The sequence below is a fragment of the Microbacterium enclense genome (genome assembly GCF_001456955.1).
Lineage (GTDB): Bacteria > Actinomycetota > Actinomycetes > Actinomycetales > Microbacteriaceae > Microbacterium > Microbacterium enclense.
On sequence record NZ_KQ758472.1, the window covers coordinates 277994 to 331352 of the forward strand.

Sequence of the window (53359 nt, forward strand, 5' to 3'; positions counted from 1 at the left end):
GCCAGCACCAGCACGATCAGACCCAGGATCGCGAGGACCACACCGCCGACGATGAACGCCACCGGCTGCAACGCGGTCGGCGCGGTCACGACGGCCTGGAGGGCCTCGCCGGGGGCGACGAGCAGCGGCTGCGCACCGGTGAGGTCCAGGACGATCTCCACCGCGGCATACGCCAGAGCCAGCAGCAGCAGCACGACCACGACGAGCATGGCCACGGTGCGCGGAGAGTGAGTCTCGCGGCGCACAACGGTGCGAAGGACGGTGTCGGTCATCACAGCACTCGCTTTCGCTGAGGGGCGCTCGCGCCCGAAATGGTCAGATCCACCCGAGAGATCTCCCGCCCGAATAACCGGGCCAACCGCGACTTCAGCTCCCCCTGAGCCACGCGGGCAGCCTCCAGCACGGGCGTCGCCGCGCGCACCGCCTCGGTGTCGTCGAGGCGCGGGACGGGGAACGGCGTGGTCACGCGCACCGCGGCGGTGTCACGGGCCGAGACGATCTCGACATGCACGCTCTTGGCATCCACCCCGATGATCTCCGCCGCAGCCCGCTCCGCCGTCTTCTGCAGCACACGATCGGCGATGTTCACCCGACCGGCGGGCGTGGTGGCACGCGGCCCGGGGGCGACAGCCGTCGTGCGGCTGCCGCCCGGGGCGGCGGAGGTGACAGTGGTCACGAAGTCCTCCGAGAGATGACGGTCATCACGAGGTGCTGCGACCGCGGAAAGCGTTCGCGAGGGTGCGGAGATCGAGCTCGCCCGACGCCACGCGGGCGACGACGGCCCCGACCGCCATGAAGAGGGCGACGAGGATGAAGCCCCCGAAGCCGAAGATGAGAGCGCTGAGCGCGAGGACGAGTCCGAACAGCGCTCCCCGGGTGACGGGGGTCACCGGACGCGCTTGTCGTCGTCGTCGTTGTCGTCGTCACCGGGGACGTGCACGTCGTTCACGTCGACGTTGACCTCGACGACCTCGAGACCGACGAGGTGGCCGACGGCGCCGGCGACGCGCGAGCGCACCTGCTCGGCGACGTCCTGGATCTGGGCGCCGTACTCGACGACGACGGTCACGTCCACGGCGGCCTGGGTCTCGCCGACCTCGACCTTGACGCCCTGCGTGAGGTCGGTCGCGTTGATCGCGTCACGGATGGCGCCGAGCGCACGGGCTCCGCCGCCGCCGAGCGCCCAGACACCGTTCACCTCGCGGGCCGCGATACCGGCGACCTTGGCGACGACCCCGTCGGCGATGTGGGTCGAGCCCGCGGCGTGCGCTTCCTGGCCTCGCGCGCCGAGAGGGCGGTTCACGCGGGATGCCGCCTGGGGGACGTTCTGCGCAGCGGGGGTGGTGGCGTTCTCGACCATGGTGGGTTCCCTTCGACAGGTTCTACCCGGACTTCTCCGGGGCGGCGGATTCGCCTTCGGGTTCTAGACGTACTCGGTGCAGGAAAGATCACGCGGGGCTTGCGCCCGAGGCCGTCATGTGTATCGAGGCGAATAGGCTTACGCCGTATATCCCAGTGTTGGCGCGGGCGTCAAGATCGAGCGCCGCTCGCTCGCGAAGGCCAGGCTGGGCACGAGATGGACGGCGGCGCCGTCTGCTCGGGCCGCGTGAGGTTTCGGCGTCCGGGTACGTCTTCGTCGCGAGGCCGACACCGCGTCGGCCCTCGAAAGGAGCGAGAACCACGATGGGCAAGAAGAAGAACGAGACGAAAAGCGAACCGACGCGCGTCGCCGACTCGACGGTTGAACAGCAGAACCAGGCCGCGAGGCAGTGGTCTCCTCTTGCGCGGTACGGCTCGGAAGCCTTCGGGACCTTTCTGCTGGTGCTCGGGGGCGTGGGGACGGCCCTTTTCGCGGCGAACTTCCCCAGCGCCGACGACAATCAGGTCGGAGTGGGCTTCCTCGGCGTGGCCCTCGCCTTCGGCCTGACCCTCGTCGCCGGCATCGCCGCGGTCGGTCACATCAGCGGCGGGCACTTCAATCCCGCCGTGACGCTCGGTCTGCTCGCAGCCGGACGCACCGACGCCCGTCACGTTCCCGGGTACATCCTGTCGCAGGTGCTCGGCGGCATCCTGGCCACCAGCGTCATCGCCCTCGTGCTGGCCGGTCGACCCGACGGTTTCACCGCTGCACACGAGGCGGGGTTCGCCTCGAACGGGTTCGGTGAGGGCAGCCCCGGAGGCTACGGACTCGGCGCCGTCTTTCTGACCGAGGCCGTGTTGACCGGTGTGTTCATCGCCGTGATCCTGTCGGTCACCGCCAAGAAGGAGTACGCCACCTTCGCCCCGATCGGCATCGGCCTCACGCTGACCCTGATCCACCTCGTCAGCATTCCGATCAGCAACACCAGCGTGAACCCCGCGCGCTCGATCGCCACCGCCCTGTATGGCGGCGCACTTCCGCTCTCGCAGCTGTGGGTCTTCATCACCGCCCCGATCGCCGGCGCTGCGGTTGCCGGGCTCATCGTTCGCACACTCGGACGCCGCGTCGTCGGCTCTTGACGGCTTCGCCGCCCCGGCGGCGGACGCGAGCTGGGCCCGGAGACGAATCGGGGTGTCTCCGGGCCCGCCCCTTCACCCCGGGTACCCGACGCGTCGCCGACAGCGCAAGCGCCCTGAGGTGCGCGCCCGCGCCGACCAAGATGGGAGGTCACCGAGTCGGAGAGAGGGCCATGGACGAGCAGACCGCAGACGCACCCCGGGCGAGTGCCCGGCTGGATCGCGAGAGGATCGTCGTCGCCGCCCTGACCCTCATCGACGAACGCGGACTCGCCCATCTGTCGATGCGCAACCTCGGCAAGACTCTCAGCGTCGAAGCGATGTCGCTGTATCGCTACGTCAACGGGCGCGAAGACCTGCTCGAGGGGGTCGTCGACCTGCTGATGCACGACCTGACCGCGTCGCTCATCGAGGCCGCCGGCGACCAGTGGCAGCGGTTCTTGCAGGTGACCGCCCACGAAGTGCGGCGCATCGCCATCGAGCACCCGAAAGCCTTCCCCCTCATCGCCACCCGGCATCCGGCTGCCCCGTGGCTGCGTCCGCCGCTGCGCAGCGTCGAGGTGGTCGAAGTCTTCCTCAGCACGTTGATCGGGTTCGGCTTCACCGACGAACAGGCCGTCGGCGCGTATCGCTCGTTCAGCAGCTTCCTGCTCGGCAATCTCCTGCTCGAGTCAGCCGTGCGAGGTGCCGACACCGGGCCGGCCGACGAACCGCTCGACGAGGGCGACGCCGACATCCCGCAGGGTGACGGCTCGCAGAATCTCGAGGCGTCGCCCCAGGTGCGGCGCCTGCGAGCGCTTCTCAGCGAGGACCACGCCGAGGAGGAGTTCGAGGAGTCCCTCGAATCGCTTCTCGACCGGCTCGACCGCCAACTCTCCCAGTAGCCGGGCGAATCTTCCGCGCGCACCCCCGGACCGTGCCGTCACGCACTGCCACTACTGTCGATCTTCATGGCCGTGACCTTCACCGACATGCCGCTCGACCTGCTGCGCGCGTACCGCCCCGCCCTCGTCGAGCCCGACGGACTCGACGCGTTCTGGACCGAGACCCTCGACGCTGCGCGCACCGCCGCCGGTCCCACCCGCCTCGTTCCGGTCGAGGCTCCGGTGCGGACGCTGAGCGTGTCCGATCTCACCTTCACCGGTTTCGACGGCGACGAGATCCGCGGCTGGGTCGTGCGACCCCACGGCGACGAGGTGCTCCCCGCGGTCATCGAGTACATCGGGTACGGCGGCGGGCGCGGGCTCCCGGGCGAGCGGGTGAACTGGGCACTCGCGGGCTACGTGCACGTCATCATGGACACACGCGGCCAGGGCTCGGCCTGGAGCCTGGGATCCACTCCCGACCCGCACGGCTCGGCCGCCGCGTTCCCCGGCGTCATGACCCGCGGCATCCTGGATCCCCGCGACTACTACTACCGCCGCCTCTACACCGACGCCGTCCGCCTCGTCGACGAGGTGCGCACGATGGCGGGCGTGGATGCCACTCGGGTCGCCGTGACCGGCACGAGCCAGGGCGGCGGGCTCGCCATCGCCGCTGCCGCCCTCTCGGGCGACGCCGTCGCCGCCGTCATGCCCGACGTGCCGTTCCTCTGCGACTTCCCGAACGGTATCGTGCGAACCCCCTCGGCGCCGTTCACCGAGATCACCCGGTTCCTCTCGGTGCACCGCGACGAGGCCGACCGGGTGCTCCACACGCTGTCGCACGTCGACGGCGCGGTGCTCGCGCGGCGCATCCACGCGCCGGCGTACTTCTCGGTCGCGCTGATGGACGACGTGGTGCTGCCGTCGGGAGTGTTCGCGGCGTTCCACGCGCTGTCGTCTGACGACGTCGCGATCGAGGAGTACACCTACAACGGCCACGAAGGCGGCGGACACCGGCACTGGATCAAGCAGGTGGCCTGGCTCGACGCGCGCCTCGGGCGCTGACCGGCCGCCGCCGTCGGCCACCGCCGCCGGCCCGGCGCGGCGGTGCGGCCTCGCGACGCAGCGGACCGGCGCGGCGGCGCGGCCTCGCGACGCGGCGGACTAGCGCAGCCGCGCGACGCAGCGGCCCGGCGCAGCCGCGCGACGCGGCCGACGAGGCTGCGGCCGTGACGAGCGGAGGACAAGGGACGAGCGGAGGACGCTCGCGGCGAATTCGTCCTCCGCTGCTCACCTTCTCCTCCGCTCGTCACGCCCGTGCGCGCCGCGCGGCCCCGCCCCACGTCAGCCGGCGGTCACTCCCACACGCTCGGCGCCGGTCGGCGCGTGGAGGGCAGCGCCGACCCCGCGGCCCAGTCGTGCACCCACTCCTCGATGTCGGGCAGCCCATCCGGGCGCCCGACCGCGGCGAACAGCTCGTCGTGCGGCACCGTGCCGCCGGAGCGGCGGAGGATGCGGGCCCGGATGATCGCGCGGGCGTAGACTTCGCCGCCGACGAGCGCACGGTGCTCGAGGTAGACCGCCCGGTCGTCGTGGCCGATGAGGCGCGTCTCGAGCTCGAAGCGCTGCCAGAGTTCCAGCGAGCGTCGGAACGTGATCGTCTCGGCGCCGACGACCGCGTACCACCCCTCCTTCGTCATCGCCGCGACGAGGCCGGCGCGCGTCAAGAGGTCCCATCGGCCCAGGTCGAAGAGCGAGAGGTAGCGGCCGTTGTTGAGGTGGCGCAAGACGTCGATGTCGGTGGGGAGCACGCGCAGACGGATGCGGGTCACCGTGTTCGGGTCGATGGGACCCTCGCGACGCAGACGACGGCGGGCACGGACGAGCACGAGGAGCGTGCGCCAGAGGACGTTCACGAGGGGCGAGCGTAGCGATCCGACGACGAATCCTCCATCTCATTGTGTCCCCTCGACAATCACGGGGTGCGCGTCGCGGAACGGGGCCGCGTCGCACGCTCCTCTACCCCATTCGCAGCGCTGTCGCCCTCGATTTCACCCTCGCAGGTCCCGCGCGTAGAGTCGCGCCATGACTGCGGAAATCCGAACCGACATCGTCGTCCGTCCGGTGCGCGACGTGGATGCCGAGGCCCTGGGCCGCGTGCACGCCACCTGCTGGCACGAGACCTACGATCACCTGATCAGCAAGGCGGCCCTCGAGGCCGTCTCCCCCCGCCGCATGGCCGAGCTCTGGACCCACTGGGCCGCCCAGGGCGACGGGTACCGCATGCACGCCGCCCTCGTCGACGGCGAGATCGTCGGCTTCGTCGGCTCGGGTCCCGCCCGCGACGACGACGCCCCGCGCGAGCGCGAGCTGTACTTCATCTACCTGCTCGACGCGCACCACGGCACCGGCATCGGCCAGCAGCTCTTCGACGCCGCCGTCGAAGAGGGCGAAGGCCTGTACCTGTGGGTCGCCGACGACAACCCGCGCGCGCACCGCTTCTACACCCGCAACGGCTTCACGCTCGACGGCGCGACGCAGGTGCAGCCCTTCCTCGGCGAGGAGCTCACCGAGGTGCGCTTCGTCCGCTGACGTGCTGCAGGTCTGGGCCCTCGACGGCATCCGTGAGATCACCCCGGGAGACGACCTCGTCGGGGTGATCCTCGATGCCCTCACCGAACCCCTGCACGACGGCGACATCGTGGTCGTCACCAGCAAGATCGTCTCGAAGGCAGAGGGTCGCGTCATCCGCGCCGACGATCGCGAAGACGCCATCACGCGTGAGACGGTGAGGCTCGTGGCATCCCGGACCTCCCCCACCGGGCACGTCACGCGCATCGTCGAGAACCCGCTCGGCATCGTCTCGGCCGCCGCCGGAGTGGATGCCAGCAACACCCCCGAGGGCACGGTGCTGCTGCTGCCGGTCGACCCCGACGCGTCGGCGCGGCGACTCGCCGAGGGCCTGCGCCAGGTGGCGCGGGTCGGCGTCCTCATCACCGACACCCTCGGCCGGGCCTGGCGCGAGGGCCAGACCGATCACGCGATCGGGGCCGCGGGCGTGCGGGTCTTCGAAGACCTGCGCGGGACCACGGATGCCGAGGGCCGCCCGCTCGTGGTGACCCTGCCGTGCGTGGCCGACGAGATCGCCGCCGCCACCGACCTCGTCAAGGGCAAGGCGTCGCGCCGGCCCGTCGCGATCGTGCGCGGCCGCGGAGACCTGGTGGGCGAGCTCGACCTGCCCGGCGCCCGCTCGATCGTGCGCGATCCCGCCCGCGACATGTTCCGCCAGGGCGCCGACGAGGCCTACGCCGAGGGCTTCGCCGCGGGGCGCGCGGCGCGCGACTGACCGCCGGCCTCGCCACCGCGGTCAGCGAATGCCGCGGGCGGCGAGCGCGTCGCCGAGATCGTCGGCGTGACGCAGCGCGAGCACCAGGAACGGCATCGCACCACGCGCGAGCGAGGGGCGAAGCCCCCGGGCGCGCTGCGCGTCGCGCACCTCGGTGGCGAGCCGCGCGAGCACCGGAATGGTCGTCAGCGCGATCGTCCACAACAGTGCGAGGCGGGCCGGATCGACGCCGACGCGGCGGAGCGGCTCGAATCCGCGCTCGAGCGCGTCGAGCATCGCGGCGACGGGGGTCGTCAGCGGCACCAGTGCGGCCACGAGCAGCGCCGCGACGACCCGCGCGGTGTTGGCGACGGCGGACTCCAGCCCGAGGAAGAGCAGTTGCCCGGCGGCCGTCACGACGATGATCCCGCGCAGCGCCCACGTCTGCCGCAAGAGCTCCGCTGCTCCCACACCGCTCGCGATGTACAGCAGGCACGCGGCCCCCACCGCCGTCGGCGCGCTCCCCCAGGTGGACGGCAGCGCGGCGAGCACCGCTGCCACGAGGGCCAGGAACACGAGCTTCGGGCCCGCCGGCATCCGGTGCAACCACCCGCCGCCCGGCCGGTACAGGCTCAGCACGCCACCGCCCTTTCATAGGCGTCGACGACCTCGTCGGAGATTCCGGATGCCACGACCCGCCCGTCCGAGAAGAGCACCGCCCGTTCGCAGCGGCGCGCCAGACCGAGATGGTGCGTCACCACGACAAGGCGGTGCCCCGCGTCGGCGAGCAGATGGTCGGAGACGAGGCGGGCGTTGCGGGCGTCGAGGAAGGCCGTCGGTTCGTCGGCGACGACGAGGTCGGGCGCGCGGACGAACGCCCCGCACAGGGCGAGCAGTTGCTTCTGACCGCCCGACAGGTCGTGAGCGGGACGGTCGGCGAGGCCGTCGAGCCCGAAGCGCTCGAGGGCGGTGGCCACGCGCCGGTCGCGCTCCGCGCGCGGGAGCCGGGCGGGGCGCAGCGACAGCGCGACGTCGTCGGCGACGGTGGGCATGACGATCTGCGCGTCGGGATTGCTCAGCACGAGGGCGACACGACGGCGGAGCTCCGTGGCATCCCGATCCGGATCGAGTCCGAGCACGCGTAGCTCGCCGGTCGTGTGACGGATGAGCCCGGCGACCAGGCGAGCGAACGTGGACTTGCCGGAGCCGTTGTCGCCGACCACCGCGACCGAGCGCGCGTCGAGGTCGAGGCTCACCCCCCGGAGCACGTCCCGTGCCCCGAGGCGCGAGGCCACGTCGATGCAGCGGATCACACGCCCGCGCCGGCCGTCTCGCGCTCGCGCGCGGGGGTCGCCCACTCGCGGCGGAACCCGCGCGGATACGCCCGCACGAGCGTCGTCACCACGGCGGTGGCCACCGCCGCTTTCAGCAGGTCGCCGGGCACGAAGACGAGGCTCGTGAGCGCCGTCTCCGGCAACGGCAGGCGGGTCACGAGGCTCTGGACCGGGATGCCGAGGGCGTAGATGGCGCCGATGCCGCCGGCGACCATCGCCAGGGCGGTGCGCCAGACCACGGGGCGGCGTCCGCCGGCGTGCACGATGAGGCCGATGACGACCGCACCGAGGATCCAGCCCAGCGCATAGCCGGCGGTGGGGCCGAGGAAGACGGCGAACCCGCCGCGCCCGCCGGCGAGCACGGGGAGGCCGGCAGCGGCGAGCGCCAGCAGCACCGTCACCGACAGGGCGCCGAACCACGGGCCGAGCACCGCGCCGGCGAGCATGACGCCGAGGGTCTGAGCGGTGATGGGCACCCCGCCGAAGACGGGGAAGCTGCCGGGCAGACCGAGCACCGCGATGAGCGCGGCGAAGACGGCGATGCGGGCGAGGTCGGTGGCGTCGGGTGCGCGCATGAGGTTCCTTCCTGAACACTGTTCACCTGAACGGCGTTCACTATACTCATTCCATGGCTCCCCGCGGACACTCCGCCGACGACGTCGCCCGCACCGCGTTGCGGATCCTCGACGATCACGGACTCCCCGACCTGACGATGCGCCGCCTGGCGACCGCGCTCGAGGTGCAGCCCAGCGCCCTGTACTGGCACTTCCCGAACAAGCAGTCGCTACTCGCCGAGCTGTCCGACCGGATCGTCGGCCGCATGGCAACCGGTGACCCGGTCGACCTCCGCACCGAGGCACTCGCGCTGCGCGACGCTCTGCTCACCTACCGCGACGGCGCCGAGGTCGTCTCGAGCACCCTGGCGCTGGGCCTCGGATCGTCGCTCGCGCACGACCGGCTGACGGCCGCGGTGGCCCGCGACGGCTTCGACGCCGACACCGCGCGCCGTGCGGCGACGACCGTGCTGCACTACGTGCTCGGCTTCGCGTGGCACGAGCAGCAGCGACTGCAGTACGACAGCGTGGGCGTTCGCGACGGCGACCCGGTCGACCCGTCCGGCAACGGTGCCGCCGGGCTCGCGAGCGACGACTTCGCCTTCGGCCTTGATCTCATCGCCGCCGGGCTGCGGGCGCGCGGCCGCGTCTGAACGCGCGTCGCGCCGAGGTCTCACGATCGGTGCGTGAGACGTCCGGCCCAACGGACGGCCTCGCGCCTCGTCCTGGCTGCACGCCGGTGCCGCAGGCTCCCGTCAACGCCGGCGTGCGGCTCGGCGGACGCCGGGCACCCGGCATCCCTCGTCCCGTCGACCGCGGCCGGCCCGGCCGGGATCAGCGCTGCTTGACCTCGCCGAAGAGACGCGCGATCGGCACGAGGACGCGCGGACGCGCCGCGACGACCCCCGCGGCCATCACGACGAGGAATGCCGCGAAGAGCAGCAGCCCGGTCGGGTCGGTCGTGAAGGCGTCGGGGTCGACGGAGCCGCGCGCGGCGTACATGTGGTTGAGGTTGCGCAGGGCGCCGGTGGCCAGCACGAGCGCCACGTGCACGACGATGAACGCGACGAAGAACAGCATCACCGGGAAGTGCACCTTGCGCGCCCACTCGATCGGATACAGGCGGTTGAGCCTCTCGGCATCCTTGGGCCAGACGCCCGACAGGCGCACGCCGCTGATGATCGCGAGCGGGGCGGCGACGAAGGTGATGGCGAAGTACGACAGCTGCTGAAGGCTGTTGTAGTTCACCCAGCCGTTCTCGGTCGGCCAGTCGAGCGAGACGTACTGCAACGCCGCCGACAGCGCGTTGGGGAAGACCTCCCACGAGGTGGGGACGATGCGCATCCACTGACCGGTGACGAACAGCAGCACGACGAAGACCACGCCGTTCGCGATCCACAGGATGTCGATGGCCTGGTGGAACCACAGCGTGAGACTGATGCGGCGCCGCTTGTTCTTGCGCGGCGACCAGAACGCGGCGGGGCGTTTCTCGTTTCGCACCTGCCAGCCCGTGCGAATGATGAACAGCAGGAAGAAGCTGTTGAGGAAGTGCGACCAGTTCAGCCACGCCGGGATGCCGACGGGTGCAGCCTCCGGCAGGTGGTACTCCCCCGGGTACGCGGCGAGGAACTCCTGCCCCGGCCCGAGCGCGAGAACGAAGCGCGCCAGCAGCACGACGATGCCCGCCAGCGCGAGCGCGAAGATCCCGAGCACGGCCGTCGAGCCGAGCAGTTGCACGGGCGAGAAGTCGCCGAGAGCGGTGCGGGGCGGTTTCGCGTTCACGGGTCGGGCGTTGTCGGCAGACGCCGCCCGCGTCGACCCGCGTGAAGCCGCGGCCCCGGGCCACACGGTGCGCGGCACCGTGAGGGGCGGGCGCGGAACGCTCCCTTCCCCGGCGAGAGCGAAGGGGCGCGTCGAGCGCGCGGGCGATGCGGTGTCGTCTCGCGAACCGGACGCGCTCGTCGCCGGATCCGCGGCGGCATGGTCGACCTCAGCACGGTGCAGGCTCGACGATGCGTTGCGGCGTTCCGAGTCGTCGTCGGCGACGGACGCCCGCGCGGGGGCTGCGGATGCCGGCGGCCAGGGCTCTCCGCCCGGCTCGCGCGGCAACCCGCGGCGCACGCCGCCGGTCGTGGCCTCCCCATCGACCGGAGTGGATGCGGGATGCGTGCTGGCGTCGGAGGCAGCGATAGCCGGCTGCGGAACCGAAGGCACGGGCGCCGGACCGGCCGCTCCGACGTGCTGGTCGGACGCGGTGCCCTCCGCCGCCGGCGCGTCGGCCCCCGCGGAGTCAGCGGACCGAACGGATGCCGGCGGCCACGGCTGCCCACCCGCCTCGCGCGGCAGGCCCCGTCGAACGGGGGTCGCCGGGGCGAGGGCGCTCGAGCCGGTCGGTGCGCCCACGTCCACGGCATCCCCCGTCGATACCCCGGGGACGTGCGCCGGACGCACACCATGCGGCGACGACGCTGCGACATCCGTGCCGTTCTGCGGGATCCGCGCCGTCGCGCCCGTCGCCTGACCGTTGCCGTCGACACCGACCTGAGCGGGTGCGGGATCGACGGGGGCCGCGGGCGCGTCGGCGCCGTGCGGCGTGTCGGGGACGCCGGAGGCCGCGGGCGGCCAGGGCTCCCCACCGGGAACGCGCGGCAGCCCGCGACGCGGAGTGCGGGGTGTGGACGCCATCTACTTCTTGTGGGCCTCGAGCGCGCTGATGAGTTGCGGGACAACGGTGAACAGGTCTCCGACGATACCGAAATCGGCTATCTCGAAGATCGGCGCGTCGGGATTCTTGTCGATTGTGACAATCAATGTCGCGGTCTGCATGCCGGCGCGGTGCTGGATCGCCCCCGAGATGCCCAGCGCGACATACAGCCGCGGCGACACGGTCACGCCGGTCTGGCCGACCTGGGCGCTGGCCGGCACGAACCCGGCGTCGACCGCCGCGCGCGACGCACCGACGGCACCGCCGAGCACGTCGGCGAGCTGTTCGACCAGCGCGAAGTCCTCTCGTGAGCCGACACCGCGCCCGCCCGCGACCACGACCGCCGCGCCGCGCAGTTCGGGGCGCGACGAGGGCGCCGCCGTCTCGGTGAACGCCTCGATCCGGGCGGCACGCACACCGGATGCCGAAACCTCGAGGCCCTCGACCACGAGGGGCCGCGCGTCGAGCCGCGCGTCGACCGCGCCGGGCCGCAGCGTCGCCAACAGCGGTCCGAAGGTGGGGGCTCCGTCGACGGTGAACGCTCCCCCGAGCACGGAGTGGTGCGCGACCACGCCGAGTTCGTCGTGCCCGACGCCGACGACATCGGCGGCGAGGGGCAGCCGCCGTCGCGCGGCGAGACGGGCCAGTGCGTCGCGCGACTCCACGGCGTTCGACGCGAGCACGAGATCAGGTCTCTCCCGGTCGAGGGCGGCGGCGAGCGCGTCGACGACGGGCACGGTCAGCGCGTCGGGCTGTGTCTCGGCCGTGAGCACCCGCGCGGCACCGAGGGTCGCCGCCTCGGCGGCGGCGGTGTCCAGCGCCTCCCCGTCGGCGGCGATCAGCGCGACCGGCTCGCCCACCGTCGCCGCGGCGGCGAGCAGACCCGGCGCGGTCGCGGCGAGCGCGCCGTTCGGCAGCACCTCGAGCAGCACGAGAGCGACGCTCATCGGGTCACCCCCTCGGCGATGAGGAAAGCGGCCAGCTTCTCGCCGGCGTCGCCCTCGTCGACGATCTTGATGCCGGCGTGACGCGGGGGCCGTTCGGCGACCGAGAGCATGATGTAGCGGGCGGTCGCGGGGTCGTCGGGCGCGATATCGAGGGAGGCGGCATCCACCGTCTCGTAGGGCTTCTTCTTGGCCGCCATGATGCCCTTGAACGTCGTGAAACGCCCTTCGGGGAGCGCCTCGGTGATCGAGACGACGGCGGGGAGCTCGGCGCTCACCCGCATGGTGCCGGCGTCGCTCACGCGGTCGCCGGTCACCATCGTGTCGGACACCTCGAGGGCGGCGAGTCCCGTCAGCTGCGGCACACCGAGCACCTCGGCCACCATGGCCGGAATCACCCCCGCGCCTCCGTCGGTCGAGAGGTTGCCGGCGATCACGAGGTCGTAGCCCGTGCGTCGGATCGCCGCCGCCAGCACCTCGGCGGTCAGCAGCAGGTCGGCGCCGCGCAGGGCGTCGTCGACGACGTGCACCGCCGAGGTCGCCCCCATCGCGAGGGCTTTGCGGATCGTCGCGGTCGCCGAGGCGGGTGCCATCGCCAGCACCGTCACCTCGGTGCCCGGGTGCGCGTCGGCGTGGGCCAGGGCGGCTTCGACCGCGCGTTCGTCGATCTCGTCGAGCACGGGCGCCGCCGCGGCGCCGCGGTCGATCAACCCCGTCTCGAGGTCGAGCCGCCGCTCGCCCCACGTGTCGGGGACTTCTTTGATCAGGACCACGATCTTCATCGATGCGTCTCCTTCGTCGGGAACGGGATGCCGCGGCGCCGGCGCCGCAGCCGAGGTCGGGGCGCCAGGGACTCGCGAGGCTCGGCCACCGGTTCAGCGGCGCGGGCGCCCCCGCAGCCGCCGAGCGAAGGGCGAATGGCACCGCCGCCCCGCGGGGCGCGCGCGACGCGAGAGCGGTACCGTGAAACGCGAGGAGGACCGATGACGCGACGACTGCCGGTCGACCCGATCGCCGAAGCCAAGCGACAGTGGCTCGCGCACGGGTGGGACGACGCGGCCGACGGCATGACGGTCGTGACCTCGGTGATCCGCGCGCACCAGCTGCTCATGGCATCCATCGACCGGGCGCTGAAGCCCTTCGACCTGTCGTTCTCGCGCTTCGAGATGCTGCGCCTGCTCGCCTTCACCCGGGAGGAACGGATGCCGATGGCCAGCGCCATCGCGCGGCTGCAGGTGCATCCGACGAGCGTGACGAACACGGTCGACCGCCTCGTGCGCGACGGGTTGCTCGCGCGCGAGCCGCACCCGACCGATGGGCGGGCCGCGCTGCTGGTGCTGAGCGACGCCGGTCGCCGCCGGGTGGACGAGGCGACCGCGGCCCTGAACGTCGTGTTCGCCGACCTCGGACTGGACGACGACGACGCGACGGACCTCGTGCGGATCATCGCGCGGTTCCGAAAGGGCGCCGGCGACTTCGCCGACCCCGCGCCGGTGCCCGAGCCGCTCTGACGGCCGGGACCATGCGTCGTCGGCGCCGGGAGCGCATGCTCGCGCGCGGCGCCGCCGGCGCGGACGAGATCGCCCACGCCCGGCAGCCGCCGCGCCGCGCCGCTCATCGGTGCGTGAACGACGGCGCCCGCTTCTCGCGGAACGCCGCCATCCCCTCTTTCTGGTCGGCGGTGTCGAAGAGCGCGGCGAATGCCTGCCGCTCGAAGCGCACGCCCTCGGCGAGCGTCGACTCCAACGCCACGTCGAGGGCCGCCTTCGCCGCGTACAGGGCGGGCAGCGGCTTCTCGGCGATCGTGCGGGCGACCGACTCGGCCTCGTCGAGCAGGTCGGCGGCCGCCACCACGCGCGACACGAGACCTGCGCGTTCGGCCTCGGCGGCATCGATCATGCGACCGGTCAAGACGATCTCGGCGGCCTTGTAATACCCGAGCGCGCGCACGAGGCGCTGCGTGCCACCCATGCCGGGGATGACCCCGAGCTGCACCTCGGGCTGGCCGAATCTCGCACGGTCGGATGCCAGGATGACGTCGCACATGAGCGCCAGCTCGCACCCGCCGCCCAGCGCGTAGCCCGACACGGCCGCGATCACGGGGGTGCGGACGGCGGCGAAGCGCGCCCACGCGCCGAAGTGATCGGTGAGCACCATGTCGAGGCCCGACTTCTGCTCCATCTCTTTGATGTCGGCCCCGGCGGCGAAGGCCTTCTCGCTGCCCGTCACGACGATCGCCCCGGTGCCCTCGTCGACGTCGAACGCCTCGGCAGCGGCGACCACCTCGCGCATGGTCTGCGTGTTGAGCGCGTTCAACGCCTCGGGGCGATCGAGCGTGATCCACCCGACGCGGCCGCGCTGCTCCACGCGGATCGTCTCGTACCCGGCATCCTGATCAGTCATCTCACTCCTGTTCGTGACGGTGCGGACGAACCCGCCCTCGCATGCTCGCACGCACCCCCGACATCGATCGAGGGGGTTCCCCATCGGTCCGGCCGGCGCCCACGACGGGCCGGCGAGGTAACGGGTTCGGGGCGCGTTCTGCACCTTGGGGCGGAAAAACTTCGCCTCAAGGTGCGGATTCCGCCCCGATCCAGCGAAACGGACCCCCGAACGCTGATCCCGCCCACTCGCAGAGCGTCGACCACACCGCCCGGACCGCTCAGGCTCACGCCGCCAGCACGCTCCGGCCGACGATGAGCCGCATGATCTCGTTGGTGCCCTCGAGGATCTGATGCACCCGCAGATCGCGCACGACCTTCTCGATGCCGTAGTCCTGCAGGTAGCCGTAGCCTCCGTGCAGCTGCAGCGCCTCGTTCGCCACCCGGAATCCGACGTCGGTCGCGAAGCGTTTCGCCATGGCGCAGCGTGTGGCGGTGTCGGGGGTCTTGGCATCCAGTGCCGTCGCGGCGTCGCGCACGAGCAGGCGTGCGGCCTCGAGCTCGGTCGCCATGTCGGCCACCGCGAACACCACCGATTGCTTCTCGGCGAGCGCCTCGCCGAACGTGAAACGCTCGTGCACGTAGGCGATCGCGCGGTCGAGCGCCCAGCGCGCTGCGCCGATCGAGCACGTCGCGATGTTGAGCCGGCCGCCGTTGAGGGCGGTCATGGCGATCGAGAATCCGCGACCCTCGCCGCCGAGCAGGTTCTCGGCCGGCACGCGCACCTCGTCGAGCACGACCGCCCGGGTGGGCTGCGCGTTCCAGCCCATCTTCTTCTCGTTCGGACCGAACGACAGTCCCTCTGAATCTGCGGGGACGAGGAATGCGCTGATGCCCCGGGCACCCGGCTCACCCGTGCGGGCCATGACGACGTACACGGATGCCGCGCCGGCACCCGAGATGAACTGCTTCACGCCCGTGAGCACGTAGGTGTCGGCGTGGCGGATCGCCGAGGTGGTGATGGCCGCGGCATCGGAGCCCGCGCCCGGTTCGGTCAGGCAGTAGGCGCCGAGGTCGTCCATGGCGATCAGGCCGGGCAGCCACTGCTCGCGCTGCGCCGACGTGCCGTAGGCGTCGATCATCCACGCCACCATGTTGTGGATCGTGATGTAGGCGGTGACGGTGGGGTCGCCGTAGGCGAGCTCCTCGAAGATGGCCACGGCATCGGCCCGCGTCAGCCCGGCGCCGCCGACGTCGTCGTTGACATAGACGCCGCCGAGGCCCAGCTCCCCCGCGCGGCGCAGCACGTCGCGGGGGAAGTGCTTCTCGGCATCCCATTCGAGGGCGTGCGGGGCGAGCTCGGTCGCAGCGAAATCGCGGACGGCGTCGAGGATCGCGGCGCGTTCGTCGGCCGAGAGGGTACCGGCGGGCGAAGCGTCGAGCGCGGGGGCAGGGGTGGTGTCCATGCGGCTCTCCTTCGTGAGGGCGACGTCGTCGTCGCACGTCGAACTTTACCTGGACGTCCTATTAATTGGTGGGGCGAGCGACTAACGGCCCCCCGCGTCGAGAAACGCCGCGCCGTGCCACACACGCCGTGTCGAGGCGTTTCCGCAACGCGCGAGCGTTTCTCGCGCCACGCGCGCGCAACGCGAGCGTTCACGACGCACCGCGCTCGTGACGCCCGAGCGTTCATCGCGCACCTGCGCGCATCACCGCCGGCGATCCCGCGCCGGCGGGCGGGCCGGCGCCGCGTTCGCTCGCCGTTCACCGGGCCGTCACGCGATCTAGGCACAATCCACAGGTTCGCGCTCCCCGCGCGGGTCGCTCCCCCACCCGAATCCGAGGACACAGCCCATGCCTTCGCCCCTCCTGCGCCGAGCCGTCGCGTTCACCGCGACGACCGCGGCGGTGTGCGCGCTCGCCCTGTCGAGCGTCACCGCGGCCTCCGCCGCGATCGTCCCCCAGCCCATCTCGAACAGCGCCGCGGGCGCGGCCCTCGCCGTCACCCCCGTCGGCTCGTACGACACCGGCGTCTACAAGGAGTCGGCCGCCGAGATCGTGCAGGCGTGGCGCGACCGCCTGTTCGTCGTCAACGCGCAGGCCGGCACCGTGTCGGTGCTCGACAACAGCGACCCGACGACGCCCGTGAAGCTCTTCGACATCGCCTCGACGGGTGTCGCGAACTCGGTCGCGGTGCGCGACGACGGCCTCGGCGTCGTCGCCTTCGAGGCCGAGACCAAGACCGACCCCGGTCACCTCGTGTTCTTCGACGCGAGCAAGACGGATGCCACCGGTGCGACCCTCGGCGAGGTCACCGTCGGGGCCCTCCCCGACATGGTCACGTTCTCGAAGGACGGCGCCTACGCCGTCGTCGCCAACGAGGGCGAGCCCGCCGACGACTTCACTGTCGACCCCGAGGGCTCCGTCAGCATCGTCGCGCTCCGCACCGGTGTCGTCGCCCCCGCGCCGAGCGCCGTCAAGACCGCCGGCTTCGCCGCGTTCGAGCCGGGCGGCACGAAGACGCTCGACCCCAAGGTGCGCGTCTTCGGACCCGACGTCGCCGCTCCCGGCCAAGACCCGGCGACGCTGTCGTCCAACCGCGTCTCGCGCAACCTGGAGCCGGAGTACATCACCGTCGACGGCACGACCGCCTACGTCACGCTGCAAGAGGCGAACGCCCTCGCGACGGTCGACCTCGCGAAGGCCCAGGTCACCGGCATCCTGCCCCTCGGCTACAAGGACTGGGGCACCGTCGGTCTCGACCCGAGCGACAGGGACGGCGCGAACATCCGCACCGTCGCGGGCCTCAAGGGCCTCTACATGCCCGACGGCATCGCGTCGTACACCGCCGCCGTCGGCGGCAAGGCCGGCACCTACCTCGTCACCGCGAACGAGGGCGACGGACGCGAATGGGGCACCTTCACCGACGAGGCCCGCGTGAAGGCCCTCGGCAAGGACGGGCTCGCCCCGGTCTGCGCGACCTCGCCGCTCGCCGGTCGCTCCGCCGACACCGACCTCGGCCGCCTCAAAGTGGTCACCGACCTCGGACTCACCGCCGAGGGCTGCTACAGCGAGCTCTACGCCTACGGCGGACGCTCGTTCTCGATCTGGGACACCAAGGGCACGCTCGTCTTCGACTCGGGCGACCAGTTCGAGCAGAAGCTGAAGGAGGTCGCACCGCAGCTGTTCAACGTCTCCAATGACGACAACGTCGTCGACGACCGCAGCGACGACAAGGGTCCCGAGCCCGAGAACGTGGCGCTCGGCGTCGTCGATGGCCGCACGTACGCCTTCATCGGCCTGGAGCGAGCGGGCGGCGTGATGGTCTACGACGTCACCGACCCGAAGAGCCCCGCCTACGTCACGTACGTCAACAACCGCGACGCGACCGCCGACGTCGAGACCGCCGCGGCCGGCGACCTCGGGCCCGAGGGCATCACGTTCGTCTCGGCGCTGCGCTCGCCCACGGGCGTGCCGCTGCTGATCACGGGCAACGAGGTGTCGGGGACCACCACGGTGTTCGAGGTGCGTCCGACGCAGCCGAAGAACCCCGACGTGCAGATCCTCACGATCAACGACTTCCACGGCCGTCTGGTGCAGGAGACCGGCGGGGTCGCCGGGGCGGCGGTGCTGGCCGGCGCCGTCGAGAAGTACCGCGAACTCAACCCGAACACGCTCTTCGTCTCGGCCGGTGACAACATCGGCGCGAGCGCGTTCGAGTCGTTCATCGACCAGGACAACCCCACCATCGACGCCCTGAAGGCGGCGACCCTCGACGTCAGCGCCGTCGGCAACCACGAGTTCGACCGCGGGTTCGCCGACCTCACCGACCGGGTCATCCCCCGCTACGGCGACAACGCGGGCGACCGGAGCGACTTCGCCCTCGGCGCGAACGTCTACCTGAAGGGCACGAAGACCCCCGCCCTGAAGCCGTACACGATCAAAGACGTCGGCGGCACCAAGATCGCCTTCGTCGGCACGGTCACCCGCCAGACGGCCGGCATGGTCGACCCCTCGAAGATCACCGAGATCGAGTTCGGCGACCAGGTCGAGGCCGCGAACCGCGAGGCGAAGAACGCCCGCGCCGCCGGGGCCGACATCGTCGTGCTGCTCGCCCACGAGGGTTCCGAGGGCACCGACTGCGCGAAGATCGCCACCGAGTCGGGCGACTACGGCGACCTCGTGCGCGGCGTCTCCGGCGACGTGAACGCCATCGTCTCGGCCCACACGCATCAGAAGTACGCGTGCACCATCGGCGGACGTCCCGTCATCCAGGCCGGTCAGTACGGCACCAACCTCGGCACGCTGGACATCGACCTGGATGCCGCCGGCGACCTCGCCTCCATCACGCCCGGTGTGCGCCCGCTGCTCGACGCCACGAGCCAGTACGTCGCCTACCCGCAGGCGGCGACGGCGAAGATCGTGGCGGATGCCAAGGCCGTCGCCGACGTGAAGGGTCAGGTCGAGGTCGGCACCATCACCGCCGACATCACCCGCGCCCGCAACGCCTCGGGAGACGAGGACCGCGGCGCCTACTCGACGCTCGGCAACACCGTCGCCGACGTGTACCTGTGGGCCACGACCGAGAACCCCTCGTTCAACGGGCAGGACGCGCAGATCGCGTTCATGAACCCGGGCGGTCTGCGTGCCGACCTGCTCTACGGCTCCGACAACGGCTCGGTCTCGTACCGCGAGGCCGCGAACGTGCAGCCCTTCGGCAACACGCTGGTCACGCTGTCGCTGACCGGGGCGCAGCTGAAGTCGGTGCTCGAGGAGCAGTGGCAGCCGTCGACGGCATCGCGTCCCGTGCTCGCGCTCGGCGTCTCCAAGGGATTCACCTTCGCCTACGACCCGAAGGCGGCCGCGGGCGCGCGCATCTCGTCGATCGCGCTGAACGGCGTCGCCGTCGACCCGGCTGCGTCGTACCGCGTGGTCACCAACTCGTTCCTCGCCGCGGGCGGTGACAACTTCACCACGTTCGCGCAGGGCACGGCGAAGGCCGACTCGGGTCAGATCGACCTGCAGGCCACGGTCGACTTCTTCGCCGCGAAGGGCACCGTCGCACCGTCGCCGCTCGGCCGGGCGTACCTGCTCGGTTCGAGCCCGGTCGACGAGGGGACCGGCACCGGAACGCCGACCCCGACCCCGACGGTCACGCCGACGGCCACCCCCGCGCCGACCACATCGCCGTCCGCAGCGCCCGGCGCTTCGCCGTCGAGCAGCCCCGCCGCGGGGTCCGGCACGGCTGCGCTCGCGAAGACGGGTGCCGAGCTGCCGTGGGGCATCGCCCTCGCGGGCGGCTTCCTCCTGGTCGCGGGAGGCGTGGCCGCAGCGCTTCGGCGCCGTCGCGTCTGACACGCGCAGACGGCGGCGGCCCTCACCCCTGGCGGGTGGGGGCCGCTGTCGTTGTGCGGCGCGGCGCGCGCTCGGGCACGGTCTGCGGGCGACATGCCGAAACCGCACCCGTTCGCCGAGACCGCATGCGGTTGTCGCGAATCCCCTGCGTTCTCGGCAACCGGGTGCGGCTTCGCGGCGGTGCGCGCCGGCCGGACGGGCTCCCGCGGGCCCGTCAGGGTCGCAGCACGGTGATGAGCACCCCGGATGCCGCGGACTCCACGCGCCAGACCTGCCCGCTGCCGTGAACGGCCGGGGCGGCCTGCGCCGAGATGACGAGGGCCGTGTGCTCGTCGATCGCCACGCCGTCGGAGACGAGCCCCGCCTCGACCGCGGCGACGAGACGGGAGAGGGTGCCCCATTGGGCGGCGTGCACGTCGACGGCGAAGTCGAGGAGCCCGAGGCCCGGGCGCACCTCGACCTCGTCGAGCTCTTCACCGGCATCCTCCGACACGACCTCGACCCCGCCCAAGCGATATCCGCCGATCAGCGCGGGTCCGGCCGCGATGGACGAGCCGGCCGAGAACCCGGCGTAGGGCATCCCGTCGCGGACGCGATCGGTCACGGCATCCCGGATCGGTCCCACCGCCGCCCGGTACGCCGGGGTGAGGCCGCCACCGACGAACAGGGCGTCGGCGTCGAGCACCGCGGTGTCGAAGACCTCGCCCACGACGATGGTCGTGATCCGCAGCTCGTTCGCCGTCGCCCCCGCAGCCTCGAGCACCGCCGCGAAGCGGGCGACCGAGGACTCGTCGTCGGCCTCGAGCACGAGCAGCACCGCGATCACGGCCGGCCGGTCGCCGGCGCGCTCCCGCGCCTCGCGCACGAAGGGACGCAGCAGATCGCCGCAGCGCGCGACGTCGCGCCCGCCGCCGAGAAGGAAGACACTCATGCGCCCAGTATCCCGGTATCGGCATCCGCGTGAGTCGCCAGCATTTGTCGCTTCGGGCACCCGCAAGCGACAAACCTTGGCAACTCACGCGCGGTAAACGCGAACGCGAGACCCGGGTCAGTACCGGCGCAGCAGCGCGGCGAGGGCCTGACCGCCGCCGATGCACATCGTGACGACGGCGTACTCAAGGTCGCGGCGCTGCAGGTCGAGGGCCGCGCGCACGGTGAGGATCGCGCCGGTGGCACCGACGGGGTGGCCGAGGGCGATCGCGCCGCCGTACGGATTCACCTTCTCGGGGTCGAGGGCCGCATCGCGGATCACCGCGACCGCCTGCGCGGCGAACGCCTCGTTCAGCTCGATCACGTCGACGTCGGCGGGAGTGAGGCCGGTCTGCTCCCACAGCCGCTGCAGCGCGATGACCGGGGCGTAGCCCATGATCTCGGGGTCGACGCCCGCCGTGGTGACGGCCTCGAGCGTGGCGAGGCCGGTTGATCCGCGCTCGCGCACATCGTCTTCGCGCATGAGTACGGTCGCGGCAGCGCCGTCGTTGATGCCCGACGAGTTGCCGGCGGTGACCGATCCGTCCTTCTCGAAGGCCGGGCGCAGACCCGCGAGGGCTTCGAGGGTCGTGCCGGGTCGCGGGTGCTCATCGACCGAGACCTCGACCGGCCGCTTGCCGCCGGTGGTCACGGGCACGATCTCCTCCGCGAAGGCCGCGCGGGCGGCATCCGTCGACGCCCTGCGCTGGCTCTCGACGGCGAAGGCGTCCTGCTCCTCGCGCGAGACGGAGTACCGGGATGCCACGACCTCGGCCGTCGTGCCCATGTGCCGGCCGCTGAAAGGGTCGGTGAGGATCGCGAGGGTGCCGTCGAGCAGCGTGCGGTCGCCGAGCCGGCCGTTGCCGCGGGCGCCGTACTCGAGGAACGGCGTGCGCGACATGCTCTCGTCGCCGCCCGCGACCGCGACGTCGATGCCGCCCCAGCGGAGCTCCTGAGCTGCCGACCAGATCGCCTGCAGGCCCGAGCCGCACAGGCGGTTCACGGTGAAGGCGGGCACGCGCGTGGGCAGCCCCGCGGCGAGCGCGACGCGGCGGGCGTTGTAGGCATCGGGGCCGTTCTGGGCGATGCAGCCCATGACGACCTCGTCGACGTCTTCTTGCGCGACGCCGGCGCGACGCAGCGCTTCGGTCACGGCCACCGCGCCGAGCTCGTACGCGTCGACCCCCGAGAGCGATCCGCCGAACGAGCCGATGGGTGTGCGCGCGCCGGAGACGATGACGATCTTCTGCTCGGACATCAGCCTGCCGCCTCCTCGGGGCGGTCCTGCGTCTCGAGCGCGGCGGCATCCGGAACGTACCCCTCGACGTGCCGCTCGTCGGGCCCGACATAGGCCGACAGCGGTCGGATGAGGGCGTTCGCCGCCTGCTGCTCGCGGATATGCGCCGTCCAGCCCGTCACGCGGGCGGCGACGAAGAGCGGGGTGAAGGTGAGGGTGTCGAACCCCATGAGGTCGTAGGCAGGGCCCGAGGGATAGTCGAGGTTGGGGTAGATGCCCTTGCGCTCGACGAACTGCGACTCCAGCGCGTCGTAGAGGGCGGCGACGTCGGGGCGGTCGTAGTGGGCGACGAGGGTGTCGAGGGCGGCTTTCATCGTCGGCACGCGCGAGTCGCCGCGCTTGTACACGCGGTGGCCGAAGCCCATGATCTTGCGCTTGTCGGCGAGGGCGGCGTCGAGCCAGGGGCCCACGTTCTCGGCCGAGCCGATCTCGCGGAACACGTGCAACACCGCCTCGTTCGCACCGCCGTGCAGCGGGCCCTTCAGCGCGCCGATCGCTCCGACGACCGCGGAGTACAGGTCGCTGAGCGTCGAGGCGATGACCCGCGCGGTGAAGGTCGAGGCGTTGAAGGAGTGCTCGGCGTACAGGGTCATCGACCGGTTGAAGGCGTCGACGACCACCGGGTCGGGGACACCCGCGGATCTTGAGCCCGTGCCCGAGGACCCTGAGCCCGTGCCCGAGGACCCTGAGCCCGTCGAAGGGTCCGGCACCGACGCCACCCCGCCGGCTTCGACAGGCTCAGCCACCTGCGGACGGGTGCAGATCTCCTCGCCGAACGTCATCCAGAGGAAGTTCGCCGCATAGTCCAGGTCATCGCGCGGCTCGATCAGCTCCTGACCTCGGCGGCGGCGCTGACCGTAGGCGACCACGGCGGGCAGCTGCGCCCACAGGCGGACGGCGCGCTCGAGGTTCTCTTCGGGGGTGCCCACGGCATCCATCACGTTCGAGATGCCCGCGGTCTCGCGGGCGCCGATGACGCTCACGGCGGTGCGCACCTCGTCCATGGGGTGGGCGCTCGTCGGCAAGAGGTCGATCGCGGCGCGCACGTCGTCGGTCAACGCCCGGTGCGCTCGCTCGGTGTCGCGCAGGGCGCCGAGCTGCGCGGCATCCGGAAGCTCCCCGTTCCACAGCAGGTAGGCCACCGCCTCGAAGGGTTGCGTGGCGGCGAGCTCCTGCACGGGGTACCCGCGGTAGAGCAGGCTGTTGGTCTCGGGGTTCACCTTGCTCACGGCGGTCTCGTCGACCGTGACGCCGGCGAGGCCCTTCTTGATGTCGGTCATCGTCTCTCCCTTGAGTCGTGCTCGAAGTTCTCAGTAGCCCTGTTGACGAGTTGCGCCGTGTGTTCGCGAAACCGGGCGTCAGACGAGCATTCGCCGCAAGTCAGCGCCGGTGGGGCGCCTCAGCGCTCGACGGTGAAGTCGAACACGTCGGCGTCGAAGCGGGTGTAGCCCTCGTAGTCGACGAGGTCGTACAGATCGGCGCGGTGCTGCATGTCGCCGAGCTGGTCGCGCAGATGCCCCTCGGATGCCAGGGCGTCGAGGCCGCGGCCGGCCGCGCCCATCGCGAGCCGCAGCAGCGACACCGGCCAGATGACGATGTTGACGCCGGCGTCGCGCAGCTGCGCGGTGGAGAACAGCTCGCTCTTTCCGAACTCGGTCATGTTGGCCAGGATCGGCACGTCCAGAGCCGCGCGCATCGCCTCGAACTCGCCGAGGTCGCGCATCGCCTCGGGGAAGATCGCGTCGGCGCCGGCGTCGACCAGGGCCTTCGCGCGGTCGATCGCGGCATCCAGTCCCTCCACCGCCCGCACGTCGGTGCGCGCCATGATGAGGAAGTCCGGGTCGCGCCGGGCGTCGACCGCTGCGCGGATGCGCTTGATCGCGGTGTCGGCATCCACGACGCTCTTGCCGTCGAGGTGGCCGCAGCGCTTCGGGTTGACCTGATCCTCGATGTGCGTGCCGGCGAGGCCGGCGTCTTCGAGGGTCTGGATCGTGCGCGCGACGTTCATCGGCTCGCCGAACCCGGTGTCGGCGTCGATGATCGCCGGCAGCTCGGTCACGCGGGCGATCTGCTGCCCGCGCCCGGCGACCTCGGTGAGGGTCGTGAGCCCGATGTCGGGCAGGCCCAGGTCGGCCGAGATCACGGCGCCCGAGATGTATACGCCCTCGAAGCCCTTGCGCTCGATGAGCCGGGCCGACAGCGGATTGAACGCCCCGGGCATGCGCACGAGCTCTCCGGATGCCAGCTTCTCGCGCAGCGCGCGGCGCTTCTGCGCCGCGGGGGTCTGGGCGTACAGCATCAGTGGGTTCCTTCCATCCGGTGTGCGCGGCTCCGGAAGAATCGCGGCGCGCCGGAGCGGCGTCCGCGCCACGACGCGGGACCGGAGCCCCGAGCCGTGGAAAGTTCCGGAGTCAGGCACGCCCGCAGCATCAGAACAACCCCTTCGGCGCCGGCGCCAGCGCCAGCACGCCGGGCTTCGCGACGATCGTGAGCTGCATGACCTCGGCGGGCGTCAGCTCCGGCAGGCGCTGCACGAGCTCGAGGAAGCGCTCGATCTCGTCGGGCAGCAGCACGGGCTCGGCGAGCGTGCGGAACTTGCGGATGTAGTCCTCGCGCGCGAACGGCCGGGCGCCGAGCGGGTGGGCGTCGGCGACGGCGATCTCGTCCTCCACGGTCGAGCCGTCGGTCAGCGTGATCACCACGCGGCCGCCGAACGCCTTCTCGTTCGGGTCTTCGGAGTGATAGCGGCGCGTCCACTCGGCATCCTCCGCCGTGGTGACCTTGCGCCACAACTCGACGGTGTCGGGGCGGCCCGCGCGCTCGGGGGCGTAGGAGTCGACGTGGTGCCAGGCGCCGTCCTGCAGCGCGACGGCGAAGATGTACGGGATCGAGTGGTCGAGCGTCTCGCGCGAAGCGGTGGGGTCGTACTTCTGGGGGTCGTTCGCGCCCGAGCCGATCACGTAGTGGGTGTGGTGGCTGGTGTGAAGGACGATGGATGCCACGTTCGCGGGGTCGCGTAGATCGGGGCGCTCCGTGCCGAGCCGGCGGGCCAGGTCGATCCACGCCTGCGCCTGGTACTCGGCCGAGTGCTCCTTCGTGTACGAGTCGAGGATGCCGCGCTTGCTCTCGCCGTCGCCGGGGAGCGGCACGTCGTACGAGGCGTCGGGGCCGTCGAGCATCCAGGCGATCACGCCGTCCTCGCCCTCGTAGATCGGCGAGGGGCTGGTCTCGCCGCGCATCGCACGATCGACGGCTTCGATCGCCGTCTTGCCGGCGAACGCGGGGGCGTGCGCCTTCCAGGTCGAGATCGCGCCCTTGCGCGATTGGCGGGTGGCGGTGGTGGTGTGGAGAGCCTGGCCGATGGCCTGGTAGATCGTCTCCTGGTCGAGGTCGAGCAGGGTGCCGATGCCGGCGGCGGCGGCCGGGCCGAGGTGGGCGACGTGGTCGATCTTGTGCTTGTGCAGGCTGATCGCGCGCACGAGGTCGATCTGGATCTCGTACGCCGTCGCCAGCGCACGCACGAGGGCGGCGCCGTCACGGCCGGTGTGCTGGGCGACCGCGAGCACGGGCGGGATGTTGTCACCCGGGTGCGAGTAGTCCGCCGCGAGGAAGGTGTCGTGGTAGTCGAGTTCGCGGACGGCCACGCCGTTGGCCCACGCGGCCCACTCGGGGCTCGTGCGGCGCTCGAGCAGGCAGCCGAAGACCGTGGCGCCGGGTCCGCCGATCGACACGGCGTGGTCGAGGGCCTGCTGACGCGCCGCGCTCACGGGCTGACGCGTGATCGAGGCGGCGGCGACGGCGGCGTTGTCGATGAGGCGGTTGACGATCATGTCGACCACGTCGTCGTCGACCGCGACCGGGTCGACCGCGACGCGCGCGAGGGCCCAGGCGAGCTGGCCCTCGCGGGCGAGGTTCTCGTCGCTGCGGTGCACGCGCACGTGGTGGGTGATCGTCATGAGGGGTCCTCCGTGAGGGCTTCGAGGATGGTGGTGAGGGCGTTGTGCAGGTGCACGTGGGTGGCGTGGGCGGCGAGTTCGGGGTCGCCGGCGCCGATCGCTCGCGCGATCAATCCATGCTCCCCGGCCGAGGCCGAGAGGCGAAGGGGGTTGAACCGGGCCATGCGGCGCACGCGAACGAGGTGCGTACGGACGCTGCGCAGGGCCGCGGAGAGATACGGGTTGTCGACGGCGGCGTCCACGGCCGCGTCGAATCGCCCGATGAGGGCGTAGTAGGTGTCGGCATCGGTCAGGTCGGCCGCGGCGAACTCGTCCGCGAGCTCGTCGAATGCCCGGCGATCGCCCCGGCGGGCGGCGTTGCGGGCGGCCTGCGTCTCGAGGGCCTGCCGCAGCTCGAAGAGCGCCCGGATGTCGTCGGCGTCGATCCCCGCCACGACCGTGACTCGCGCAGAGGCCTGCACGACCAGACCGTCGGATGCCAACCGGCGCAGAGCCTCGCGCAGCGGTGTGCGACTGACCCCGAGGCGCGTCGACTGCTCGACCTCGCCGAGCACGGTGCCGGGCGCGAGGGCACCGGTCTGGATCTCGTCGAGGAGGGTCGCGTACGCGCGCTCACTCGCCCGCATGCCGCACCTCCCTCGTGTCCGCCCTCCCAGTGTATGCACTGAGGGCGCTGCTCGGGGAGTCTGACCGCCGACTTGCGGCCTGGGTATACACAGCCACGACCCCCCGCCCCGGCGCTCACACTCGCGTGAGGGGTCAGTTCCTGTCGCCTCCGCGCGTCCTGGGCGACGAAGTGTGACCTCTCACGCGAAGCGACCCCAGGAGTGCAGGGTCGTCGGGATGGATGCCAACGTCGCCAGCGCCGCATCGCGGTCGGCGCGGGCGAGGGTGAGGCCGGCCACCACGAGCGAGGCGCAGACCGCGGCGAGCGCGTCCACGGCATCCGGGGTCAGATCGGGACGCCGATCGGCGACGGCCGCGCGGATCGCGGCGCGCATCTCGGCCGCGTACCCCGAGACGAGGGCGCGCACCTCGGCGTCGTCGCTCGCCAGCGGCGAGGAGCCCGCGTTCAGCAGCAGGCAGCCGAGCCGGGCGCGGGGGGTGTCGGCGGCGATCGCGTCGCGCATCTCGGCGACGTACGCCTCGAGCGCGCCGGGGTCTCCCCCGCCCAGCGGGCGCAGGCGCGTGCGCACGACGTCGTCGAGATAGGCGGCGAGCACGGCGTCGAAGAGTCCGCGCTTGCTGCCGAAGGCATTGTAGATGCTCGAACGGGTGAGGCCGGTGGCCTCTTCGAGCTCCGCGATGCCCGCCTCGGCGTACCCGCGGCGCCAGAACACGTCGCGCGCGGCGTCGACGACGACGGAGCGTTCGAAGCTCGGCGTCCTGCCCATGCTGTGCGTTCCTCTCGGTTGTCGTGCGCGTCCCGGACCCTTCGACGAGCTCAGGGGCATCCGACAGGGGGCTGAGCCTGTCGAAGCCACCGAACCCTTCGGAGGCCGCAGGGCTTCCGGCACTGGTGGCTGCGCCTGTCGAGGCCACCGAACCCCTCGGAGGCCGCACGCTCCTCCCGGTTGCATTCACCAGCACGGGGTCTATATTAGACCGGTCGTTACAAAATAACCACAGGAGGAACCATGCGCGCGATCATCCACCACGAGTTCGGCGAGCCGGCCGACGTCCTCGGCGTCGAAGAGGTCGAGACCCCGACCCCCGGCCCCGGCGAGGTGCGCCTGCGCGTCACCCTCTCGCCCATCCACAACCACGACCTGTGGACGATCCGCGGCACCTACGGCTTCAAGCCCGAACTCCCCGCCCGCGCCGGCACCGAAGCGGTGGGCGTCGTGGATGCCGTCGGCGAGGGCGTCTCGCTCGAGATCGGCCAGCGCGTCGCCACCGGCGGCACGTTCGGCGTCTGGTCGGAGTACGTCGTGGCCCCCGCCGCCGGCCTCATCCCCGTCTCCGACGCCCTGTCCGACGAGGTCGCCGCACAGCTGGTGGCGATGCCCTTCAGCGCCATCAGCCTGCTGCACTCGCTCGACCTGAAGGCCGGCGACTGGATCGTGCAGAACACCGCCAACGGTGCCGTGGGGCGCATGGTCGCGCAGATCGCGAAGGCCCGCGGCATCCATGTCATCGGTCTCGTGCGCCGTCAGAGCGCGGTCGCCGAGCTCGCCGAGCAGGGCATCGACAACGTCGTCTCGACCGACGCCGACGACTGGCGCGACAAGGCCCTCGCCCTCGCCGACGGGGCGAAGATCGTCGCGGGCGTCGACTCCGTGGGCGGACCTGCGGCCGGCCAGGTGCTCTCGCTGCTCAGCGAGAACGGCACCCTGGTGATCTTCGGGTCGATGGGCGCGGGCAAGCTCGAGCTCGGTGCCGGCGACCTCATCTTCCGTCAGGCCACCGTGAAGGGCTTCTGGGGCAGCGTCGTCAGCAAGACGATGGATGCCGACACCCGCGGCGCCCTGTTCGCAGAGCTGTCGCGTTACCTCGCCGACGGCACCGTGACGCTGCCCGTTGCGGCGACCTTCGGTCTCGACGACATCGTCGAGGCGGTCACCGCGAGCGACTCGCCCCGCGTGGGCAAGGTGCTGCTGCGCCCGTAAGCCGAGCGGGGGTCGGGCACAACGCAGGAAAAGCCACGCCCGCGGCACCGACCGCCCCCGGAAACACGGGGCACCGACTCCGGGGTTTCCTGCGTTGTGCACGCGTCGGGCGCCGCCCGGCGCCCACCCCGGCACGGCGCAGCCCGACACCCGCGCCCGTGCACAACGCAGGAAAAACCACAGCCGCGGCACCGCCCACCCCGGGAACACGCGGCACCGCCCCCGGAGTTTCCTGCGTTGTGCACGCGCCCCGCGGCGCCGCACGGCACCGGCACCGGCACCGCCCAGAGCGGGGGCCGATCAGCCGGGCAGAGCCTTGAGCGCCGCGGCGAGCGCGTCGATCGCGGGGCGCTGGCCCTTCACCAGCGCCTCGCGGGCGGCGTCCAGGCTCATCCACTCGGCGCGGTCGACCTCGGGGAACGACGCGCGGGCCCCCGAGCGGGGCGGCCATTCCATCTCGAACTCCCCGAACACGAACCCGGATGCCGTGAACCCGGCGCCGTCGCCCGTGAACACCACCACCTTCTTGCCACTGGAGTACGTGAAGGTGCCGAGCTCGGCCCACTCCACCTCGGGCGGTTCGACGCCGAGCTCTTCGCGGAACTCGCGGCGGGCGGCATCCAGGGCGCCCTCCGTGTCGGGGTCGTACTCGCCCTTGGGGATCGACCACGCCGCCGCGTCCTTCTTGGCCCAGAACGGCCCGCCCATGTGCGCGATGAACACCTGCGGTTCCGGCGTCAGCCGGTACAGCAGGAGTCCCGCGCTCCACACGACCATCAGGCGACGGTCGCGGGAACGCGGTTCGCCTCGTCGGCGATGATGTCGGCGCGCTTGCGGTAGGTGCGGGCCGTCACCCGGTCGAGGGCGATCTGGCCACGCATCTTCTCGGCCTTCTCGTACAGCGAGGGTCCGCCGAACCCGGTGAGCACCTTCACGAGCACGGGCAGCAGCTCGATCATGAAGAACAGCGCGGCGATCAGGTAGTGCGCCCATCGCAGCACCGGCTCGCGATCCGACAGGCGTTCGAGCGCCGTGATCTGGCTCAGCAGGCCCACCGCCCCGGCGTTGCCGTCGGCGACGGATTCGGCCCGCGCGTTGTACGCGGCAAGAGCCGCCTCGTACTGCGTCCGCGCCGCGGGCAGCTGGTCTTCGGCCTGCTGCTTATTGGCGTCGGCGGTGGATGCCGCGGCCTCGGTGCCCGCGGTGTTGGCAGCGGCGAGGGTGGACTGCGCCTGCTGCAGCTGCGCCGAGAGCGAGTCGTACGCCGACTGCGCCTGCTGCAACTGCGCCTGTGCGGCGTCGGAGCTCGCGCCCTCGCCCGCGAGGCCCGTGCAGCCGGGAACCGTGCCGGCACCCTGGCCGGTCAGCTCGCACTGGTAGACCGCGCGCGCCTGATCGATCACGGTCTGCTGCGCGGCGAGCTGCTGCGTGAGCTGATCCACGGTCTGCTGGGCGGCGGCGGATTCGGCCGACGTCGACGACGTTCCGGTCACGATGCCGGTTGCCGCCTGGTTCTCGAGCGCTGAGACCTGCGCCGTCGCCGCGTCGAGCGCCTGCTTCTCGGGGCCGTTGGTGACGGCATCCTGGTCGCTCAGCGCCTGCGTGACGTTGGTGGAGTTGACCTCGCGGGTGATGTCGTTCTGGAAGATCTGCAGCACGAGTGGCTCGGCCACGACGACGCCGATCAGCGCGGCCATGATGACGCGGGGCAGGGCGAGGCCGAGCAGCCGGAAGAGGTTCTTGGTCGAGCGCATCGTCGAGGTGAGGAAGCGGTCGAGGTTGAAGATGATCAGACCCCACACGAGCGCGAGCGGGATCGCCAGGAAGATGCTGACGCGCACGCCGGTCAGCAGCGCGAACATCATCGACAGTGCCGAGACGAGCGCCGTTCCCGCCAGCACCAGGAACATCTGCACGAAGCGCGGCACCTCTTCGGGCACCTCGTCGAGCACGTCATTATCGGCACCGCCGAGCACGGCCATGCGGCGGATCAGCGACAGGCTCGGACGACGCGGGTCGTGCCGGCGCAGGCGCGCTTCGCGGGGTCCGGATGCCACGGGGGTCGGCGCCAGCTCGGGTCGCGGCGCGTCGGTCTCGGCGCCCGGGGTCTCGTCGTCGACCCGGTCGAGGCGCAGGGTTTCGTCGTCGACCCGGTCGAGGCGCAGTGTCTCGTCGTCGGCCCGGTCGAGGCGCAGTGTCTCGTCGCGGTCGCGGTCGAGGCGCGGGGTCTCGTCGTCGGCCCGGTCGGGGCGCGGGGTTTCATCGCCGGCGCGGGGCGCGGCCGGGTCGCGGTCGAGATAGACGGTGTCGTCGTCGAGGAACGGGTCGCGCGGCTCGTCGTCGGCAGACGGCGCGCCCCACGGCTGAGAGGTGTGGTCGTGCGTCGCGGCGTCGGGTTTCGCCGCGTTCTGCGCGGCGAGGATGTCGTCGAGATACTGCTCGCGTTCCTCGTCCGTCGTGAACTCGATGCGGCCGTCGGAGCCGAAACGGCCGGGCCGGTGAGCGGAAAAGGACATTCGCACAGGGTACGACGCGCTCCCTGCCCGCTCCTGAGCGGTACCTGAGGCGCGGCCGAGCGGCCGCGGGCAACCCCGCCGAGTCAGCTCCGCGGCCCGTGGACATTCGTCGAGGACGAAGCCGTTCATCGAGGACACACCCGTTCGGCGAGGACACACCCGTTCGGCGAGGACGCACGCGTTCGGCGAGGACGTACCCGTTCGGCGAGGACGCGCGCAAGAGGACGCAATCGCATGCGGTCTCCGCGAACGGGTGCGTCCTCGCCATCCCCGACACGGACGCGGTCGCGGCGACCTGACGCGCTCTCGGCAATCCGACGCGGTCTGGCCGCGCGCGACATCGACCGTCGCGCCGCGCGGCGCGACATCGACCGTCGCGCCGCGCCGATCGTGCCCTGCTGGACATGCCACAGCGGACCCGGCGCGAACGCCGGGCTCGCCATGACGAACCGCGTCAGACGAGTCGCTGCTTGGGCGAGACCTCGTAGGTGTTCTCGGGGTCGGAGAACACCTCGTCACCGAGGGCCTCGTCGATGGCGGCGAGGGTGTCGGCATCCAGGGTCACGCCCGACGCCTTCACGGTGTCGGCAAGCTGCTCGGGACGCGAGGCGCCGACGAGCGCGGCGGCGATGTTGGGGTTCTGCAGCACCCACGCGATCGCGAGCTGCGGCATGCCGAGACCCGCCTCGTCGGCGATGGGCTTGAGGCGCCGCACGGCCTCGAGCGTCTCGTCGCGCAGGAACCGCTTGATGAAGGTGGCGCCGCTCTTCTCGTCGGTCGCGCGCGAGCCCTCGGGCACCGGCTGCCCGGGAAGGTACTTGCCGCTGAGCACGCCCTGCGCCATCGGCGACCAGACGATCTGCGAGATGCCGAGCTCTTCACTGGTCGGCACGACCTTGCCCTCGATCACGCGCCACAGCATGGAGTACTGCGGCTGGTTCGAGATGAGCTGGATGCCGAGCTGCTTCGCCAGCGCGTGGCCCTCGCGCAACTGCTCGGCGGTCCACTCCGAGACACCGATGTAGAGGGCCTTGCCCTGTCGCACGACGTCGGCGAAGGCCTGGAATGTCTCTTCGAGCGGCGTCTCGTAGTCGAAGCGGTGCGCCTGGTAGAGGTCGACGTAGTCGGTGCCCAGACGCTTCAGCGACCCGTTGATGGAGTCCATGATGTGCTTGCGGCTCAGACCGGTGTCGTTGGGGCCCATCGGCCCGGTGGGGAAGTAGACCTTCGTGAAGATCTCGAGCGACTCGCGGCGCTGACCCTCGAGGGCCTTGCCGAGCACCGTCTCGGCCGCCGTGTTGGCGTAGGTGTCGGCCGTGTCGAACGTGGTGATGCCCGCGTCGAGCGCCGCATGCACCGTCTTGATCGCGGCGTCGTCACCGACCTGCGAGCCGTGCGTCACCCAGTTGCCGAGCGTGATCTCCGAGATCTTGAATCCACTGTTTCCGAGGTAGCGATAACCGACCATCCCTCCACGCTAACCCTCCCCTCCGACACCGGGGCCGCGGCATCCGTTCCCCCCACCGATAAACGCGATCCGCCGGAAGAAACGCGCGGAGAAGGCGTTTCCTCCCGCGAAGAGCGTTTCTCCGACACCGGGGCCGCGGCATCCGTTCCCCCCCCCACCGATAAACGCGATCCGCCGGAAGAAACGCGCGGAGAAGGCGTTTCCTCCCGCGAAGAGCGTTTCTCCGACACCGGGGCCGCGGCATCCGTTCCCCCCCCCACCGATAAACGCGATCCGCCGGAAGAAACGCGCCAAGAAGGCGTTTCCTCCCGCAAAGAGCGTTTCTCCGTCGGGAATGTCGACGCCGCACCTCAGGCGTCCTTGCGGATCCAGCGGAACGTCGCCCGCACCACCGCCAGGCCCACCACCAGCCAGATCAGCGTGACCAGCACGATCATCGGGTGCTCCCACGAGCCCGAGGGCTCGGCATCCGCGAACCCCTCCGGCAGGAACACCGACCGGAACCCCTGCGCGAGCCACTTCAACGGGAAGACGCTCGCGACGTTCTGCAGCCACTCGGGCAGGGCGGCGAAGTTGATGTAGACGCCCGAGATGAACTGCAGCAGCAGCACGATCGGGATGACGACGCCCGTGGCGCTGCGGCCCGTGCGCGGCAGCGCCGACAGGCCGATGCCGAGGATCGCGCACGTGGTGACGCCGAGCAGGAACACCCACGCGAGGGTCAGCCAGCGCTCCGGCTCGGTCGGCAGCGGCACGCCGAAGAACACCGCGGCCACGACGATCAGCAGCACCGACTGCAGGAAGCCGGTGACCAGCACCTGACCGAGCTTGCCGATGAAGTACGACACCGGGCTCAGCGGCGTCCCGCCGAGACGCTTGAGCGTGCCATCGCTGCGTTCCATCGCGATGTTGATCGACATGTTCTGCAGGCCCGACAGCAGCACGCCGGCGGCGAGCATCGCGGGAAGGTAGAACTGCGCGGCATCCACTTCTTCTCCGGGCGGGCCGAAGGTCTGCGCGTCGAAGGCGACGGCGAAGATCAGCAGGATCATCACGGGGAACAGAAAGGTGAAGAACACCGAGTCGCCCTGGCGGAAGTATGAGCGCACCTCGAAGGCGATGCGCGCGGCGCCGAGCCGCAGCATGCGGCTCATGCGAGGCCCCCCGCCGCGGTGGTGCGGCGCGCCTCGTCACCGAGGAACGACAGGTACACGTCTTCGAGGCTCGGTCGCACCACCTCGAGCCGCGACGGTTCGCCGAGCCGTCCGTACAGCTCCGCCACCACCGCCCCGGGATTCTCGGTGCGCCGCTCGCGCACCGTGTCACCCTCGCGCCACCGCACGACGGGCACGCGGGCGTCCGGTCCCCCGAGCTCTTCGATACGCCCGACGGATGCCACCTCCCCGCCGACGAGGATCGCCGCGCGCTCCGCCAGCTCGGCGGCCTCGTCGAGATAGTGCGTGGTCAGCAGGATCGTCGTCCCCTCGGCCTGCAGGGTGCGGATGAGGTCCCAGAACTGCCGCCGGACCTCGGGGTCGAAGCCGGTCGTGGGCTCGTCGAGGAACAGCAGTTCGGGGCGTCCGACGATGCCGAGGGCGACATCGACGCGGCGGCGCTGCCCGCCCGAGAGCTTGCGCACCGAAACCTTCGCCTTCTCGGTCAGCCCGACGGCGGCGATGACCTCGTCGACGTCGCGGGGCCGCGGGTAGAACGAAGCGAAGTGCGAGAGCAGCTCCCGCACGGTCGCCGTCGGCGCTTCGCCGGTGTTCTGCAGCACGATGCCGAGCCGCGCCTTCCAGTCCAGGCCCCCGCGGTGCGGGTCGACGCCGAGCACGCTGACGTCACCGCTCGTGCGGTCGCGGTAGCCCTCGAGGATCTCGATGACCGTGCTCTTGCCGGCGCCGTTGGGGCCCAGCAGCGCGAACGTCTCACCGCGGCGGATGTCGAACGACACCCCGCGCAGCGCCTCGAGACCGCCCCGGTAGGTCTTGCGCAGATCCTGGACCCGCACGACGAATTCGCTCATGCGGCTCAGTCTGGCGGGGCGGGACGCTGACCGGAACTCGGAACCGGCGTGTTCGACATCCCGCTGTCGCAGATCGGATCGGTCACGCAGAAACGCGATCCGCCCGCGAAAACGCGAGGAGAGAGCGTTTCTGCACGCCGATCGCGTTTGAACGGGGCCGCACGCCGGGTCGCGCCGCGCCGCCTCGAGCGACGGCCGCGCATTCAGCCCGTTCGCGGCGAGGCCGGAGACTCAGCTGACCGGCGTCGCCGCCGCGGCGACCTCGTCCTCTTCGGTCGCGACGAGCTGACCGCACGCGCCGTCGATCTCCTTGCCGCGGGTGTCGCGCAGGGTCGTCGGGATGCCGGCGTCGTTCAGGCGTCGCACGAACTCGTTCTGCACGGGCACCTCGGATGCCGTCCAGATCGAGCCCGGCGTCGGGTTCAGCGGAATGGGGTTCACGTGCACCCAGCCGCGTCCGCGGGCGTTGAGCTTGTCGGCCAGCAGGTCGGCACGCCAGGCGTGGTCGTTCATGTCCTTGATCAGGGCATATTCGATCGAGACGCGACGCCCGGTCTTGTCGAAGTACGCGCGGGCGGCATCCAGGGCCTCGTCGACCTTCCAGCGCGAGTTCACGGGGATCAGCTCGTCGCGCAGGCCGTCGTCGGGCGCGTGGAGCGACAGGGCGAAGGTCACCGGGATGTCCTCGTCGGCGAGCTTCTTGATCGCCGGCACCAGGCCGACCGTCGAGACGGTGATACCGCGGGCGCTCATGCCGAGGCCGTGCTCCTTGTCGACCATCACGCGCACGGCCTGCATGACGCGGGCGTAGTTGGCGAGCGGTTCGCCCATGCCCATGAACACGATGTTCGAGACCCGATCGAGCGAGTGGTCGTCGCGCTTCTTGCCGCCGAGACCACCGGCGGCGATGAGGGCGTTGGCGCGCACGATCTGCTCGACGATCTCGGCCGCCGACATGTTGCGGGTGAGCCCCGCCTGCCCGGTCGCGCAGAACGGGCAGTTCATGCCGCACCCGGCCTGCGAAGACACGCACAGCGTGATGCGGCCGGGGTAGCGCATGAGCACCGACTCCACGAGCGCGCCGTCGTGCAGCTTCCAGAGGAACTTGATGGTGTCACCGCGGTCGGTCTCGAGCCGTCGCACCTCGGTGAGCAGCGGCGGCAGCATCCCGGCGACGAGCTCTTCGCGACCGGATGCCGGCAGGTCGGTCATGTCGGCGGCGTCGCTCGTGTAGTGCGTGAAGTAGTGCTTCTCGAGCTGCTTCGCGCGGAAGCCGGGCAGGCCCAGCTCCTTCACCTTCTCGACGCGCTCGGCGGCGGTCATGTCGGCGAGGTGCACGGGCGGCTTGCCGCGCTTGGGGCTGGCGAACTGCAGCAGCGGGCGACCGGACTCGTCTTTGGCCTGCTGCCAGCCTTCGGTCTTCGGACGGACCTGGCGGATGCCGGTGTCTTTCGGCTTCGTCTCGCGGACGGCCGTGTCGGCCGGCGCCCCCGCGGGGCGCGCCTGCCGGGGCGTGGTGGAGCGCACGGGGGGCTGATCAGTCATGGTTTCCAGGGTACCGGCGCGCGCCTGCGCTGCGGCTGGGCGCGTCCCTCGCGCGTGAGTCGCCAATCTTCGTCGCTTCCGCACCTCGCGAAGCGACACTTTCTGGCGACTCACGCGCGGATGCAGCGGCCTAGGATGCTCACGTGCCCGGTGTCGGTGATGCCCCCATCCCGCCCGGCGGCGTGCAGAAGCTGCTGAACAACAACGTCGTCGTGGCGGTCGACGCCGACGGCCGCGAGCGGGTGCTCATGGGGCGGGGCATCGGCTTCCAGCTCAAGCACGAGGGCCGCGTCGACCCCGCGAAGGTCGAGAAGACGTTCGTGCTCGATCAGGCCACCGACACCGCCCACGCCCAGAAACTGCTCACCGACGCGCCCTACGCACTCGTGCAGGCGGTGCTGCGGGCGGTCGACGAAGCGGAGCGCGAGCTCGGGCGCGACCTCGGCCGACGCCTGCCGCTGGCCGTCATCGACCACGTGAACTACGTCATCGAGCGCCTCGACCAGGGCATCCGCATCCCCGGCACCTCCATGCCCGAGCTGCGGATCCTCCACCCCGACGAATCGCGTGCCGCCGAGCACATGGCCGCGTCCATCGCGGCATCCCTCGATCGGGAGCTGCCGCCCGAGGAGGGTGTGTTCCTCACGATGCACCTGCTCAACGCCACGCGCGACGAGCCCAACGGCACCGCCGCCCTGCTGTTCCGCCGCGTGCAGCACGTGGTGCGCACCGTCGAGACCGGTCTCGGGGTCGCGCTCGACACCGACAGCCCGGACTTCGCGCGTTTCATCCTGCACGTGCGCTTCCTGCTGCAGCGGCTCGTGAACAGGGCGATGCTCACCAGCGGCGACTCGTCGTTCTTCGAGTTCGCCAAGCACCGCTACCCCCGTGCCTTCGGCATCGCCCAGGCGGTGAAGGCCTACGTGCTCGCCGCGACGGGCTCGACCCTCACCGACGAGGAGGTGCTCTACCTCACGGTGCACGTCGAGAGACTGGCGACCAGTCTGGGCCGCGCAGAAACTGCTGGCGGACCCGACGCGCCGGTGCTATAGTCGCCGACGCAGGTTCACACCTGCCGACGATTTCCGGATTGTTACCGCGCGAGCGGGCAAGACCTGAATCCACATCGCTGACGAGCGATGAACGGATTCGGGTCTTTTTTATTGCCCGAAACACTCCCTGGTCGTCGCCACAGAACATTCGACGGGCCGCATCGATGCGGCGAAAGGCAGGCGGTTCCGATGACGGATCACGCGAAGACAGCGGCGGCGGTACTCACCGGCGTCGGCGGAGAGAGCAACATCACCTCGATGGTGCACTGCGCGACGAGGCTCCGCTTCGTCCTGAAGGACGAGAGCAAGGCGGATGCCGCGGCGCTGCGCGCCACCCCGGGCGTCATCACCACGGCGCAGGCGGGCGGGCAGTACCAGGTCGTCATCGGCAACGACGTCCCCGACGTGTTCGCCGCGATCCAGGCGCAGACGACGCTCGGCGGTTCCGGCCCCGAGGGCGGCGACGCGGGCCCCAAGGGCAATCTCTTCAACCGTTTCATCAAGATGATCTCGGCGATCTTCACGCCGATCCTCTGGGCCCTGGCCGGCACCGGTCTTCTGAAGGCCTTCGTCGCCGCCGCCGTCACCTTCGGCTGGCTGGATGCCACGACCACCACCTACGTCATCCTCAACGCCCTCTCCGACGCGCTGATCAACTTCCTCCCCATCGCCCTGGCGATCACGGCGGCGCGCTACTTCAAGGCGTCGGAGTTCACCTCGTTCGCCATCGCCGCGGCGCTGGTCTACCCCACGATCACGGCGCTGAACGGTCAGCCCGACATCACGTTCTTCGGCATCCCGGTCACGATGGTCAGCTACGTCTCGAGCGTGATCCCGGTGATCATCATCGTGTGGCTGCAGAGCCACGCCGAACGGTTCCTGCTGAAGGTGCTGCCCGGCGCCGTGCGCCGCTTCCTGACACCGATGCTCGTCGTGCTCGTCGCCGTGCCGCTGGTCTTCCTCGTCATCGGCCCCCTCTCGAGCCTCATCGGCGGCGGGCTCGCCACCGGTATCGGCTGGGTCTTCGAGACCCTCCCCTGGCTGGGCGGCGCGATCATGGGCGGCCTGTGGCAGGTCTTCGTGATCTTCGGCCTGCACTGGGGCCTGGTCCCGCTGTTCCAGCTCGAGTACCAGAACACCGGCATGATCTTCCTGCTCGGCCCGGTCTTCGCCGCGGTGCTCGCCCAGGCCGCGGCCGTCGCCGGCGTGCTCGTCCGCACGAAGAACAAGAACCTGCGCTCGCTCGCCGCTCCCGCCACGCTCTCGGGCTTCCTCGCCGGCATCACCGAGCCCGCCATCTACGGCATCAACCTGCCGCTGAAGCGTCCCTTCGCCTTCGGCGTCGCCGGCGGCGCCCTCGGCGGCGCTCTGATCGCGATGGGCGGGGTGTTCTCGAAGGCCTTCGTCGTGCCGTCTGCCCTGGCACTGCCCGCCCTGCTCGGCAACGGCAACATGGTGATGCTCGCGATCGGCCTCGCGGCCGCGATCATCGTGCCGTTCCTGCTGACGGTGCTTGTCGGCTTCACGGACCCGGCCGATGCCACCGCCCCCACCACGCCCGCGGTCGCCACCGACACGGTCGTCGCCAATCCGGTCGACGGCACCGTCGTGCCGCTCGCGGAGGTTCCGGATGCCGCCTTCGCCGACGCCTCGCTCGGCAAGGGCGTGGCCGTGCGCCCGACCTCCGGCGCGGTGTACGCCCCCTTCGACGCCACCGTCGTCGCGGCGTTCCCCACCGGTCACGCGATCGGCCTGCGCGGTGTCGACGGTGTCGAGCTGCTCATCCACGTCGGTCTCGACACCGTCAAGCTCGGCGGCCGGCACTTCACCCTCAAGGTGCAGTCCGGCACCGAGGTGAAGGCCGGCGATCTGCTGCTGGAATTCGACGGCGCCGCGATCGAGGCCGCGGGGTACGACCTGATCACGCCGGTCATCGTCACCAACGGCGAGCTGTATCCCGACGTCGCCGACGTGGCATCCGGACCTCTCTCGCACGGCGAGAAGCTGTTCCGCGCCGTCTCGGTCGACTCCCTCACCACCACCCGCTGACCCCCTGGAGGCACAGAACATGACGACCACCACCCCCTTCCCCAACGGGTTCCTCTGGGGCGGCGCGACCGCAGCGAACCAGATCGAGGGCGCGTACGACGAAGACGGCAAGGGTCTGTCGGTGCAGGACGTGATGCCGAAGGGCATCTCGGGGCCCCGCAGCGCGGAGCCCACGCCCGACAACCTCAAGCTCGTCGGCATCGACCACTACCACCGCTACGCGGAGGACATCGCGCTGTTCGCCGAGATGGGCTTCGGCGTCTACCGCTTCTCGATCGCGTGGAGCCGCATCTTCCCGAAGGGCGACGAGACCGAGCCGAACGAGGCGGGGCTGGCGTTCTACGACCGCATCCTCGACGAGCTCGAGAAGCACGGCATCGAGCCGCTCGTGACCATCTCGCACTACGAGACCCCGCTGCACCTGGCGGAGCAGTACGGCGGCTGGACCGACCGCGAGCTGATCGGCTTCTACGAGCGCTACGCCCGCACCCTGTTCGAGCGCTTCGGCGCACGCGTGAAGTACTGGCTTACGTTCAACGAGATCAACTCGCTGCTGCACGCACCGTTCATGAGCGGCGGCATCCCGATCCCCGAGGGCGGCGTGCCCGAGCAGCAGCTGTACCAGGCGATGCACCACGAGCTCGTGGCATCCGCCCGCGCCACCCGCATCGCCCGCGAGGTCGCGCCCGCGGCCAAGGTCGGCTGCATGGTGCTGTCGATGCCGATCTACCCCCTGACCCCGTCGCCCGACGACGCCCGCGCGGTGATGGATGCCGACCACGGCAACCTGGTCTACGGCGACGTGCACACCCGCGGCGAATACCCCGGGTACTTCCTCCGCACACTGCGCGAGAAGGGCATCGACCTCGACATCACCGACCAGGACCGCGCCGACCTCACCAACACGGTCGACTTCGTCTCGTTCAGCTACTACATGTCCATCGCCGAGACCGCCGACCCGTCGAAGAAGGTCGCCGGCGAGGGGAACATCATGGGCGGCGTGTCGAACCCGACACTCGAGGCGAGCGAGTGGGGCTGGCAGATCGACCCCGTGGGCCTGCGTCTGGTGCTGAACCAGTTCTGGGACCGCTGGCAGAAGCCGCTGTTCATCGTCGAGAACGGCCTGGGCGCGCGCGACCAGCTCGTCGAGGTCGACGGTGAGAAGACCGTCGTCGACGACTACCGCATCGCCTACCTGAACGACCACCTCGTGCAGGTCGGCGAAGCGCTGCAGGACGGCGTCGACGTGCTCGGCTACACCTCGTGGGGCTGCATCGACATCGTCAGCGCCAGCACGGCTCAGCTGAGCAAGCGGTACGGTTTCATCTACGTCGACCGAAACGACGACGGAACCGGCACGCTGGAGCGCTACCGGAAGAAGTCGTTCGGCTGGTACGCCGACGTCATTCGATCCAACGGCGCATCCCTCACCCGCTGACCCCCGTCCGGATCGGTCCCGGGTCCTCGCGGGCCCGGGGCCGACCCTTTGGAGTGCACATGACACGCATCGCCTTCCTCGACGTCGACGGCACCATCACCGACCACGGTTCGGTGATCGCCCCCTCCACCGTGGAGGCGGTGCGGCAGGCGCGTGCGAACGGGCACCGCGTGTGGCTGTGCACGGGACGCACCGAGGCCGACATCCATCCCGACGTGATCGACATCGGTTTCGACGGCATCATCTCCAACGGCGGCGCCTACGCCACGCGCGACGACGACATGCTCCTCGCTCGCCCGATGCCCCGGGCCGACGTCGAGGCGTTGGAGGACTACTTCCGGGCGCACGGCATCCACTACTTCCTCCAGACGCACGACGCCGTGCACGCCTCCCCCGGCATGGCCGAGACGATGGAGCAGTTCCTGCGCGCCCGACACGCGCAGCGCGCCGAAGATCTCGCCGCGCTGGGCCTGCCCTCCGACGTCGACCACCGTCAGCGCGACCTGCGCGACGTGGCCGACGTCGACCGCGATCGCGTCGCGAAGGCCGTGTTCGTCAGCCCGTCTCCCGACACCGTCGCCCACGCCGCGGCCGAGCTGGGCGAGGGCTTCCACGTCATCCCGGGCTCGATGCCCCTGCCCGGCGGCTCGAACGGCGAGATCGGGCAGGCCGGCGTGACCAAGGGCTCGGCCATCACCGAGGTGCTGGGCGTGCTCGGGTTGTCGGCGACGGATGCCATCGGCATCGGCGACAGCTGGAACGACGTCGAGATGTTCGAGGTCGTCGGAACCCCCGTCGCGATGGGCAACGCCGAGCCCGAGCTGCAGCGCCTGGCGGGCCGGGTGACCACCGCGGTGCTGGACGACGGCGTGCGCAACGCGTTCGCGGAGCTGGGCCTGATCTAGGACCCGCGGCTCCCGCGCCCAGGTCCCTGAGCTTGTCGAAGGGACCGAATCCTGCTGCCGCCCGGAGGCTTCGACAGGCTCAGCCTCCTCCGTCCCACCCAGGTCCCTGAGCCTGTCGAAGGGACCGGCACCCGGCGCCTCAGTCGAGGAAGATGTCCGGGTACATCGCCTCGTCCGGCGTCCCCGGCACAGCGGCGTAGGCCGAGAAGTCGGTCACCCCGGCCGCGAGAAGCACGTCCTCGACGATCAGCGTCTGCCCGGTGCGTTCGCGCGACGGGGCGGTCAGCACCTCGTAGGCGGCATCCGCGTAGATCTCCGGGGTGCGCGACACGGCCATCAGCCGGTCGCCGCCGATGACGTTCTGCACGGCCGCGGTCGCGATCGTCGTGCGCGGCCACAGGGTGTTGGCGGCGATGCCGGCGTCGGCGAACTCCGCCGCCAGGCCGAGCGTCGCCATCGTCATGCCGAACTTCGCGAGGCTGTAGCCCGTGTGGGCGCCGAGCCATCTCGGGGTGACGTTCAGCGGCGGCGACAGCGACAGGATGTGCGGATTCGCGGCATCGCGCAGCTGCGGCACCGCGGCGCGCGAGAGCAGGAAGGTCCCGCGCACGTTGACGTCCTGCATGAGGTCGTACTTCTTCGTCGCGAGCTCGAGCGAACCCGACAGGTCGATGACGCTGGCGTTGTTGACGACGATGTCGATGCCGCCGAACTCCCCGACCGTCCGCATCACGGCCTCGGTGATGGATGCCTCGTCGCGCACGTCGCCCACGATCGGCAGCGCCTGACCGCCCGCCGCCCGGATCTCGTCGGCGGCGGTGTGCACGGTGCCGGGGAGCTTCGGGTGCGGGGTGTCGGTCTTGGCGAGCATCGCGATGTTCGCGCCGTCGCGGGCGGCGCGCAGCGCGATCGCGAGGCCGATGCCGCGGCTGCCGCCCGACATGAGGATGGTCTTGCCCGCGAGGGGGCCGGTCCCGGCGGAGGCTCCGGGCGCTCCGTCGGCGGCCGCACGGTCGGTGGAGGTCATGAGCGTCCTTTCGCGGAGGCGGCGGCGAAGGCGGCCACCCGCGCCTTCGCTTCGGGGGTGTCGAAGGCGGCGCCGATCGTGACAGCCTCGTCGGCGAGGTTCTCGGCGAATGTGCGCCCCGCGCCGACGCGCACGAGACGCGTGGCCTGCCCGAACGCCGCGGTCGCCCCGTCGAGCCAGAAGCGCGCGATCTCGTCCACCCGCGACGCGAGATCACCGGATGCCACGACCTCGGCGACGAGCCCCCAGTCCCGGGCCTCCGCGGCATCCAGCATCCGATCCTGCAGCAGCAGCTGCAGCGCCCGTCGCTGCCCGATCGCCGCGGGAAGCAGGGTCGACACGCCCAGGTCGGGGGTGAGCCCGATGTTGGCGTAGCGGCTGACGAACCGGGCGTTCTCGCTCGCGACGACGTAGTCGGCCGTGAGCATGAGCCCGAGCCCGCCGCCCGCGACAGCGCCCTGCACGGCGGCGACCATCGGCAGCGGCGCGTCGACGAAGGTGCGGATGCCGTCGTGGATCGCCTCGGCCGTCGCGGTGACGTCGGCACCCGAGGAGCCGCTCGTCGCCATGGCCACCACGTCGCCGCCCGCGCAGAACGCGGGGCCGTCGGCATCCAGGATCACCGCTCCCACCGACGTGTCGGAGGTGACCTGGTGGGCGACCTCGCGCCAGCGCGCGGCCATGGGGAAGTCCATCGCGTTGAGCGACGCGGGCCGGTCGAACGTCACCCGCGCCAGGCCCTGCGAGATGTCGAGCAGGATGCCGTCGGTCATTTCGGAGCCATCCGGATCGCACCGTCGAGGCGGATCGTCTCACCGTTGAGATAGCCGTTGTCGACGATTGCGAGCACGAGCCGCGCGTATTCGTCGGGGGCGCCGAGGCGCGAGGGGTAGGGCACCTGTTGGCCGAGCGAGTCCTGCGCCGCCTGCGGGAGGCCCTTGAGCATGGGCGTCTCCATGATGCCCGGGGCGATCGTGACGACGCGGATGCCATGGCGGGCGAGCTCGCGGGCGATGGGGAGCGTCATCGCGTGCACGCCGCCCTTGCTCGCGGAGTACGCGGGCTGGCCGATCTGCCCGTCGAAGGCCGCGACGCTGGCGGTGTTGACGATGACGCCGCGGTCACCGCCGTCGGTCGGGTCGGTCTTCGCCATCACGGCCGACGTCTGGGCGATCACGTTGTACGTGCCGATGAGGTTGACCCGGATGACGCGCTCGAAGTCCTGCAGGGACGAGGGGGTGCCCTCGCGGTCGAGCACCTTCGCCGGAGGCGCGATCCCCGCGCAGTTCACGACGACGCGGAGCGGGCCGGCCTCGGCGGCGAGGGCGGCGGCGGCCGCGACCTGGTCGGCATCCGTCACGTCGGCGGCGGCGAACGAGCCGCCGAGCCGGTCGGCGACGTCTGCCCCAGACGACGAGGGGAGGTCGACGACGGTGACGTGCGCACCGGCCGTGGCGAGGCGCCGGGCGGTGGCGAGTCCGAGCCCGGACGCGCCTCCGGTGACGAGGGCGGAGGCTCCTGAGATGTCCATGCGTTCTCCTTCGAAGCTGAAACCGAGTCCCACCCTAGTCGAGACTCCGGATCGCACGAGAGTGCGGGCCGCGCCCCTTCTCCCCGATCAGTCCCGCGCGGCCGGCAGCCGGCGACCGAGACGGTGCTTCAGCGACGGAGACGGCTGCGGATCGTCGCCGACGAGCAGGATCGTGTCTTCGACGGTCCAGCCGTACGCCTCTCGCAACCGAGCCGAGAGGGCGGCGACCGGGTCGGACGCGTGCGTCTCGACGCCACGCGGCACATCGGTCGCCGTCGGGTCGAGGTCGCGGGCCGCGCGGCGCAGGTCATCGACCAGCTGGCGAACGCGGTGGGGCCCGAAGGCGGCGGCGGCGAGGTCCCAGTCGCCGACGACGACCACCGACCCCCCGCTCCTCCGCGCGCGGGGCGCATCGGGGCGGGGGCCGAACCGCACCCTCACGACCGCGGCGCCGATCAGCACCACCGCCAGACCGCCCATCAGCGTCGTCGGTCCGAACGAGAACGCCGCGGCGTACAGCGGCGAGTCCCAGCCCGCCACCCCGGCCACGATCACGCGCGCCGCACTGAACACGGCATAGACGCCGGTCACCGTCGCGATGAGCCGGAGCGGACCCGCCGGCTGCGGGCGACTCCGCACGACCACGACGGTGCACGCCGCGCAGGCGGCGGTGAGGCCGAGGGCCTTCACCGCGAGGGAGGCGGGGAGCGGGATCACCACGCTGACGATGCCGACCACCGTCGCGAGCATCAGCGCCGCGACCGCCGCCCGTCGCACGCCGCGTCTCGCGAGCACGCACACCGCCACCGTGAGCAGCGCCGGCGCCGACACCATCGAGACGTCGCCGAAGGCGAGGGTCAGCAGGCCGCCGCCGGAGCCGTAGATGAAGTACATCGCGCTCGATCCGACCGCGGCCACCCCCGAGACCGCGGCGAAGCGCAGGAAGAGCGTCAGTGGCCCCGGCGTGCCGACACGCGGCATCGCCAAGAACAGCATCGCCGCGGCGACCACGATGCACACGCCCAACAGCCCCAGCGAAAGACCCATGACACTCCCCCCGTTCATTGTGCACCCCGACCAACAACGCCACCGAACCCGGAGCGAACCGATCCGGCTGTGCGCGCCATTCGGCGGAGCCTAGGCTCGACGGGTGAACGAACGGCCCTTCCGCATCGAGCAGGTCGACGTCGACGATCCGCGCGCGGCGACGCTCCGCGGCATCCTCGATGCCGACCTCGACGAGCGCTACCGCGACGCCGATGCCGACGACACCCCCGAGTTCGCGGCGAAGCGCGAGACAGCCCTCGCCGTGCACGCGGAGCAGGTCGTGGCGACCTTCGTCGCCCTGGACGCCGACGGCACACCGCTCGGGCACGTGATGCTCCGACGCCTCGGCCACGAGTGGGAGCTCAAGCGTCTCGTCGTGGTCGCCGCCGCCCGCCGGCGCGGCGTCGGCCGCGCGCTCACGTCGGCGGTCGTCGATCTCGCCCGGCGAGGCGGCGCGCAACGCGTGATCCTGCAGAGCGGGAGGATGCAGCCCGAGTCGCTGCGCCTGTACGCGGCCGCCGGGTTCACGCCGATCGACGTGTACGAGCCGTACATCGAGACGATGCCGCGCTCCCTCTGCTTCGAGTACGTGCTCTGACGAGCCTGCGCTGAGCGTTCGACGGCGTGCGGATCCACGCCCGCTGCCTCACGACCCGACGACGCGGAACGCCCCCGTCACCACCGCCGCGCCGAGCGCCACGACCATGAGCAGGATCGCGCCGCCGACGGCCACGGCATCCCGCGCCGACAGCGTCGAAGGACGCGCCCACGTGCGATCAATCCCGGAGCCGAAGCCGCGGGCCTCCATGGCGGTCGCGAGCTTCGTGCCGCGGCGCACCGCGAAGACGAGCAGCACGAACGCCATCGAGAAGAATCGCCGCACCGCCCCCCGATCGCCGAGGCCGCGCGCACGACGCGCGAGTGTCATCGTGCGCCAGTCGTCGACGAACAGCCCGACCGTGCGGGCACCGGCGAGCACGCCGAGCACGAAGCGGCTCGGCAGCTTCGCCACCTGCGCGAGCGCGTCGGCGAGCTCGGTGGGATCCGTACGGGCGAACAGCAGGATCATCGGCAGCGCCAGGGCCACCACGCGCAGCAGCACCGCGACGGAGAGCTGGATCGAGTTGTCACTGACCGTGGCGAACAGGAAGCTGCCGTAGACCGTGCCGCCCGGACGGGCGTAGAGCAGCATGCTGAGGCCGGCGACGGGCGCGAACAGCATCACCGGCACCAGCCGCTTCAGCACCGTGCCGAAGGCGACGCCGGTGAGCGGAACGCATGACAGCTCGAGCACGATGGCCGTGGCGGCGCTCACGGCGTCGATCGACACCAGCAGCGGCACCGCGAGCACGATGACCATCGCGACCTTCGCCACGGGGTTCACGCCGTCGAGCCACGCGGTCCGCGAGGGGATCCCGAGGGGCGCGGCCGCGGCATCCCGCGATCCGACCCCCGACCGGCCGCTCACGCGGCGCCCCCGAGCGCGATCCGGTGCCGGCCGAGGTGGCGCATGACGTCGGCGTCGTGGGTGACGGCGACGACGGTGCGTCCGCGTTCGATCTCACGCTGCAGCAGCGTGACCAGCTCGCTCCATCCGCGGCGGTCCTGCCCGAAAGTGGGCTCGTCCAGCACGATGACCTCGGGCGAGGCGGCGAGTACCGTCGCCACCGACAGTCTGCGCTTCTGCCCGCCCGAGAGGGTGAAGGGGTTGGCGAGGGCGAGGGATGCCAGATCCAACCGCTCGAGCAGCTCGTCGACGATCGCGTCCACCTGGGCCGACGGCATCCGCAGTGCCCGGGGGCCGACGGCGAGCTCATCGCGCAGGGTCGAGGCGAGGAACTGGTGCTCGGGCTCCTGGAACACCGTGCCGATGCGCGTCAGCAGCTCGGTCGACCGCCAGCGCGAGGGACGACGGACGCCGCGCGCGGCGAGAGCCTCGGCCGCCACCACCGCGCCCGCCAGTTCGGGCAGAAGCCCTGCCAGGGTGAGGGCGAGCGTCGACTTGCCGACGCCGTTCGGGCCCGTGATGACGGTTCCGGCCGCGCGGGGGACGACGACGTCGAGCCCGGATGCCACGACCGCACGTCTCTCGCGTCCGATCGACAACGTCTGCGCCGAGAGCACGGCATCCGGTGCCACCAGCGGAGCGGGCGTCGGCAGCTCGACGGGACGCCCCGGCACCCATACGCCCGCCGCCGCCAGCGCATCGCCGTGCTCGGCGAAGACCCGCGCGGGCTCGCCATCGGCCAGCACCCCGCCGCCGGGGGCGAGCACGACGACCCGCGTCATGAGGTCGGCCCACACGTCGGTGCGGTGCTCGATGAGCACGAGGGTCGTTCCGTCGGTGCGCACGACGTGCTCGACCGCCGCGCGCACCTCGGTGACGCCCTCGGGGTCGAGGTTGGCGGTCGGCTCGTCGAGCAGCAGCAGTCCCGGGCGCATCGCCAGCACCCCGGCGAGGGCGAGACGCTGCTTCTGGCCGCCCGACAGCGCCTTCGTGGGGCGGTCGAGGGGCACGGTCAGACCCACGGATGCCACGGCCTCGGCCACCCGCGACGGGATCTCCGCCGCGGGCACGCCGAGGTTCTCGCACCCGAACGCGACGTCGTCGCCGACCTTCGACAGCACGATGCCCGACTCCGGGTCTTGCAGCACGAGGCCGATCCGGCCGCGCTGCGCCTCCGGCGCCTGACCGTCGACGCGGATGCGACCAGCGCGCTCGCCCTCGTCGCTTCCGCCGAGCAGGCCGGCGAGTCCGGCGAGCAGCGTCGACTTGCCCGCCCCCGAGGCACCGAGCAGCAGGACGCGCTCGCCGGGCTCGATCGAGAGCTCGATGTCACGCGTGGCGGGACGCTTCCGGCCCGCGTACCGCCAGCCCCATCCCTCGACGTCGACGCGTGCGGGGCCCGTCATCAGACGTCGCGGCGTGCTTCCCGGCCCACGGCGAAGCGGCTGAGCGCCCCCGTCGCGGCGAGGGCCCGAACCAGAAGCCAGCCGACGAGACCGGCCAGCAGCGCGCCCGAGACGATGAGCGTGCCGAGGTAGAGGAGGTTGAACTCGATGGACTTCTCGATGTTGGCCGAGAGGAACAGCTCCAGCACCCACGCGCCGACGCCGGCTCCCGCGCCCGCGAGCATCGAGACGGGCAGGGTGAAACGCAGGTAGAGGAAGGCCAGGAAGATGAGCTCCGCGCCGAGCCCCTGAGCGAGGCCCGAGAAGATCGTGGTGACGCCCCAGACGTTGCCGATCAGCGACGACACGATCGCCGCGATCAGTTCGACCAGCAGGGCCGCCCCGGGCTTGCGGATGACCAGACCGCCGATGACCCCGCCGATCAGCCAGATGCCGACCGCGATGCCGCCGAGACCGGGCGTGAGGCCGTCCATCGCGACGAACCACAGGCCGCCGACGGTGTTCCAGCCCCAGAAGACCAGGCCGATGGCGACACCCAGAACGGCGGCGACGACGATGTCGACGACGCGCCACGAGAAGCGGTTCGCGGATGCCACGGCGGGGGCCGTGCGCGCAGACGTGGACGTGTGCATTTCTTACTCCTCCCTGCGCCGGCATGATCCGGATCAGGTTCGACGGTCGAAGCGTGGGTCGCTTCCTCTCAGCCCGGCTCACCGGACTCCCGTGGTTGACGTGACGAGTATAGGGGTGCGCCCGGGGTAGCGTGGGCGGGTGCACGAGCAGACCCCGGCCACCAGGCGCGACCTGCGCCGTCCGGGGGATGCCGCGGAGCCTCCGGAGGCCGACGCCGCCGCGGCCGAAGCTCCCGCCGAGCATGCGCCGGCCTCGCCCGTGTCCGCAGCGCAGGCGCCCGCGGCATCCGGAACCGCCGTCGACCCGGCGCCGGCCGCGCCCGTCGCTGCCGCGCAGGCCGCGCGCACTCCCGCGACGTCGGCTGGCTTGGCATCCGGAACCGCCGTCGACCCGGTGCCGGCCGCGCCCGTCGCGGCCGCACAGGCACCCGCGGCATCCGGCGCCCCCGTTCTGATCGGGGCTCTGACCTGGGTCGATCCCGATGACGCGGCCGATCTGCGAGCCGCACCCGCCGCGGGCGCCCCGGGCGCCGGGTCGCGAGCCGCCGACCTGCTGGCCGGCCGTCGTCGCCGCATCTTCCGCCCAGCGACGGTCATTCCGCCGGTCCTTCTCGTGCTGATGCTCGCGGTGTACGCGGCCGCGACCCTGCTGTGGCCGTTGAACGCCGTCGCACCGACCACGCGTGCCGTCGGCGTGCAGCCCGTCGCCGCTCCCGCCGCCGAACCCGCGTGGCCCGCCGAGGGCGAAGCCGCCATCGCCATCGACGGAGTGCCCGAGACGCTGTCGACCGCGGCGATCGCCCCCGAGTCGATCGCGAGCATCACCAAGGTCGTCACGGCCCTCGTCGTGCTCGACCGGCTGCCGCTCGCACCGGGCGAGCAGGGTCCGACGTACGCGTTCACGCAGGCCGACAGCGCCGATTATTGGCAGTACCGCGCCCGCGGCGAGTCGTCGCTCGACGTGCCGATCGACGGCAGCCTCACCGAACTGCAGATGCTGCAGGGCATGCTGATCGCTTCCGCGAACAACTACGCCCAGCGTCTGGCATCCGACCTGTTCGGAACGGATGCCGAGTTCTCGGCCGCCGCGAACCAGTACCTCGTCGAGCGGGGCATCGACGGCATCACGATCGTCAATCCGACCGGGATCGAGGCGGGCAACACCGCGACGCCGGCCGCTCTCATCTCGCTCGCCGAGCGCGCGCTCGCGAATCCCGTGATCGCCGAGATCGTGCGCACGCCCGAGCTCACGCTCCCCGGTGCCGGCACGTTCAAGAACGGCAACGCCCTGCTCGCCGATCCGGGGGTGGTCGGCGTCAAGACGGGGACCCTCGACGCGTGGAACCTGCTGACCGCGAAAGACATCACGGTCGGCGACGCGACGATCCGCGCGTACGCCGCGGTGCTCGGCCAACCCGGTCCCGACAGCCGCAATCAGGCCACCCGCGATCTGTTCGCACGCATCGAGCAGGAGCTGCAGCCGCGCCCCTCGGTGACCGCCGGCACCGTCATCGGCAAGGTCGAGACACTCTGGGGCGACGACATCGACATCGTCACCGCGGCCGATGCCACCGTCGTGCTGTGGAACGGCGGCGCCGCCAAGACCTCCGCCGACTTCGACCTGGGCGACGCGACGGAGCCCGGCGCGACGGTCGGCACCTTCACCGCAACCGGTCCGGTCGACGCCGACACCGTCGACGTGCAGCTCGCCACCGAGATCGAGCCGCCCAGCCCGTGGTGGCGGCTGACGCATCCCCTCGACCTGTTCGGCGTGAACGACTGAGCCATGGATTTCGCCCTGGATGCCGCCTCGCCCACACCGCCGTACGAGCAGGTGCGGGCGCAGGTGATCGCCGCCATCGACGACGGTTCGCTCGTCGCCGGGACGCGCCTGCCTCCCGTTCGCACCCTGGCCGCCGAGCTGAACCTCGCCGCGAACACCGTGGCCCGGGCCTACAGAGAGCTCGAGGAGGCAGGCTACGTCGAGACCCGCGGGCGCGCCGGCACGATCGTGCGCGGTGGCGATGCGGCGTCGTCTCGCGCCGCCGCCGCGGCCGAGGCGTACGCCGAAACGGTGCGGCGGCTGGGTGTCTCCGCGGAGGACGCGGTGGCGCTGGTGAAGGCCGCGCTGGGCGAGCGCTGAGACGCTGTCAGTTGTAGGCGGGATGGCTGGGCCGGTTCGCGGCCGGTAGCGTCTTCGCACAGCCGATGACGGAAGGATGCCGCATGCCCACGCCCTACATGACGGAGCCGGCCCTGCTCGAGTCCCTGAAAGGTCAGCAGTACGTCGTCCTGCGACCCGGCGCCGCCGTGGCCGAGTTCTACCGCAGCGAGCAGTCCGCCGTTCTCGGGCGGTTGCCAGGTGGCATCCCGCACCCGCACACGGGCCACGTCACGCTGCGCGGCTTCTTCGAGCCGGAGCGTGTCGCGCCGCTCCGCGAGACGATCGCCGGCTGGGCGCGCTCCAGGGCGCCGATCGATCTGCGCGTCGAAGCGGTCGACGGGTTCCCACCGCCGTTCGGCGTGCTCATCGCGCGCCTCGAGCGGACGCATTCGCTGCTCGACGCCTACGAAAGCCTGACGGCGCTGCTCGATTCGAGGGACTTCGTGCGGATCGGCGAGCTGCCGCTCGATGAGTGGGTGTTCCACCTGTCGCTCGCCTATGCGAACGCGCTCGACGAGCAGGCGTGGGCTCAGGCGCTCGAGGCGAGCGCGCGCGAGGTGGAGCCGAAGCCCTTCGAGACCGTCTCCTCCGTGGATTTCGTCTGGTACGACGACGACGGCGAGCACATCGAGAACATGCCCCTCGCCCGAGCCTGACGCGGCGTCTCGCGGGGTGGCTGCGCGGAGGTGGCTGAGCCCGTCGAAGCCGCCGGGCCGGTTGATCGCGCGAGGGGGCTGAGCCCGTCGAAGCCACCGGGCCGGTTGATCGCGCGAGGTGGCTGAGCCCGTCGAAGCCACCGACACCATGCTCACGTCAGGTGGCTGAGCCTGTCGAAGCCGCCGGTTCCCGCTGACGCGTGAGGTGGCTGAGCCTGTCGAAGCCACCGGACCCGCCCGACGCGCGAGGTGGCTGAGCCTGTCGAAGCCACCGGGGCCGGCCGAGCGGGCGACGCCCCTCCTCCCCATCCCGCCTTATCGCCGGTTCATCCCCGATCACGCCCGCGAGCCCGGGGCGATGTCAGAGGTCGCCGCTAGCATGCACACATGCCTGATCGCGTCGTCCCCACAGCCCCGAAAGGCGGGCCCGCGGCCCTGACCGCGGTGCTCGACGACGTGCTCGCAACCGGCGCCGCCCTCGCCGCCGCCGACGCCGCCCGCACCCGCGCCCTCGCCGCCGCAGGCCACCTCGCCCTCGACGTCATGGCCGACCAACGCGCCACCGCCCGCGCCGCCGAACTCGCCCTCCGAGAAGTCGCCTCCGAAATCGCCGCCGCCGAAAACCTCTCCGACCGCACCGTCCAAACCCACATCCAGCGGGCGATGACCCTCGTCGACCACTACCCGCACACCCTCGCCGCATGGGAGGCCGGAGCCCTCACCCGCGCCCACGTCCACGCCATCGTCGACATCGGCACCCCCCTCCCAGCCGACGCGCGCACCGAGTTCGACCTGCTCGCCGTCGCCACCGCCCGAACGCTCAGCCCCGGCCGGCTACGCACCCGCCTCGCCATGCTCGCCGAACGCCTGCACCCCACCACCATCACCGAACGACACCACCGCGGCCGCGACACCCGCTGCGTGCGCATCGTCACCGGACACGACGGCATGTCCGACCTCATCGCCACCCTCCCCACCGTGCTCGCCGTCGGCATCTACGACCGCCTCACCCAACAAAGCCGCGCCATCATCGACACCCGCACCGGTGTCGCCGCCACGCTGGCCGACACACCCCGCAACACCGCGCCCGCCACACACACGGCCGCCCACCCCGCGGCGGCGACGGCAACGGCAACGGCGATCAGCCACATCACCCCGGCCGCACCTCACCCCACGCCAGACACCTTCAACACGCCACGCGACGACGCCCCACAGGCCCCGCAGGCCCTCACCGACGAGCGCACCACCGCGCAACTGCGCGCCGACATCCTCACCGACCTGCTCCTCACCGCCGCACCCACCGCCGACCCCACCCGCACCGACGACGGTCCCGGCACCCTCGGCACCATCCACGCGCGGGTTCAGGTCATCGTCCCGGCGTTGACCATGCTGAAGCCTGACGCCGAGAACACCGACCCCGCCGAACTCGTCGGCCACGGACCCCTCGACGCCCACACCGCCCGCACCCTCACCGAAACCACCACACTCCCCTGGGACCGCGTCATCACCCACCCCATCACCGGAGCCGTCCTCCACACCGACACCTACCACCGCACCACCGCCATCGACCGCCACCTGCGCGCACGCGACCGCCACTGCCGCT

Annotated in this window: 50 protein-coding genes, 1 pseudogene and 1 riboswitch; of the genes and pseudogenes, 18 read left to right on the forward strand and 33 right to left on the reverse strand. The window is 71.5% G+C overall.

Annotated elements, in window-relative coordinates:
- The 4 genes and pseudogenes from AS029_RS17815 to AS029_RS13125 all read right to left on the reverse strand — a co-directional run.
- Positions 1 to 272 (reverse strand): annotated as a pseudogene (locus AS029_RS17815) (DUF6286 domain-containing protein); the annotation flags it as partial.
- Complete coding sequence (locus tag AS029_RS13115; RefSeq protein WP_058233030.1) at positions 272 to 676, reverse strand: Asp23/Gls24 family envelope stress response protein; 405 nt, start codon at positions 674 to 676, stop codon at positions 272 to 274. The pseudogene AS029_RS17815 and the gene AS029_RS13115, both read right to left, overlap by 1 nt.
- Positions 677 to 701: 25 nt before the next feature.
- On the reverse strand, positions 702 to 890 hold the full coding sequence (locus AS029_RS13120; protein WP_058233031.1) for a hypothetical protein: 189 nt from the start codon (positions 888 to 890) through the stop codon (positions 702 to 704).
- A complete protein-coding gene (locus AS029_RS13125; RefSeq protein ID WP_058233032.1) occupies positions 887 to 1360 on the reverse strand; it encodes an Asp23/Gls24 family envelope stress response protein in 474 nt (157 codons plus the stop codon). Before AS029_RS13125 ends, AS029_RS13120 begins: the two co-directional genes overlap by 4 nt.
- 323 nt (positions 1361 to 1683) lie before the next feature.
- Here AS029_RS13125 and aqpZ point away from each other — a divergent pair, with 323 nt between their 5' ends.
- The 3 genes from aqpZ to AS029_RS13140 all read left to right on the forward strand — a co-directional run bounded on the left by aqpZ (position 1684) and on the right by AS029_RS13140 (position 4424).
- A complete protein-coding gene (gene aqpZ, locus AS029_RS13130) occupies positions 1684 to 2499 on the forward strand; it encodes an aquaporin Z (protein WP_074615946.1) in 816 nt (271 codons plus the stop codon).
- Positions 2500 to 2669: 170 nt separating this feature from the next.
- Positions 2670 to 3380, forward strand: a complete 711-nt coding sequence (locus AS029_RS13135) for a TetR/AcrR family transcriptional regulator C-terminal domain-containing protein (protein WP_058233033.1) — start codon at positions 2670 to 2672, stop codon at positions 3378 to 3380.
- A 66-nt stretch (positions 3381 to 3446) separates the two neighbouring features.
- Complete coding sequence (locus AS029_RS13140; RefSeq protein ID WP_058233034.1) at positions 3447 to 4424, forward strand: acetylxylan esterase; 978 nt, start codon at positions 3447 to 3449, stop codon at positions 4422 to 4424.
- A 290-nt stretch (positions 4425 to 4714) separates the two neighbouring features.
- Here AS029_RS13140 and AS029_RS13145 read toward each other — a convergent pair whose 3' ends face one another.
- Positions 4715 to 5275: an acyl-CoA thioesterase gene (locus tag AS029_RS13145; RefSeq protein WP_058233035.1), complete on the reverse strand. Its 561-nt coding sequence runs from the start codon at positions 5273 to 5275 to the stop codon at positions 4715 to 4717.
- Between the two features lie 169 nt (positions 5276 to 5444).
- On the opposite strand from AS029_RS13145, the gene AS029_RS13150 reads away from it, so the two are divergent.
- Positions 5445 to 5951 (forward strand): GNAT family N-acetyltransferase, encoded by a 507-nt coding sequence (locus AS029_RS13150; protein WP_058233036.1) that lies wholly within the window; start codon positions 5445 to 5447, stop codon positions 5949 to 5951.
- 1 nt (position 5952) lies between these two features.
- Positions 5953 to 6705, forward strand: a complete 753-nt coding sequence (cofE, locus tag AS029_RS13155; protein ID WP_058233037.1) for a coenzyme F420-0:L-glutamate ligase — start codon at positions 5953 to 5955, stop codon at positions 6703 to 6705.
- Positions 6706 to 6726: 21 nt separating this feature from the next.
- Here the strand turns inward: cofE and AS029_RS13160 are convergent, their stop codons facing one another.
- Genes AS029_RS13160 through AS029_RS13170 form a run of 3 tightly spaced genes read right to left on the reverse strand, consistent with a single transcriptional unit; the run spans position 6727 to position 8593 of the window.
- Positions 6727 to 7323 carry an energy-coupling factor transporter transmembrane component T family protein gene (locus AS029_RS13160; protein ID WP_058233038.1) on the reverse strand — a complete coding sequence of 199 codons (597 nt, stop codon included), beginning with the start codon at positions 7321 to 7323 and terminating at the stop codon, positions 6727 to 6729.
- Entirely contained in the window at positions 7317 to 7940 is a 624-nt protein-coding gene (locus AS029_RS13165) for an energy-coupling factor ABC transporter ATP-binding protein (RefSeq protein WP_244886985.1), read from the reverse strand. The genes AS029_RS13160 and AS029_RS13165 overlap by 7 nt, the downstream gene beginning before the upstream one ends.
- Positions 7941 to 7993: 53 nt before the next feature.
- Positions 7994 to 8593, reverse strand: coding sequence for a biotin transporter BioY (locus tag AS029_RS13170; RefSeq protein ID WP_058233039.1), 600 nt, complete (start codon positions 8591 to 8593; stop codon positions 7994 to 7996).
- A gap of 53 nt (positions 8594 to 8646) precedes the next feature.
- Here AS029_RS13170 and AS029_RS13175 point away from each other — a divergent pair, with 53 nt between their 5' ends.
- On the forward strand, positions 8647 to 9225 hold the full coding sequence (locus tag AS029_RS13175; protein ID WP_058233040.1) for a TetR family transcriptional regulator: 579 nt from the start codon (positions 8647 to 8649) through the stop codon (positions 9223 to 9225).
- 181 nt (positions 9226 to 9406) lie between these two features.
- Here AS029_RS13175 and AS029_RS13180 read toward each other — a convergent pair whose 3' ends face one another.
- From AS029_RS13180 to AS029_RS13190, 3 genes are read right to left on the reverse strand one after another with little or no spacing between them, the layout of a single operon-like run.
- Entirely contained in the window at positions 9407 to 11257 is a 1851-nt protein-coding gene (locus tag AS029_RS13180; RefSeq protein ID WP_058233041.1) for a cytochrome b/b6 domain-containing protein, read from the reverse strand.
- Positions 11258 to 12223: an electron transfer flavoprotein subunit alpha/FixB family protein gene (locus tag AS029_RS13185; RefSeq protein ID WP_058233042.1), complete on the reverse strand. Its 966-nt coding sequence runs from the start codon at positions 12221 to 12223 to the stop codon at positions 11258 to 11260. It lies immediately after the preceding gene.
- Entirely contained in the window at positions 12220 to 13002 is a 783-nt protein-coding gene (locus AS029_RS13190) for an electron transfer flavoprotein subunit beta/FixA family protein (protein WP_058233043.1), read from the reverse strand. Before AS029_RS13190 ends, AS029_RS13185 begins: the two co-directional genes overlap by 4 nt.
- Before the next feature lie 201 nt (positions 13003 to 13203).
- Here AS029_RS13190 and AS029_RS13195 point away from each other — a divergent pair, with 201 nt between their 5' ends.
- Entirely contained in the window at positions 13204 to 13731 is a 528-nt protein-coding gene (locus tag AS029_RS13195) for a MarR family winged helix-turn-helix transcriptional regulator (protein WP_058233044.1), read from the forward strand.
- Positions 13732 to 13834: 103 nt separating this feature from the next.
- On the opposite strand, the gene AS029_RS13200 is transcribed toward AS029_RS13195, so the two are convergent.
- Together AS029_RS13200 and AS029_RS13205 are read right to left on the reverse strand one after the other, a co-directional pair.
- Positions 13835 to 14623: an enoyl-CoA hydratase-related protein gene (locus tag AS029_RS13200; protein ID WP_058233045.1), complete on the reverse strand. Its 789-nt coding sequence runs from the start codon at positions 14621 to 14623 to the stop codon at positions 13835 to 13837.
- Positions 14624 to 14888: 265 nt separating this feature from the next.
- A complete protein-coding gene (locus tag AS029_RS13205) occupies positions 14889 to 16067 on the reverse strand; it encodes an acyl-CoA dehydrogenase family protein (RefSeq protein WP_058233046.1) in 1179 nt (392 codons plus the stop codon).
- 388 nt (positions 16068 to 16455) lie between these two features.
- On the opposite strand from AS029_RS13205, the gene AS029_RS13210 reads away from it, so the two are divergent.
- Positions 16456 to 19956, forward strand: a complete 3501-nt coding sequence (locus AS029_RS13210) for a choice-of-anchor I family protein (RefSeq protein ID WP_058233047.1) — start codon at positions 16456 to 16458, stop codon at positions 19954 to 19956.
- 214 nt (positions 19957 to 20170) lie between these two features.
- On the opposite strand, the gene AS029_RS13215 is transcribed toward AS029_RS13210, so the two are convergent.
- From AS029_RS13215 to AS029_RS13245, 7 genes are all read right to left on the reverse strand, one after another.
- Entirely contained in the window at positions 20171 to 20887 is a 717-nt protein-coding gene (locus tag AS029_RS13215) for a Type 1 glutamine amidotransferase-like domain-containing protein (protein WP_058233048.1), read from the reverse strand.
- Positions 20888 to 21004: 117 nt separating this feature from the next.
- Positions 21005 to 22183 carry a thiolase family protein gene (locus tag AS029_RS13220; RefSeq protein ID WP_217630074.1) on the reverse strand — a complete coding sequence of 393 codons (1179 nt, stop codon included), beginning with the start codon at positions 22181 to 22183 and terminating at the stop codon, positions 21005 to 21007.
- On the reverse strand, positions 22183 to 23502 hold the full coding sequence (locus AS029_RS13225; protein ID WP_058233050.1) for a citrate synthase/methylcitrate synthase: 1320 nt from the start codon (positions 23500 to 23502) through the stop codon (positions 22183 to 22185). The genes AS029_RS13220 and AS029_RS13225 overlap by 1 nt, the downstream gene beginning before the upstream one ends.
- Before the next feature lie 119 nt (positions 23503 to 23621).
- The gene (gene prpB / locus AS029_RS13230; protein WP_058233051.1) at positions 23622 to 24521 is read right to left on the reverse strand and encodes a methylisocitrate lyase; all 900 of its coding nucleotides are present in this window, start codon (positions 24519 to 24521) and stop codon (positions 23622 to 23624) included.
- 130 nt (positions 24522 to 24651) lie between these two features.
- Positions 24652 to 26178: an MmgE/PrpD family protein gene (locus AS029_RS13235; protein ID WP_058233052.1), complete on the reverse strand. Its 1527-nt coding sequence runs from the start codon at positions 26176 to 26178 to the stop codon at positions 24652 to 24654.
- Complete coding sequence (locus tag AS029_RS13240) at positions 26175 to 26804, reverse strand: GntR family transcriptional regulator (protein WP_058233053.1); 630 nt, start codon at positions 26802 to 26804, stop codon at positions 26175 to 26177. Before AS029_RS13240 ends, AS029_RS13235 begins: the two co-directional genes overlap by 4 nt.
- 180 nt (positions 26805 to 26984) lie before the next feature.
- The gene (locus tag AS029_RS13245; protein WP_058233054.1) at positions 26985 to 27572 is read right to left on the reverse strand and encodes a TetR/AcrR family transcriptional regulator; all 588 of its coding nucleotides are present in this window, start codon (positions 27570 to 27572) and stop codon (positions 26985 to 26987) included.
- 243 nt (positions 27573 to 27815) lie between these two features.
- Here AS029_RS13245 and AS029_RS13250 point away from each other — a divergent pair, with 243 nt between their 5' ends.
- Positions 27816 to 28787: a zinc-binding dehydrogenase gene (locus AS029_RS13250; protein ID WP_058233055.1), complete on the forward strand. Its 972-nt coding sequence runs from the start codon at positions 27816 to 27818 to the stop codon at positions 28785 to 28787.
- A gap of 300 nt (positions 28788 to 29087) precedes the next feature.
- Here the strand turns inward: AS029_RS13250 and AS029_RS13255 are convergent, their stop codons facing one another.
- The 6 genes from AS029_RS13255 to rlmN form a co-directional block, all read right to left on the reverse strand.
- The gene (locus AS029_RS13255; RefSeq protein ID WP_058233056.1) at positions 29088 to 29564 is read right to left on the reverse strand and encodes an NUDIX hydrolase; all 477 of its coding nucleotides are present in this window, start codon (positions 29562 to 29564) and stop codon (positions 29088 to 29090) included.
- Complete coding sequence (locus tag AS029_RS13260; RefSeq protein ID WP_058233057.1) at positions 29564 to 31303, reverse strand: DUF4407 domain-containing protein; 1740 nt, start codon at positions 31301 to 31303, stop codon at positions 29564 to 29566. Before AS029_RS13260 ends, AS029_RS13255 begins: the two co-directional genes overlap by 1 nt.
- Positions 31304 to 31757: 454 nt before the next feature.
- Positions 31758 to 32771, reverse strand: a complete 1014-nt coding sequence (locus tag AS029_RS13265) for an aldo/keto reductase family protein (protein ID WP_058233058.1) — start codon at positions 32769 to 32771, stop codon at positions 31758 to 31760.
- A 350-nt stretch (positions 32772 to 33121) separates the two neighbouring features.
- Complete coding sequence (locus tag AS029_RS13270; RefSeq protein WP_058233059.1) at positions 33122 to 33925, reverse strand: ABC transporter permease; 804 nt, start codon at positions 33923 to 33925, stop codon at positions 33122 to 33124.
- Entirely contained in the window at positions 33922 to 34797 is an 876-nt protein-coding gene (locus AS029_RS13275) for an ABC transporter ATP-binding protein (RefSeq protein WP_058233060.1), read from the reverse strand. Before AS029_RS13275 ends, AS029_RS13270 begins: the two co-directional genes overlap by 4 nt.
- A 231-nt stretch (positions 34798 to 35028) precedes the next feature.
- A complete protein-coding gene (gene rlmN, locus AS029_RS13280) occupies positions 35029 to 36342 on the reverse strand; it encodes a dual-specificity RNA methyltransferase RlmN (protein ID WP_175456664.1) in 1314 nt (437 codons plus the stop codon).
- Between the two features lie 143 nt (positions 36343 to 36485).
- Here rlmN and AS029_RS13285 point away from each other — a divergent pair, with 143 nt between their 5' ends.
- The 4 genes from AS029_RS13285 (at position 36486) to AS029_RS13300 (ending at position 41786) form a co-directional block, all read left to right on the forward strand.
- Positions 36486 to 37394 (forward strand): PRD domain-containing protein, encoded by a 909-nt coding sequence (locus AS029_RS13285; RefSeq protein WP_058233061.1) that lies wholly within the window; start codon positions 36486 to 36488, stop codon positions 37392 to 37394.
- Between the two features lie 189 nt (positions 37395 to 37583).
- Complete coding sequence (locus AS029_RS13290) at positions 37584 to 39443, forward strand: beta-glucoside-specific PTS transporter subunit IIABC (RefSeq protein ID WP_058233062.1); 1860 nt, start codon at positions 37584 to 37586, stop codon at positions 39441 to 39443.
- Positions 39444 to 39462: 19 nt separating this feature from the next.
- On the forward strand, positions 39463 to 40881 hold the full coding sequence (locus tag AS029_RS13295) for a glycoside hydrolase family 1 protein (RefSeq protein WP_058233063.1): 1419 nt from the start codon (positions 39463 to 39465) through the stop codon (positions 40879 to 40881).
- A 59-nt stretch (positions 40882 to 40940) separates the two neighbouring features.
- Positions 40941 to 41786 (forward strand): Cof-type HAD-IIB family hydrolase, encoded by an 846-nt coding sequence (locus tag AS029_RS13300; RefSeq protein WP_058233064.1) that lies wholly within the window; start codon positions 40941 to 40943, stop codon positions 41784 to 41786.
- 139 nt (positions 41787 to 41925) lie between these two features.
- Here the strand turns inward: AS029_RS13300 and AS029_RS13305 are convergent, their stop codons facing one another.
- The 4 genes from AS029_RS13305 to AS029_RS13320 form a co-directional block, all read right to left on the reverse strand.
- Complete coding sequence (locus tag AS029_RS13305) at positions 41926 to 42813, reverse strand: SDR family oxidoreductase (RefSeq protein WP_074615947.1); 888 nt, start codon at positions 42811 to 42813, stop codon at positions 41926 to 41928.
- Positions 42810 to 43586: an enoyl-CoA hydratase/isomerase family protein gene (locus AS029_RS13310; protein WP_058233065.1), complete on the reverse strand. Its 777-nt coding sequence runs from the start codon at positions 43584 to 43586 to the stop codon at positions 42810 to 42812. The genes AS029_RS13305 and AS029_RS13310 overlap by 4 nt, the downstream gene beginning before the upstream one ends.
- Entirely contained in the window at positions 43583 to 44344 is a 762-nt protein-coding gene (locus AS029_RS13315; protein WP_058233066.1) for an SDR family NAD(P)-dependent oxidoreductase, read from the reverse strand. The genes AS029_RS13310 and AS029_RS13315 overlap by 4 nt, the downstream gene beginning before the upstream one ends.
- 87 nt (positions 44345 to 44431) lie before the next feature.
- Entirely contained in the window at positions 44432 to 45391 is a 960-nt protein-coding gene (locus AS029_RS13320) for a hypothetical protein (RefSeq protein WP_058233067.1), read from the reverse strand.
- 103 nt (positions 45392 to 45494) lie between these two features.
- Between AS029_RS13320 and AS029_RS13325 the strand changes: the two genes are divergently transcribed.
- Positions 45495 to 45989 (forward strand): GNAT family N-acetyltransferase, encoded by a 495-nt coding sequence (locus tag AS029_RS13325; protein WP_058233068.1) that lies wholly within the window; start codon positions 45495 to 45497, stop codon positions 45987 to 45989.
- A gap of 48 nt (positions 45990 to 46037) precedes the next feature.
- On the opposite strand, the gene AS029_RS13330 is transcribed toward AS029_RS13325, so the two are convergent.
- The 3 genes from AS029_RS13330 to AS029_RS13340 all read right to left on the reverse strand — a co-directional run bounded on the left by AS029_RS13330 (position 46038) and on the right by AS029_RS13340 (position 48936).
- Positions 46038 to 46859: an energy-coupling factor transporter transmembrane component T family protein gene (locus tag AS029_RS13330; protein ID WP_082642302.1), complete on the reverse strand. Its 822-nt coding sequence runs from the start codon at positions 46857 to 46859 to the stop codon at positions 46038 to 46040.
- On the reverse strand, positions 46856 to 48304 hold the full coding sequence (locus tag AS029_RS13335) for an ABC transporter ATP-binding protein (RefSeq protein WP_058233069.1): 1449 nt from the start codon (positions 48302 to 48304) through the stop codon (positions 46856 to 46858). The genes AS029_RS13330 and AS029_RS13335 overlap by 4 nt, the downstream gene beginning before the upstream one ends.
- Positions 48304 to 48936, reverse strand: coding sequence for an ECF transporter S component (locus AS029_RS13340; protein ID WP_058233070.1), 633 nt, complete (start codon positions 48934 to 48936; stop codon positions 48304 to 48306). The genes AS029_RS13335 and AS029_RS13340 overlap by 1 nt, the downstream gene beginning before the upstream one ends.
- Positions 48930 to 49039, reverse strand: a riboswitch (TPP riboswitch). It overlaps the preceding gene by 7 nt.
- A 36-nt stretch (positions 49040 to 49075) precedes the next feature.
- Here AS029_RS13340 and AS029_RS13345 point away from each other — a divergent pair.
- From AS029_RS13345 to AS029_RS13360, 4 genes are all read left to right on the forward strand, one after another.
- Entirely contained in the window at positions 49076 to 50719 is a 1644-nt protein-coding gene (locus tag AS029_RS13345; RefSeq protein ID WP_058233071.1) for a D-alanyl-D-alanine carboxypeptidase family protein, read from the forward strand.
- A gap of 3 nt (positions 50720 to 50722) precedes the next feature.
- Complete coding sequence (locus AS029_RS13350) at positions 50723 to 51079, forward strand: GntR family transcriptional regulator (protein ID WP_058233072.1); 357 nt, start codon at positions 50723 to 50725, stop codon at positions 51077 to 51079.
- Positions 51080 to 51162: 83 nt separating this feature from the next.
- Positions 51163 to 51756: a 2'-5' RNA ligase family protein gene (locus AS029_RS13355; RefSeq protein ID WP_074615948.1), complete on the forward strand. Its 594-nt coding sequence runs from the start codon at positions 51163 to 51165 to the stop codon at positions 51754 to 51756.
- Between the two features lie 387 nt (positions 51757 to 52143).
- Positions 52144 to 53359: DUF222 domain-containing protein (locus AS029_RS13360; RefSeq protein ID WP_082642310.1), on the forward strand; the 1216-nt coding region annotated here is incomplete at its 3' end.

What these genes read in the sequence shown, in the direction of transcription:
- AS029_RS13190 (WP_058233043.1), bottom strand. Translation starts at nt 13,002, where the DNA reads ATGAAGATCGTGGTCCTGATCAAAGAAGTCCCCGACACGTGGGGCGAG.
- AS029_RS13295 (WP_058233063.1), top strand. Translation starts at nt 39,463, where the DNA reads ATGACGACCACCACCCCCTTCCCCAACGGGTTCCTCTGGGGCGGCGCG.
- AS029_RS13265 (WP_058233058.1), bottom strand. Translation starts at nt 32,771, where the DNA reads ATGGTCGGTTATCGCTACCTCGGAAACAGTGGATTCAAGATCTCGGAG.
- AS029_RS13290 (WP_058233062.1), top strand. Translation starts at nt 37,584, where the DNA reads ATGACGGATCACGCGAAGACAGCGGCGGCGGTACTCACCGGCGTCGGC.
- AS029_RS13305 (WP_074615947.1), bottom strand. Translation starts at nt 42,813, where the DNA reads ATGACCTCCACCGACCGTGCGGCCGCCGACGGAGCGCCCGGAGCCTCC.
- AS029_RS13195 (WP_058233044.1), top strand. Translation starts at nt 13,204, where the DNA reads ATGACGCGACGACTGCCGGTCGACCCGATCGCCGAAGCCAAGCGACAG.
- AS029_RS13310 (WP_058233065.1), bottom strand. Translation starts at nt 43,586, where the DNA reads ATGACCGACGGCATCCTGCTCGACATCTCGCAGGGCCTGGCGCGGGTG.
- AS029_RS13300 (WP_058233064.1), top strand. Translation starts at nt 40,941, where the DNA reads ATGACACGCATCGCCTTCCTCGACGTCGACGGCACCATCACCGACCAC.
- AS029_RS13245 (WP_058233054.1), bottom strand. Translation starts at nt 27,572, where the DNA reads ATGGGCAGGACGCCGAGCTTCGAACGCTCCGTCGTCGTCGACGCCGCG.
- AS029_RS13220 (WP_217630074.1), bottom strand. Translation starts at nt 22,183, where the DNA reads ATGTCCGAGCAGAAGATCGTCATCGTCTCCGGCGCGCGCACACCCATC.
- AS029_RS13135 (WP_058233033.1), top strand. Translation starts at nt 2,670, where the DNA reads ATGGACGAGCAGACCGCAGACGCACCCCGGGCGAGTGCCCGGCTGGAT.
- AS029_RS13150 (WP_058233036.1), top strand. Translation starts at nt 5,445, where the DNA reads ATGACTGCGGAAATCCGAACCGACATCGTCGTCCGTCCGGTGCGCGAC.
- AS029_RS13340 (WP_058233070.1), bottom strand. Translation starts at nt 48,936, where the DNA reads ATGCACACGTCCACGTCTGCGCGCACGGCCCCCGCCGTGGCATCCGCG.
- AS029_RS13205 (WP_058233046.1), bottom strand. Translation starts at nt 16,067, where the DNA reads ATGGACACCACCCCTGCCCCCGCGCTCGACGCTTCGCCCGCCGGTACC.
- AS029_RS13210 (WP_058233047.1), top strand. Translation starts at nt 16,456, where the DNA reads ATGCCTTCGCCCCTCCTGCGCCGAGCCGTCGCGTTCACCGCGACGACC.
- AS029_RS13275 (WP_058233060.1), bottom strand. Translation starts at nt 34,797, where the DNA reads ATGAGCGAATTCGTCGTGCGGGTCCAGGATCTGCGCAAGACCTACCGG.
- AS029_RS13200 (WP_058233045.1), bottom strand. Translation starts at nt 14,623, where the DNA reads ATGACTGATCAGGATGCCGGGTACGAGACGATCCGCGTGGAGCAGCGC.
- AS029_RS13180 (WP_058233041.1), bottom strand. Translation starts at nt 11,257, where the DNA reads ATGGCGTCCACACCCCGCACTCCGCGTCGCGGGCTGCCGCGCGTTCCC.
- AS029_RS13125 (WP_058233032.1), bottom strand. Translation starts at nt 1,360, where the DNA reads ATGGTCGAGAACGCCACCACCCCCGCTGCGCAGAACGTCCCCCAGGCG.
- AS029_RS13175 (WP_058233040.1), top strand. Translation starts at nt 8,647, where the DNA reads ATGGCTCCCCGCGGACACTCCGCCGACGACGTCGCCCGCACCGCGTTG.
- aqpZ (WP_074615946.1), top strand. Translation starts at nt 1,684, where the DNA reads ATGGGCAAGAAGAAGAACGAGACGAAAAGCGAACCGACGCGCGTCGCC.
- rlmN (WP_175456664.1), bottom strand. Translation starts at nt 36,342, where the DNA reads ATGACTGATCAGCCCCCCGTGCGCTCCACCACGCCCCGGCAGGCGCGC.
- AS029_RS13225 (WP_058233050.1), bottom strand. Translation starts at nt 23,502, where the DNA reads ATGACCGACATCAAGAAGGGCCTCGCCGGCGTCACGGTCGACGAGACC.
- AS029_RS13335 (WP_058233069.1), bottom strand. Translation starts at nt 48,304, where the DNA reads ATGACGGGCCCCGCACGCGTCGACGTCGAGGGATGGGGCTGGCGGTAC.
- AS029_RS13315 (WP_058233066.1), bottom strand. Translation starts at nt 44,344, where the DNA reads ATGGACATCTCAGGAGCCTCCGCCCTCGTCACCGGAGGCGCGTCCGGG.
- AS029_RS13270 (WP_058233059.1), bottom strand. Translation starts at nt 33,925, where the DNA reads ATGAGCCGCATGCTGCGGCTCGGCGCCGCGCGCATCGCCTTCGAGGTG.
- AS029_RS13255 (WP_058233056.1), bottom strand. Translation starts at nt 29,564, where the DNA reads ATGGTCGTGTGGAGCGCGGGACTCCTGCTGTACCGGCTGACGCCGGAA.
- AS029_RS13355 (WP_074615948.1), top strand. Translation starts at nt 51,163, where the DNA reads ATGCCCACGCCCTACATGACGGAGCCGGCCCTGCTCGAGTCCCTGAAA.
- AS029_RS13250 (WP_058233055.1), top strand. Translation starts at nt 27,816, where the DNA reads ATGCGCGCGATCATCCACCACGAGTTCGGCGAGCCGGCCGACGTCCTC.
- AS029_RS13170 (WP_058233039.1), bottom strand. Translation starts at nt 8,593, where the DNA reads ATGCGCGCACCCGACGCCACCGACCTCGCCCGCATCGCCGTCTTCGCC.
- AS029_RS13240 (WP_058233053.1), bottom strand. Translation starts at nt 26,804, where the DNA reads ATGCGGGCGAGTGAGCGCGCGTACGCGACCCTCCTCGACGAGATCCAG.
- prpB (WP_058233051.1), bottom strand. Translation starts at nt 24,521, where the DNA reads ATGCTGTACGCCCAGACCCCCGCGGCGCAGAAGCGCCGCGCGCTGCGC.
- AS029_RS13260 (WP_058233057.1), bottom strand. Translation starts at nt 31,303, where the DNA reads ATGTCCTTTTCCGCTCACCGGCCCGGCCGTTTCGGCTCCGACGGCCGC.
- AS029_RS13320 (WP_058233067.1), bottom strand. Translation starts at nt 45,391, where the DNA reads ATGGGTCTTTCGCTGGGGCTGTTGGGCGTGTGCATCGTGGTCGCCGCG.
- AS029_RS13140 (WP_058233034.1), top strand. Translation starts at nt 3,447, where the DNA reads ATGGCCGTGACCTTCACCGACATGCCGCTCGACCTGCTGCGCGCGTAC.
- AS029_RS13235 (WP_058233052.1), bottom strand. Translation starts at nt 26,178, where the DNA reads ATGACGATCACCCACCACGTGCGCGTGCACCGCAGCGACGAGAACCTC.
- AS029_RS13185 (WP_058233042.1), bottom strand. Translation starts at nt 12,223, where the DNA reads ATGAGCGTCGCTCTCGTGCTGCTCGAGGTGCTGCCGAACGGCGCGCTC.
- AS029_RS13350 (WP_058233072.1), top strand. Translation starts at nt 50,723, where the DNA reads ATGGATTTCGCCCTGGATGCCGCCTCGCCCACACCGCCGTACGAGCAG.
- AS029_RS13215 (WP_058233048.1), bottom strand. Translation starts at nt 20,887, where the DNA reads ATGAGTGTCTTCCTTCTCGGCGGCGGGCGCGACGTCGCGCGCTGCGGC.